The sequence below is a fragment of the [Clostridium] aerotolerans DSM 5434 genome, from assembly GCF_000687555.1.
In the GTDB taxonomy this organism is placed as follows: domain Bacteria; phylum Bacillota; class Clostridia; order Lachnospirales; family Lachnospiraceae; genus Lacrimispora; species Lacrimispora aerotolerans.
Genome location: NZ_JHWJ01000019.1, coordinates 1 through 57,671, shown reverse-complemented (window position 1 = coordinate 57,671; position 57,671 = coordinate 1). Strand labels below are relative to the sequence as shown.

Here is a 57,671-nt window from a genome sequence, read left to right as displayed (position 1 = left end):
CTTACCTCCGGTGATGTTTCGTCAAATAATTATTCCATAATTTTATATAACTCATCCTTTGTGGGACGGTCCAGATATCCGACACCATCTCCATGATCCAGGATTCTTCCGATCCCTTCTGTTACCTTACCGATGACAGCTCCCTCTATGCCATGTTCTTTCAGGGCCTCCAAAAGATCTGCCCCGTTATCTGCTGTCATAAGAAAACATCCGGCTGAGTATAGGCGGTATGGGTTTAAATCGTACCGCTCACATAACTCAATGGTTTCCTGCTTTACGGGTATCCGTCGAAGAGAAAAGCGGATTCCTGTCATATAGGCGCCGGATAAATCCCAAAGGGTCTTTAAGATGCCGCCTTCTCCGGAAGGCTCCCATTCCGTGGCGCCCCATTTTTTAAAATCAGCAAAGTCAAAGACTGGTTCTTTTCCTTCCTGACTTAAAATCCGGTCCACGTAATCTTTGGAAAACCACTGAGAAAGCTCTTCTTTTTTATGTCCGGCAATCTTTATGGTGCCGGAAAGCCCGGCGTATCCTGCAACCACCAGATCCTGACCGGGCTTTATTTGTCCTGTATTGTCTCGTTCAATGCGTCTCATCATTCCTATTGCCTACATTCCCGGTCCCTGAGGAACCACATCATCTCCAGGAAATACCTCTGGCTGAGCAGCAGCCGGAGTCTCTGCCGGCTGGGTTGCTGGCTGAGTCGCTGGTTCCACTACCGGAGGATTTTCCTGTGGCTGAGGTTGTACCGGAGTTACCGATGCCGGAGCTGCCGGCCCTACCTTTATAATTGCCTTGGAAGGATTATAAGTGTCGGTATGGAGAATCTCACGGCTCTGTTCCACGCCATCTACATAGACAACCTTCCACAGTCTTGATTTAATTCCTGTATGAGCAGACTGTACCTGCTTTCTGCTTCCGGGAGGCATGGCCGGATCCACCACTTCTTTTGGAGCACCTGGATCTGTTACGCTCAGCGTCTCGGATACGAAATCAAAGGTACGGTTCGCCGGTCTTGTCTCTTTGCCATAAACGGTAAAGGTAATAGTCTTTCCAGAGGTATATCCCTCTATATAAATAGGAGTGCTGTAATTGTTTGTGAACTTTAAATCTTTATAAGTTCCTGCAATGGCAGCATCCTGGGAAGGCTTTACATAGGCGACAACCATGGAATGGTTCTGTCTCTGGGCGACTTGAAGCTCTGCCCTTAATACAGCATTATAAAGAGTTGTGGAAATCTGGCAGACACCGCCACCTACACTATCCACCACCTGGCCGTTTTCATAAGCGGCTGCTGTGGCATAACCATTGGATACGGTAAATGGGTGCATGCATTCATATCCGGATAAGGTCTCTCCCGGCATAAGGACGCGTCCGTTTATTTTGGAAGATCCCACCTGAAGATTTTTTGATCTTGAGGCACCACTGGATGAAAAGCTGGTGGAAAAGGTTCCAAGCGTATCATTAATGGTGGATAAATCCTCTGTGGTAATGGCAGGCTTGACTTCTGCAACCACTGCAGTCGCTGAAACCGGTTTAGAAAGTCCATTTGCCAATGCAGCATTTAAGGCTTCCTTGGTTGCCTGAATGTCAACATTCTTACCAGTTACCGATGGAGTGACTGTAAACGCGCCGTTCGCGCGGGTAATGGAAGCGTTCTGTGGTGCCACGATAGCAGCCGCACACTTTTCATTGATGAAGGCTTCCAGTCTTCCATCGTCAAGAGCTGTTTCCAACGGAATGATTACATGATTTTTCTCAATATCTTTTTTGTTCAGATAACGTTTGATTAAATTACCGCCCTGCCAGGCAGATGCTGCCTGATTCACTGCTTCTGGGTTGCTCCAGTGAAATCCCAGCTCTTTTGCTGTTGTTTCCATGGGCTGCCCGTCTACGGTCAGGGTAATCTTCTGGTTTTCCATCTCACCTACCAGATCTTGTATCTTTTTGTTGGCCTCTTCTTCCGTCATACCTCCTAAGTTATACTCTCCGACATAAATTCCGTCCGGAAGTGTGTCAGCCATAACATATACCGGAGAGAGAAATCCAATTCCTGCAGCCAGCAGGACTGCTGCCAGGCTAATGGATAAAGTCTTCTTTTTCATATTCATTCCTCATGCTCTACTGTGTCTGTATGATGTGGCGATGCCCCCAATGCCTAGAATCTAAGCATAATAGGAAGTATCATGGAAACGATTAATAATACTACAACTCCAATTAAAACGACTGACATAAACTTTCTGTTGTTTTTATTGTTAAAATTTATCATATTGCTATCACCTCTCTTATATTCTTCCATACTGTGCTATGATTTTATCCGTGATTCTTGATATTTCATTTCTGGATAAATGATCCGTTTGCACAGATAAAACTATTTTATGATATTTTAATAAATCCTGCAAGTGTTCTTTTTGCCTTTTTGAGGCAGGCTGTTCCCTTTTTACCTTGTAAATCAAAGCCTGTGGTTCAAATGCTTCCGGCTCCTGACTTCCATATTGCTTTTTTATTTCCTGATATAAGTCATGAGCAGCCATGCTGTCTGATAAGGCACGATGACTTTTTTCCTGTTTGATACCAAAATATACACAGGCATCCTTTAAATTCTTTTTTTCATCTGGGGGCATAAATCGTCTTGCCAGCTTCAAAGTATCGATCCCCTGACGTTCAAATTCTTTTCCTTCATTGACTGCCGCCCGTTTTAAAAAACTAAAATCAAAAATAACGTGATGCCCTAAAATGGGAAGATGGTCTGCAAACTCTAAAAATTCTCCGATAACGGTTTGAATTCCCGGTGCTGATTCGATCTCTCCATCCGTAATTCCAGTCAGGGCTATGACCCGTTCTTCCAGCTTTCTGTAGGGATTTACAAAGGTTTCATAGCGGGCTGCTACCTTGCCGTCAATCACTCGCACCGCACCGATTTCAATGATCTTATCCGCCTTGGGATCAAGACCTGTTGTTTCTAAATCTACCGCAATATAAGATGAAACCATGTGTTCCTTCCCCTCTCCTAGGATGGCTGAATCTGGGCACTTGGGCATAATTCCCTTAAAAAGCATTCCACGCATTTGGGACTTCTGGCTACGCAGATGGACCTGCCCAGTGTTATAATCTGTATGTTCCAGAGTATCCAGTGTTCCTTTGGAAGCACCTTCATCAGTTCATACTCTATTTTTTCCGGATCTTCTGATTTTGCAAATCCCAGTTTTTTAGAAATTCGTTTTACATGAGTATCCACAACAATACTTGGCTGGTCGTAGATATTTCCAAGAATTACATTGGCTGTTTTTCTTCCTACTCCTGCAAGGGACAGAAGCTCCTCCATGGTATCAGGAACATTTCCTCCAAACCGGCTCATTAAGTCCTGACAGCAGGAAATGATATTCTTGGCCTTCATGTGGTAAAAGCCAAGGGAGTGGATATCCTTTTCAAGCTCCCTTAAATCTGCCTCAGCAAAATCCTTGGGTGATTTGTATTTCTGAAACAGATCCACTGTAACCATATTTACTCTGGCATCCGTACATTGAGCACTTAAAATAACGGCTATCAACAGCTGCCAGGGTGTCTCATGATTCAAATAACAGATATATTCTGTTCCATATTCCTGGTCAAGGGCATTAAGAACCTTTTCTACCCGTTCTTTCAGCTCTGCTTTTGTTTCTCGTTTTGCCATTCCTTCCTCCAAATGTCAACTTCATATACCGCTGCGTTATGGGTTAAGGGATCTCTTTTCTTATAATCAAAAAGAACCGCCCGTTTTCCTCCAAACACTTCTACATGGGCCATTTTAATTAACTGTCTGGCCTCATAGCCTTCATATCCTTCATTTAAATACTGAAACGTTTTTGCTTCCTCTGCGAAAAAGGCTTTCACCTTATCTTTATACGGCTCCTGATTAGGGGCAAAGGAAGGCCGGCTTTTTAAATTTTCTCTCAGATATAAGTCATACACCAAAAGGTCCTGATAAAGGGGCAATCGCTTTGGTGCCAGCCCTTCAATAAACTGCGACAAGATCTCATAGCGTGCCATACGGCTGTGACTGATTCCTGTCAGCTCCTGTTTATCATAGTATTCAGCAAGAGCCTCAAACATATCAAATGGAGAAGGAAACTCCGTTAAAAGTTCATGAATGGTGGTATTGAACTGTCCGCTGTTTCCGTACACCTCAAGCATCTCTTCCAAGTTCTTAAGCTTCAGCACCTCACCATAATCCAGCCATCTGGTGGAAAGCACCTCATAGGGAGCCTGCTCCTTATACTTTACCTCATACTCTTTTGCTTTCTGAGACATGTAAGAGCCTTTTAACACCTTTAAAAATCCAAGCTGAAGCTGTTCCGGCTTCATCTCATAGACCTGGTTAAAGGACCGTCGAAAACTCTCATAATTTTCATAAGGAAGTCCCGCAATCAAATCCAGATGCTGATGGATATTTCCAAAGCTGTTGATCTTTTCAACGGTCTCCTTTAAGCTTACCAGATCCATGGTCCGCTTAATTTCCTTTATGGTATCCTGGTTAGTACTTTGTACGCCGATTTCCAGCTGAATCAGTCCCGGCCTCATGCGGGAGATTAAGTCAAGCTCCTCCTCAGTCAAAAGGTCTGCGGAGATTTCAAAATGAAAATTGGTCACCCCATTGTCATGCTCCAGCAGATGCTTCCATATCCCCATGGTATGGGCATGGTTGCAGTTAAAGGTCCTGTCTACAAACTTTACCTGCGGAACCTTTCTCTCAAGGAAAAAATCAAGCTCCTTCTTTACCAGCTCCGTATCCCGAAACCGGACGGATTTATCAATAGAGGAAAGACAGTAGCTGCAGGAAAATGGACATCCCCTGCTGCTTTCGTAATAAATAATCCTGTTTTCAAAGCCGGATATATCCTTATAAAGGAAGGGAATTTTACTTAGATCCACGGCTCTTTTTAAGGGCCGTTCCACTGGAGTTCCGTTTTTATCCCTCACGGCAGCACCGTCTATGGCTGTAAAATCACCATTTTCCTTATCCAGATAACATTCCACTACCTTAGAAAAGGTTTCTTCTCCCTCGCCCATCATGATACCAAATACCCCAGGTTCTTTTAAAAGAATCTGGGCAGCATCGTAAGACACTTCAGGACCTCCCAGCCAGATCTCCACTTGAGGGAGAACCTTCGGAAGGTCCCGGACAAGTTCCAAAACGTAAGACATGTTCCAGATGTAGCAGGAAAACCCTACTGCATCCGGCTTTTTTAGATATATGTCTTTTAAAATATCATCAAGCTGGCTGTTGATGGTATATTCTCCAATCTCAATCTGGAAGCTTCCGTCTTTTAGCTCAGGTCGGTTTACAAACTTTTCTGCATACGCCTTTAAGCTGTAGATTCCGGGATTGGAATGGATGTATTTGGCATTCATTGCCGCCAGTAAAAATTTCATGTTAAACCTCTATCTCTATTTTTCTTCCGGTAGGCTGATACTGGTAATACCGGACTCCTGCTGCATTTAGCATACGCTTGGAGGCATTGACCTCAGGAGTATCTGCATACTTATCTGATCCATAGACAATGGTCTTAATGCCTGACTGAATGATGGCTTTTGCGCATTCATTGCAGGGGAATAAGGTTACATAGAGTTTGGAGCCTTCCAGACTTCCCCCTCTGTAGTTAAGGATAGCATTTAATTCACTATGGGTGGAGTAGTAATATTTGGCATTGTAGGGATCGTTGTCCTCACTCTCTCTGTTCCATGGAAATTCATCGTCAGAGCAGCCCATGGGAAATCCGTTATAGCCCATGGATAAAATCTTGTTGTCCTCACTTACGATACAGGCTCCCACCTGTGTGCTTGGGTCCTTAGAGCGCTTCCCTGAAAGGAGGGCAACTCCCATAAAATATTCGTCCCAGGTAATATAATCTTCACGCTTTCCGGTCATAATGTCTCCTCCTTTTGTATCTTTACAATGTGATAGCCTGCTGCTTTTGTCAGCCGGTTCATAATGGCCTGTCCCAGATGGTCCTTGGAAAAGCTTTCGGAATAGATAAAATCTGCCTCCAGATCATCAAATTCTCTCAGCACTCCATAAAGGTTATGTGCAATGGTTTCTTCCCTTGCACGGACTCCCATGCTTTTTACGATTCCGTTCCTGTAGCTTTCCCTGCTTTCTTCCGTACAGATAATTCCCACTTGAAAGCCCTCTTTCAGCTTTTCTTCTGCCAGCTGGTTAATGGTCACAATGACCTCCTTTGGATCACCCTCTACCAGGGTAAGGGATGCTTTTGGGGCGTAATGTCTGTATTTCATTCCAGGTGCCTTTGGCTTTACATTCTCGTTTAAGGGACCGGATACAATGGCCGGATCAAGGCAGACCTCTTGTCCCAGTACCTTAGATGCCATCTCCTGAGTAATAGCTCCCGGCCTTAAGATCATGGGCTCCTCACCGGACACATCTATAATGGTGGATTCCACGCCGATTCCAACGGCGCCTCCATCTACGATCATTTCTATTTTTCCGTTCATGTCCTGCCATACATGATCTGCGGTGGTAGGGCTTGGACGACCAGAGGTGTTGGCACTGGGTGCTGCGATGGGGACTCCAGAAAGACGAATCAGGGCGCTGGCTATGGGGTCATTTGGCATTCTGACTGCTACGGTATCAAGACCTCCCGTAGTCCCGTATGGAACCAGGTCACTCTTTGGAAATATGAGAGTAAGGGGTCCCGGCCAGAAGGCCTCCATAAGCTTTACGCCTGCTTCCGGTATCTGTTTGACCAATGGCTTTAAATCCTCTTTATCCGCAATGTGGGCAATCAGCGGATTATCCGATGGTCTTCCTTTTGCTTCATAAATTTTCTTTGCTGCCTCTTCCTCTAAGGCATTGGCTCCCAGACCGTAAACCGTCTCTGTAGGAAATGCAACCAGACCTCCATCCTTTAAAATCTGGGCGGCACGCTTTAATTCCGCTTCTTCCGGGTGCTCTTTATCTTCTATATAAATTCGTTCTGTTTCCATATCGTATTGCTCCTTTTCACTTCCATTTATCATATCACAGGCCATGTAACCGTGCAACTTCTTTGCTGATATACAAAGGCTCCAAGGAGCATGGATGCAAAAAACAATAGTTGCAGGTTCCCTGTAAAAATGATACCATGAAAAAAACATTGAATTGGGAGGAAGAAATTTGAAACTCATCATACCAGAACATTATGACCCAAAGCTTTCTGTCCGCGAAACACAGGAAGCAATCAAATACATAAGAGATACCTTTCAAAAGGAGCTTGGAAAGGAAATGAACCTGGAACGTATCTCTGCTCCTCTGTTCGTAGACAAGGACAGCGGACTGAATGACAACTTAAACGGTGTGGAACGCCCCGTTCAGTTCGACCTTCTTGGAATTCCAGGACAGACCATGGAAGTGGTTCACTCTCTTGCCAAGTGGAAGCGTATGGCCCTTCACGAATACGGCTTTCAGCCAGGTGAAGGTCTCTATACCAACATGAACGCCATTCGAAGAGATGAAGAATTTGACAATCTCCACTCCTGCTATGTGGACCAGTGGGACTGGGAAAAGGTGATTACCAGAGAAGAGCGTACCCTGGACACCTTAAAGGATACCGTTCGAAATATTTTTAAGATCATTAAGCATATGGAGCATGAGGTATGGTACAAATACCCTCAGGCAGTAAAAAAGCTTCCAGATGATATTACCTTTATTACCTCTCAGGAGCTGGAGGATAAGTATCCTGACAAGACACCAAAGGAACGGGAAAATCTCATTACAAAGGAGCTCGGCTGTGTCTTCCTTATGAAAATCGGAGACAAGTTAAAAGGGGGAGAACCTCATGACGGAAGAGCTCCTGACTATGATGACTGGCAGTTAAACGGCGATATCTTATTCTGGTTCGACCACTTAAACTGTGCCCTTGAGATATCCAGCATGGGAATCCGAGTGGATGAGACCTCTTTGGCAGAGCAGTTAAAGAAGGCAGGCTGTGAGGACAGAAAAGAGCTTCTTTACCACAAAATGCTGTTAAACAGTGAACTTCCCTGCACCATCGGAGGTGGAATCGGACAGTCACGCCTTTGCATGCTCCTTTTAGACCGGGCTCATATCGGTGAAGTACAGGCGAGCATCTGGCCGGAAGATATGCGGGATACCTGCAGAGAGCATAAAATATTTCTTCTGTAAGATAAAATAGGAAAAAATGCCATGAATCTATTCCTTTGCGATGATCAAACCGAATTTACGAATAAATTTTCCAAACAGCTGGAAGGGTACTTTTTACTTAAAAAAGTGCCCTTCCAGTTAACTGTGTTCTCAAGCGGAGAAGACTTATTAAATACTGACATTACTCCGGATATTATTTTTCTGGATATTAAGATGGGTGGACTTTCCGGCATAGAGACAGCCAGAGTTTTAAGAAAAAATCTTATTCGCTCCAAAATAATATTTCTGACAGCCTATAAGGAATATGTATTTGAAGCCTTTGATGTGGACGCGTCTCATTACCTGATAAAGCCTGTGAATACAGATAAACTGGAGGCAGTTCTCGATCATGTAATCGGGCAGCTTCGCGCTTCAAATGAGGAGTATCTCACGATTCAATCAGGTTCCTCCATTCAACGTTTTTCTCATTCTGAAATTCTTTATATGGAAGTGAGGAACCGAAAGGTGACAATCCATACAGGGAATACAAACCTTGAATTTTACGAGCAGCTGGATACTCTGGAAAAAACTCTCCCAACTCAATTTTTCAGGTGCCACCGCAGCTTTATCGTAAACATGGACTCTGTCATGCGCCTTAGCAAAACAGACCTTTTTCTGACAAACGGGGAATGCATTCCTATCAGCAAGCGGAAATACTATGACTTCTCCATGGCATTTATGAAGCAGATGCAAAAGGAGGGGTTGACATAATTTATACATTATTTTCTGTACTCATTGAGTATCATTTTTTAAACAGGATTTTAAAAGCAAGATTCAGTCATGCTCTCACCCTTCTTGGAATCGCACTCACTCAGGGACTGGTAAGCTTTATCAACATAAACTTAGGATTATATAAGGTTTTTCCACAGGAGGTATTCTTTCTTCTCACGACCACCGCTATGATACTGGTTCTGTTTGAGAATCAAACTGGTAAGAAGATCATGATCGCCATCTTTATGGACGGGCTTGGATACACCTCCAACTTTATTTTTCTTCCGCTGATTCAATATACAGCAAAACGAGTGGCCGGTCATCTGTTATGGTATGACCTCCTCTATGGTCTCTGCGATGCTTTGACCATTCTATTCTACGCTTTGGTCCTGGAATGGGTGGCAAGAAAATATAGGAATTTGAAAGGAGAAATCTCCTTGGAAGGAAATATTTATCTCCTTTTACTGTCCTGCTTTATCAAATACTCTGTGATTTATTACGGAACCACCGGTATGGCCTCTGATAACAGTCTTCGGACAAACATTCTCATTACACTTGCCGCCATAGCCGGAGTAATTCTCCTACTGTTCTCTCTCTATTACGTAGACCGCAGACTGGTTTTGGCTCTGGAAAAACAGCAAAACCTCTTTCTTGAACGGCAGATGACGGCCTGGAAGGAAGAAGAAAAGCAGTTGTCCTCATTTCGTCATGATTTTAAGAACCATATGCTTTGTATTAAAAATCTCATAAGCGACGGAAAAGAGACAGAAGCACTGGAGTATCTTAATTCCATGACTCACACAGTCAATTCCTTATCTCCTCATATTTCCACCGGAAATGTTTACGCAGATGCCATATTAAGAGAAAAGCTGGTCCTGGCACAGGCGGAGGGAATTCAACTGGAAACCGATCTGATCTTCCCACCCACTGAGATGATGTCTCCCATGGACTTATGCATCATCTTAAGCAATGCTCTGGACAATGCCCTGGAAGCCTGCTCAAAGCTGTCAGAAGGGGAAACAAAAGCTATACAAGCAGTCTCCTACGTCCGTCATTCCTGCCTGATGATTGAAATTAAAAACCCTCTCCCCTCCCCAAAATCGGATAGAGCCGATATTTTTGTATCCACTAAGGAAGATTCCAGACTTCACGGCATTGGTCTCACAAATATCCATCAGGCCGTAGAACGCTGCCACGGAACGCTGTCATTATCTGCCCAGGATAATATCTTTCATTTTTCCCTCATGATCCCTTTAACTCTTTAAAACCGGGGAATTATGACCCGTTTACTTCTGTAAATGTACCGTTTACAACATGCCTCTTATATTGATGGACCTATATCCGACAAATTACATAGAAAATAAAGTCAGGAGGGCATGTTATGAATATCAGTACGCTCAGTTCGAACGCTGGTGGACTTAATATCCAGTCCATAAACCGTTCGGCTGCAACGAAGAACGAGACCTTAAATGGGATTAAAGCAGAAAAGACAGGAACCGATGTGGCCACAATTTCTCCCGCCGGGAAAAAGCAAAGCATGATCGAACAGTTGATGAAACAAAAGGAATATTTGCAGGAACGAAAACAGTCCATAATTGATTCTGCTGCAGAAAATGGATCAACCGACCTGGAACAGCAGCTGAAAGAATACGAACAGCAGATAAAGGACATTGATGAACAGATTACAAAGCTTCAAACAGAGGACAAGGAAAAGAAAGAATCTGATGACACTACTGGCATGATTTATGATAAACCAAAAACAAAAGAAGAAGTCCAGACAGATCAGCTAAATGGCTTAACCGCATTATCCAATGGAACAGACCAGACTGAGGTACTCTCTTCCGTAAAAGGCAAGTTGGATGGACAGATAACGGTAATGAATGCTGAAGTCCACTCCATGAACGGTAGCACGGAATCTAAAATAGAAAAAATCAGTGAGCTAAAGAGCCGTTCCCAAAAAATATCTTCAGATATCGCAGAAAAACTAGGAGATTCCTTAGACTCTATATCCAGCAGAAATGAAGAAATCGCGAAACCGGAAGTCGAAGTTCGTACAGAAGAGAAGGATTCATTATTAACTGCTGATACCCAGGAACAGCTGGAATCGAATGATTCCCAAGCTTAATAAAATATCCTGATGGTCAGACACAGATTTTTTCTGCGAATGACCATCAGGGTATTGTTTATCTTGCATTTAAATATTCCATGATTCCCATATGTATCGTCCAGGCCAGACGGTCCTGGTATTCGTCTGAATTTAACAGACCGGCTTCCTTCCAGTTGGTCAAAAATCCGCATTCCACAATAACAATGGGAGTTTTTACATGAAGCAGTAGATAGTAGTTATCATTGGGTTTGGCAAGTCTGGTATTTTTATCTCCCAGAACGTAATCAAACCGTTCCTGCAAGATCTCGGCCAGCCGTTTTCCCTTATCTGACCGCTTATAATAAAACACCTGGCCTCCGGAAATCTCTTCCTGGTGATAACTGTTTTGATGAATGCTGACGGTAAGGTCCGGACTCGTATCATTAATAATGTCACATCGCTTGGTCATATCCGCCATCTTCTTTTTGCTGTCCCGTTCCGTATATAGACCATTGTCATTCTTTCTGGTTAGAACCACATCAACGTCCGAGGCTTCCAGATATTTTTTCAGACGATATGCGATCTGAAGATTGATATCCTTTTCCAGAGTCCCATCAACTCCGATTTTACCCGGATCGTTTCCTCCGTGTCCGGCATCGATGACAACCACTGGCTTTTCCTTTCCAGCCTTCACACTGACTCCTGCCGTCATTTTTCCGGCCTGACTTGATATGACATATACTAATACAAGCAAAATCACCGCCATAAACGGTTCCCATTTTTTTAATTTCACATTTTCTACCTGATACACATTCTTAATGAATTATATCTTCCTGTGAAATAAAAAAGAACCAGTTAAGACGACTTTCCGTCATTCTTTGTCCAGCAGATTATAGTCCTTTGTCCCATCAGAGGTAATCCATTGCACATACTCTGATAGAATGCTCTGATAGCCCTCTTCCTGCCACATTTGATAGCCTGCCTTTTTCATCACCTTATCCCGTATGGAATAGACCTTTCCCGACGTACATGCCACATTAAGCTCTGCATAAACCTTCGCCATCTGATCTCTTTGGTACTTGGTAAGATTCTTTAAAGCATCCCGGCGGTCAAATTCATCCTGGGCCTGATTATAGAATACCTTACTTAAAAACTGCTTTCCATATGTATCGAAATTTAAAAGATTTTTGTCTCCGTTCCCTGTTTTCTCCGCCCATGCTTTCATATCCAGGGCTTTTGTATGGTAACGGAAGCCCCCATCTTCTTTATACTCCAGCACTCCATACTGACAGGGTGGGGTGGCGAGGGAGCTGGTGACGATTTCATCGATCCCGGAATCTTTGGCTGACTTCATATAATGCTGGACATGAAGGTGACCACTTAAATAAAGAGGGACCTCCCAGCTTTCCAGCTGATCAATCAGCTGCTCGCTGTGTTCAATGGTACAATCCTGTAAATATACCTCACTTTCATCAAGAAGATTGTGGTGGCTTACAGGAAGCACCTGCATCCCAAGCTCATGGGCCTCCTCCATCTGCTCTTCGATCCAGTCATAGGTATCGTCCTTTATCATGCCTCCAACCAGGTTTTTGGGCTCATACTGGCAGCTGTCAAGCATGAATGCCCTGGTGGTATCGTTGATCTGATAAACATAGCTAAGAGAAGCGGTATCCCGGCTGACTGCCTCATTGTAGCCAAAATCCTCATAAATCTCTTCAAATTCCTGAGAAGTAATGGATTCTGTTTTCTCTACGGTATCTTCGGAAAATCTGGCCGCTAAAGGATTATTGATATCGTGATTTCCAGGAATGACGATGACAGGAATGCCTGCTTCCTCTATCTCATACAGCTTAGATGCAAATTCCTCATGACTTTCTTTTTCTCCGTTATAGGTTAAGTCACCGCTTAAAATGACCAGATCCGGCCTTTCTTCCTTTACTTCCTCAATAAAGGCATCCGTGATTTCCCATACATACTGCATCACCTTTCCGTCTCCGTGATCTACGGTATACTGAAAGCTTTTTTGAAAATCCGTCAAATCTCTAGCAAGATAATGCATATCGGTAGCAATCACAATTTTCACACCTGGTTTCTCTTCTGCTTCCGGTGATTCGGCTTCTGTGGTCTGCTGGGTGTCCTTTGTTGTGGGGATTTCTGTGGTGGGAGCTTCTGTTCCCCTCGTACTCTCCTCACTCTCTTTCGTGTTTTCCGGCACCTGCTCCTTAAGGGAACATCCCGCTGTCACACATACAGCCGCTATGACTGCTGCCAATATGAACCTCTTTTTCATGACATGACCTTCCTGTCTCTAACTCTCATTCGTTTATTTTTTATCCAGCTTTATAACATCCCATAAATCAGCCGGCTCAAATCCAAGCTTCCAGCAGGCAACTCCTGCAAGATCATACTGTTTGATTACATTCATCTTTAGTTCTATGGAACGCTCTTCTTCCAGCCAAAGCTTTTTCATGCCATCCGCGGACTTAAGCTCTCCGTAATATTGGCCTGATTCCTCCAGCCAGCTAAGCTCTACTTTATTTTCAGTCACCCAATCCTTTGCCTTCGCAATTCCAATGGAGGATGAAGTGGTTTTTCCACTCTCGTCTTCTGTCCAGATTCTGGTGTATAATGGAATGGCAAGGACAACCTTTTCCTTTGGAACCTCTAGCAGAGTGTCCTTGACTCCATTTTCTACATATCCAATAGAGGCAACGGAACCGGCATCTCCTCCGGCATAATGTTCGTCATATCCCATGATAATGACGTAATCTGCTACAATGCCCTGCTCCTTCCGGTTATAGAACTTATTCCCCGCCATTGGCACATAGTTGTCCACAGATAATACAAGTCCGTCTTTCCGGCAGAATATGGACAGCTCCCGGATAAATTGTATGTAGTGAACTCCGGCTTCTTCCTTAATCCCTTCAAAATCCAGATTAATCCCATCATAACCATACTTTTTGGCCTCCGCCATCAGGGATTCAATGAGCTTCCGCCTTGTGGAGGTTTTGGATAACAGTATCTCCGTATTAACATCCTTACTAAAATTATTAATAAGAGCCCAAACCTTTAATCCCTTATCATGGGCTTTCTTTACATATCCCGCGTCTGCCAGGGACTTAAAATTTCCTTCGTTATCAGTAAGCTCATACCAGGTAGGGGATATGACATTGACTCCTTTTGTATTGGCAATCAGGCTGTCAAAGGAAGCATTTCCATCGAGACTGGTCAGCTGATGCCAGGCCAGATTCACTGGCTCATCCATGGTTATGTTTTTATAGACCGGCGCTTCAAAGGTGCTTTTTAAAGCTTCACTTGTTCTTTCGCCAAGACGTCTGTGCTCCACATACCCAACAAATCCATCTTCCGTCCTTACCTTGTCCCACCGCTTCATGGATTCAAGGACTGTGACATGGCTCCCTTTGGCAGTCCAGGTCACAATGGGGCTTTTAACCCCTCCCTTTACACGGATATTGCTGTCACTCTTTACGACTGCTTTATTTAAGGCATCCCATGTGTTATTGATAAAAACCCGTTTATTCTGTGCGCTGTCATAGGCAGCTACCCGGATGTCCGTATAGTTGGCCACCAGACCGGCAGAAAGATATACTGCATCTTTATCCACCCAGATCAGGGGTTTACCAGTACTTCCCACGGTAGAATGATCCGCATAGACAATGGAGTCCGGCAGAGCATATACGAGAAGCTTTTCATTGGTATCCCAGTAAAAACGCTCATTTAACGTGCGGTTGACCCAATCAATGGGGAGATACGTCTGGCCTTCAACAAATATCCCCTTCTCTTCCTGCAATTCTTCATTGAGATACAGGGCTACTTCGTCATCTTTTACTCCCAGCAGTTCTATCATATCTGCTTTTTGATTGGTGGGGATATACCGCTCTATAATCCGGGTTCCAAAGAAACCGGCAATTATGATTAAAATCAATCCCAGCGCCACGAGAACCGGGACGGCTTTCCTATTCATCTGCTTTCCTCCTGCTATTGGATCGTGTTGTCTGTACTTAGTTCTACATTTTTCTTTACGATTATATCATATTTCCTGATTTTTGGAATTTACATTTTCATTACGTTAATCTTCCCCTATCCCACCCTGATGCACACGCTAAGCCAACTTTAGGCTGAAGATGGCATCCCAATGCGCACCCCTTATGCTGACGGAAAACTACCGGTTATAAATTTTATCAAATCTTATTTCCTTAAGTTTTCCGGTTGTTTCATTCGGAACATAGTCCGCCATGTAAAAGCAATCCTCCTCCTTTACCTCAAATATCTTGTTCCAGTCTTCTTCATGAGATTCTTTTCCATCTATAATAATGGGAATCCCCTGATCCCGGTATTTCTTAAGCCCCTCCAGATACTGGGATTCTTTGGTATCTTCCACCCGTTTTCTGGCTTTTCTTTTTTTCATATGCATCTCCCCTGTAACTTCATTTGTAAAGAACCGCATGTGAGAGGACCACAAGGACAATTTCGTGACACAATCCTCTCTGCGGTCTTAAAATATCTGTTGGTAAAATTTAATCATTTCTCCAGTGACAGCAAATGCGTCTACTGAAACTGGAATTCTTCGTACCGGGCGCTTCAGCCTCTTTTCCATGTTTTTTCTGGCTTCTTCACTGCCAAATGTCAGGAAGGTCTCCCAGCTTCTCTCCGCCTTGTTCCCTTTACTTTCAAACTCCAGAAACGCCTTCATCTGCCACTCGCTGAGGCTTCCCAGGAGAAACTGTCTGTCACATCTTAAAAATTCCTTAAAACCGTCTTCCCCCACCGTGCCGTAATCCACAATTACGGTCTGGAATCCTGACTTTTTGCACACCAAAAGTGTATTGATCCCCGCATTCTCATAGTACTGGGTCTCCAGAAGCTTAAAGCTTCCTTTCTGAAACGGTTCTTTTGCGCACACCTCTCTCATCCTGGCAAAATCACCATGGCTATTCCATTCTAAAACTGCACATCTGCGCCTTAAAATACCGCTTAAAAACCCTGCTGTCATGACTGCAAAATGAGTCACGCCTACGCTATTTCCTGTACCAATGATGCCGATGATCTCCTGTCCCGTCTCTTTCTTTCCATTTCTAAAAAATCGCCGGAACAACCTTTTCTTTCCTTTTATAATTACCATTCCTTTCAGATGCTCTTTCCTTTTCCTGAAACGATTGGATTAAGAAGCCCTGTAACCCAGGACACCAGCCTGCCTCTAATTCCAGCTAACCATCTTTGTTTCATATTCTTATCTTTTAGCAGCCTGGAAAGAAGTGCCTTATAAAACTGTAATTCTCCCTTTTCAATAGAAAAAGGGTCAGGAAAATAAGGCGCACGAAAACACCGGGCGGCTTCGCCACCTTCCGGCAGCCGGATTCTGGCCCCTGGAACCGTATGATTATATATAATTCCATAGGGCAATCCTTTTTTCACTGCCCTGCTTGCCGCCTGCCACGACGTTTCACTGCTCCACTGGCTTCCATCACAAACCATGAGGATGGCGTCAATTTCTCCGGAAAAAACGGCTTCTTCACCAGCACCGTAATCCAGAATCTTCACGTGAATGGGAGGTTCCTTAAGCTTTACTCCAGGACCGTAGTAGGGCTTCCAGACAAATCCGTGATGACGCAAAAGGCCATATTGGTCCCGTTCTCCTCCGGCATAGGCGCACAGACCAGCTCCCATACCGGAATCTGTTTTTTCTTCTAATAAATTGGGGTAACCTAGATTTCTAAGATAGACTGACAGGCCGATTCCGATGTGAGTAGCTCCGGCCCCTGGTTTGCTCCCGAACAGAGCAATCGTAAGAGATGATGATTGTAGACGGTCTTTTGCAGCCGTTCCCATGTTTTTAAGCTGTATTAGCCTTTCGCCAAGCGCTTGTGCCGTTGAAAAGCGGTCTTCTTTTTCTTCCTTGAGGCAACCGGATATAATGGCTGACAGAGCAGAATCCACAGTCCGGCCCGGCGTGTACGGCAGCTCCGGAAATGTTCCTGTGTATAAATAATGGAGGATGGTACCAATGGCATAGATATCTGTTCTCTCATCCAGGATTCCGTCTTTTTTATATTGCTCCGGTGCCGCACATCCTACGGTTCCGTACCGCTCGCCTGGCTCATTGGCAACATCCATGGATGCAGCAAGTCCAAAGTCTATCAGCTTCACAGTATCATGGCACAACAAAAGGTTCTTCGGCTGTAAATCTAAATGTAAAATGGGGTTTGGTCCTGCGGAATGCAGGTAATGAATGATGTTGGTCAACTGGATCCCATAAAATATGGCCAGTTCCCTAGACAGATGGCCCTGCTTTTTTACAAGGTCATATAAAGATTCTCCTTCCAGATACTCTTCGATTAAATAACTATAAAATTCGTCTTCTTCTACGTCATAAACAATGGGGACTCCGGGATGGCGAAGCTCCTTTAGAACAAGTGCTTCTCGTCTGAAACGATCGTAATTGAGAATGCTTTTGGGTACCCGCTTGATCGCACGGTATTCCTCAAGCCCAAGATGAACCGCCAGAAATACTGTTCCTGCCCGACCGGTTCCCAAGATACCACGTAGCTGATATTTGCCAAACAGAACGGCGCTTATTGCAGCCACCTCCTTAATTACCTGTCCAATATCATCTCTTGGCATCCATTTTATTCCATTTTTTGATTTTTAGCAATTAATTTTTTGTTAATTTTTTTGGTGGTCTGAAGAATATCTTTATTATCATTTTGGGTTGTAAGATTATCTATGTTTTCATTAATAAAAAAACAAGCACGTATTACCGTTTGCTTGGAAAATATTATATATATCATTAATTGTGCTTTTAACAAGTTGACATGATGATATATAGATGATATATTAGAAATATAAAAGAGTAACCGCCACACAAGGTGGAAGCTCCCAGTGAATGCAAATGTCCTAACGGACACCGCCTATCCTGTTTGCGTCAGGGTAGGCTATTTTTTTAACTTATCTATGTAAGTCAGCAATGCCAAGATAAATGTTGCAAATAATAGCACATCTGCAAATGAAAACATATCCAGCACCACCTCCCCTCTTACTATGACATAAAGGCATAAAAGCCGGGAGGTTCCACCCTGTATTCGATTACTCCTGATACAATACTACCATATATTACCATTAACTACAATATTTGTTATCCTTAATTCACATGAAAAATAAGCGTGTCTTAATGCTTTTATTTTTCATATAATACATTAAAATAATTCATAATAATGCATCTATAAAATACATATGTGACCATTTATAACCAGACTCTAATCTATCTATAAAAGGTAAACTACAGGATATGAAATCCAAAAAAATCACATCAAAAACAAAACCGATAAATCCCAGTAATTAAATAGGATACCCGGTTTTTTGCATATAAACCTTAAATTTATATAAATTTTTTCACATAGTAATTGCCTTTTTGCTATATTATATAGTATAGTTATGTTGAGGAAGTATGTAAATATTCATATACCATTTTTAAATAGAACAGGAAGTGATCCTATGAAGATAGAACGTATCAATGAAAATCAGATCCGTTGTACGCTTACCAGCTTTGATTTAAGTGTCCGAAACCTAAATTTAGGCGAGCTTGCTTACGGCAGTGAAAAAGCCCGCAACCTGTTCCGCGAGATGATTCAGAAAGCCTCTAACGAAGTGGGATTCGAAGCAGAAGACATTCCTCTCATGGTAGAAGCGATCCCGTTATCCAACGAAAGCGTAATGTTAGTTATTACAAAGATTGAAGATCCGGAAGAATTAGATACAAGATTTGCAAAATTTTCACCATCTACTGACGAAGACTTGGATTCCATGCCAGGAGATCTGGCCAGCGAACTATTAGAAGGTGCTGACGGCTTGTTAAATCTGCTGGGAATCGATAAGAAGAACGAACCGGAAGCCGAAAAGCCAAAAGAATCTACTGGTGCTTCCTCCATACGAATCTATAGTTTTCAAAGTTTGGATCAGATTTCCGACGCCGCGAGGGCAATCGGACAGGTTTATGACGGAGAGAATACATTATATAAAAAGCCATCTACCAGACAGTATTTCCTGGTACTGCGCAATTCTCCTGACAAGACAACAGAGTTTAACCGTATCTGCAACCTGCTTGCAGAATATGGCTCCAAGATTCGTCAGGATTACGCTTCCGAGGCGTACTACAAGGAACATTACGAGGTCCTGATTGAAGGCCACGCCCTTCAGTCATTAGCCAGACTTTAATCCGTTCCTTTGTTCATAGTACTTCATCACAAATCAGAGAAAGGTGTCATAAAGCAGCTTCATCGTTGCTTCATGACACCTTTCTTTTTTTATACAGATTTTCGCTTTATCAGAGTTGTGCCTGCCAGTATTTTCACGGGGTCTTTACTTTTATCCCCAATTAACTCCACCAGCCTTTTGGCCGCCAGTATCCCAATGCTTTGCTTTGGTACGTGTATGGTAGTGAGCGGCGGCTCGATCATCGTACTGATTGGTAAATTATCAAAACCAGCAATGGCTACATCCTGGGGAATCCGGTAGCCAAAATCACGAAAGGCCTTCATGGCTCCCGCGGCAATGAAATCATTGTCCGCAAAATAACATCTGGCTGGGACTTCCCCCTGGGTTAGAAGCGCAGTCATATCAGCATAGGCTCCTTCCATGGAAGGAGTCAGCCGGTGCACCTGAGTTTTTGAGGCAGACATTCCATTTTGCCGCACGGCTTTGTAAAAACCATCGGACCGCTCCAAAAAATTGGTTATGGGATAGGATGAGTGTAAGTATCCTGGCTGGACCTTTAATTTTTTGATCAGATAATGAGTTGCAAAATAAGCCCCTTGTACATTGTCGATGAGGACGTAGTTTCCACTGATATTTTCAAAACTGGTATCCAGGACCACAAGGGGTATGGGAAGCTTTAAAAATGGCTTGAAATCATGCTCCTGCATTTCCGTTCCCAGCAAAAGAATACCTTTGCTTCCGGAGCGAACCACATCAGAAAGCTGTTCTTCCACCCGGTCATTGCCATAAAGGTAAGTCACATTCAGATGATAGGGCGATTCCTTTAGACCCAGACCTACCCCCTCCGAAAGCTGGGAGAAAAAAGGAGTATCCCCTACCACTGCCCCGCTTCTTTTATAAATAATAAAATGTACGGTGCCCTGATACCCTGTCCGAAAGGTTGGTTCCCCAATTCTGGAAAAATCATATCCGTGGGTTTTCGCCGCCTCAAGCACTTTTTTCCGTGTTCCGGTACTGACTCCTGGCTTATTATGAAGGGCCATGGAAATGGCGGCCTCGGAAAGATTAAGTAGTTTAGCAAGCTCTTTTGCCGTTATGGACATCCCAAATACTCCTTTCAGCTTATCATTTGAAAACACTGTATCAGATTAAGTAAATTAAGTCAATTAATTACTGAATTTCACTTAATTATTGATTGATATTAAGTAGATATAAGCAAATAATAGGGGTATCAAATGAGTGGCAGGAGGTCATGCAATGGCAAATGTAGTATTGGGGGTCGCCCCTACCAGAAGGAGTATATTTTCTGCTCCAGATGCAGTAAAATATGCGGATTTAACAAGAGCACGGTTGGAAGAGCTGGGAATATCCTTTGTGGATATCAAGGATATTTCAGAGGATGGACTGCTCCACCGGGAAGAAGACCGGATCAGAATTGAAGAGAAATTTAAAGAACATGGGGTGGATGGCTTATTTGTACCCCATGGTAATTTCGGCACGGAATATGAAGTGGCCAGACTGGCAAAAGGACTTAATGTACCGGTACTTCTCTGGGGACCAAGGGATGAACGTCCTGATGAAAATGGGATCCGTCTTCGGGACAGTCAGTGCGGTCTGTTTGCCACTGGTAAGGTACTTAGAAGATTTCGGATTCCATTTACCTATTTATGCAATTGCCGTCTGGAGGATGAAGAATTTGAGCGGGGAATCCGTAACTTTCTTGCTGTCTGTAACGTGGTGAAAACATTTCGGAAAACAAGAATTTTGCAAATCGGACCAAGGCCCTTTGATTTCTGGTCCACCATGTGTAATGAAGGTGAACTTTTAGAACGATTTCAGATACAGCTGGCCCCGATTCCCATGCCGGAACTGACAGCAGAGATAAAGAAGGTACGGGGGGATAAGGAAACGATTCAAGAAATCATGACATACTGCAGGGAAAATTTCAATGTGGCTATTAAGGAAGAGGAACTTCAGATGGTGGCAGCTTTAAAAGCAGCCATGAAATCTCTGGCTAAACGCTATGGCTGTAATGCAGTGGCGATTCAGTGCTGGAATGCCCTTCAGTCAGAAATCGGAATCATGCCCTGTGCCGCCAACAGCCTGTTAAACGAAGAAGGGCTTCCCGTTGTATGTGAAACCGATATTCACGGAGCCATTACCGCTATTATGTGTGAAGCGGCAGGTATGGATGAGGCCAGAACCTTTTTTGCGGATTGGACCGTGCGACACCCGGACAATGAAAATGGAGAGCTTCTCCAGCACTGCGGCCCCTGGCCCTTATCCTGCGCAGCCTGTAAGCCAACCATAGGATACCCTCTGGCATTTTCCCACCCTGGCGCTGTGGAAGCACAGGCGAAGCTTGGAGACATGACTCTGTGCCGGTTTGACGGAGACAATGGAGAGTACTCTCTGCTCCTTGGAAACGCCAAAGGGATTGAAGGCCCATACACCAAGGGCACCTATGTGTGGGTGGAGGTACAGAATTTAAAACGTCTGGAAGCTAAGATTGTGGAAGGCCCTTATATTCATCACTGTGTGGGCATCCATAAGGATGTAGTCCCGGTTCTTTATGAAGCCTGCAAATATCTTGGCATTACCCCGGACTTATATGACAACAACGAGGAAGAAATAAAGGCATATATCCGCGGAGAATAAACTGGATTGGAGAAAATTATGGAACGATTGAAAAAAAAGGCCTATGAACTGCGCCGGGATATTATTGAGGAAATATACAATTCCAAAGCAGGCCATGTAGGCGGAGATTTAAGCGTTGTGGATATTTTGACCGTACTTTATTATGAGGTCATGAATATAAGTCCAAAGAACATGAAGGATGAGAACAGAGACCGGTTCCTTCTAAGCAAGGGACATTGTGTGGATGCCCTTTACATGGTTCTTGGCGACCTGGGATTTTTTGATAAGGAAGAGGCCATTCACTCTTTTTGCGCCTTTAATTCCCCTTACATCGGTCATCCAAATACCAGTGTACCAGGAATCGAGATTAACTCAGGGTCTTTGGGGCACGGACTTTCCTTAGGTGTGGGAATGGCTCTTGCCTCAAAAATGGATGAAAAGACCTACCGCACCTATGTGGTTCTTGGAGACGGTGAAATGGCAGAAGGCTCCAACTATGAGGCCATGATGTCCGCCGCCCACTATAAGCTTGATAATCTATGTGCCACGGTGGACTTAAATGGACTTCAGATCAGTGGAACTACCAATGAAGTCATGTGCACCAGTGACCTTGGAGAAAAGTTCCGGGCCTTTGGCTGGAATGTCATCGATGTGAAAGAAGGCAACGACTGTGGCAGTCTTCTCTCCGCCTACCAACAAGCGGCTTTGTGTAAGGGGCGGCCCACGGCTGTAATCGCCCACACGGTAAAAGGAAAAGGAGTTTCCTTTATGGAGAATCAAAAGGGCTGGCATCACGGAGTGATGAACGAAGAACAGTATCAGACGGCTGTCAGAGAATTAGAGGAGGTGCTTTCATGAACCACATAACAAACCGCCAGGCAATTTGTGAAACCCTTATGGAAGCTGCGGAAAATGACCGAACTATTGTTGTGGCATGCTCGGACTCCAGAGGCTCTGCCTCTCTTGCCCCATTTGCCCAGGCATTTCCAGGGCAGTTTATTGAGCTTGGTATTGCAGAGCAGAATCTTGTTTCCGTATCCGCTGGTCTGGCTTCCTGCGGAAAAAAAGTCTTTGCGGCCTCTCCTGCCAGCTTTCTTTCCACCAGAAGCTATGAACAGGTAAAAGTGGACGTTGCCTATTCCGGTACCAATGTGACTCTGATTGGCATCAGCGGCGGCGTCAGTTACGGGGCTCTTGGAATGACACACCACTCCCTTCAGGATATTGGGGCCATGGCCTGTCTTCCTGATATGAGGGTCTATGTTCCAAGCGACCGGTTTCAGACAGCCTGTTTAATCAGGGAACTGTTAAAGGATGAAAAACCTGCATACGTAAGAGTCAGCCGCTCTGCTACCGAAGACATCTACGGGGAGGAAATGGATTTTACATTAAACCACGCCCATGTTCTGGCAGAAGGAAAAGATGCCGTTATCATTACCTGCGGCGAGCTGGTTCCTTATGGTGTAAAGGCACAGAAAGAACTGGAAAAACAGGGATATCATGTAGGGCTCATAGATATGTACTGCTTAAAACCCATAGACGAAGAAGCCGTGAGAAGGGCGGCCAGTCAGGCAGATGTCATTATCACCGCAGAGGAGCACTCACCATTTGGGGGACTGGGAAGTATGGTAGCTCAAATCATTTCTAGGGAAACAAAAAAAATGGTGGTGAACTTAGCTCTTCCAGACGGTCATCTGATTTCCGGTTCCAATCATGAGATATTCCATTATTACGGCCTGGATGACCTAGGTATGGTAGCTGCTGTGAAAAAGGCAAGAAGCGAGGGATAGCAATGAAATATATAATTGCAATTGACCAGAGTACCCAGGCAACAAAGGCTGTCCTGTTTGATGAAAAGGGACGTTTTGTGGGCAGAGCCGATCGCAGGCATAAGCAGATCATAACGGAACGTGGCTGGGTATCCCACGACCTGACTGAAATCTATGAAAACACTCTCCAATCCGTCCGGGAAGTAGTAGATAAAACAGGAATTGATGCTGCAAGCATTGCGGCTGTTGGTATCAGTAATCAGAGAGAAACCACTGCTTTATGGGATAAATCGGGCAATCCTCTGGCACATGCTGTGGTGTGGCAGTGCGCCAGGGCAAAAGAAATCACAGAACGCTTTCAGGAAGAAAAGGAGATGGTCCGGGAAAAGACCGGGCTTTCCCTATCCCCTTATTATCCGGCTTCAAAAATGGCCTGGCTCCTTACTCACATCCAGCCTAAGGAGCCCTTTTGCCTTGGAACCATGGATAGCTGGCTCATCTATAAGCTGACAGATGGAATGAGTTTTTATACCGATTACTCCAACGCTTCCCGCACTCAGCTCTTTAACCTCCATTCACTTTGCTGGGACCAGGAGCTGTGCCATCTTTTTGGCATTCCGATGACATCTCTGCCTGAGGTGATGGACAGCAACGCCTGCTTTGGTTATACGGATTTTAGGGGATTCTTGAATAAAAAAATACCCATTCATGGAGTCATGGGCGATTCCCATAGTGCACTCTACGGCCAGAGATGCCATTGTAAGGGCATGGCAAAGGCCACATATGGAACTGGCTCTTCCATTATGATGAACATAGGAAGTACCTTTGCCGCCAGCCATGCAGGACTTGCCACTTCTCTTGCCTGGAAAATTGACGGAAAGGTAGCGTATGTATTAGAGGGAAATATCCATTATGCCGGGGCAGTCATATCCTGGCTTCAAAATGACTTAAAGCTGATTTCCTCCGCCAAAGAGGCGGAGGAGCTGGCCGCCATTTCTAATCCTGAGGATGGCACCGTTCTTGTTCCAGCCTTTACCGGTCTTTCCGCGCCTTACTGGAAGGAGGATGCGAAGGCAGTTCTATGGGGAATGAGCCGTACCACGGGAAGAGCGGAAATTGCGAAAGCCGCCTTAGACAGCATCGCCTTTCAGGTCATGGATGTTCTAAATGCCATGGAACGGGATAGTGCCTGCAGCTTAAAAGAATTGTGCGTAGACGGAGGACCTGCAAAAAACAGCCGATTGATGCAGTTTCAAAGTGATATTGCAAAACAAACACTTCGGGCCTCCAAACAGGAGGAGCTTTCTGCCATTGGTGTTGCCTATCTGACAGGCATGGCAGCCGGAATTTCAAAAGAAGAAGAAATATTTGGGCAAATAGAGTATGATATCTATACCCCAACGATGGATTCCCAGACAAGAATCAGACGTGTGAACCAATGGAATGAGGCTCTTTCTGCAATTTTATAAATTTCTAAAGAATATCTGGTAAATAATAAAGTGAGGTGATAAACATCATGAGAATCAAATCCAAGGATATTGCGTCAGCACTTAAGCTGTCGCCTGCAACCGTATCCCTAGTTTTAAATCATAAGCCTGGAGTTAATGAAGAGACCAGAAAACGGGTTTTTAATTATATAGAAGAAATGGAACGGGCAGAGCAAAGAAAAAACAGGCTTATGGAAGCCGATAACAAGGGGACCATATTGTTTTTAACTTACATTAAGCACGGACTCATACTGAAACAAATTGCAAACCAGCCCGTTTCCCGCTTGTTTGAAGACATGGAATCTCTCTGCGCACTTAGCGGATACCGTTTTTCATACGAAGTATTTTATGAAAAAACCGGCAAGCTGGAAGAACTGTTAACGAAAATCAGAGAAAAGAACATCAAAGGAATCTATTTCATGGCTGCGGAAATGACGGGGAGTGATGTTTATCCCTTTTTAAGATTAAACATCCCCATTGTAATCGGAGACAATCTGTTCTATGAGTTGGAGGCTGACAGCTACCTGGTGGATAACAGAGAAGGCATCCGGCGGGGAGTGGATTATCTGGTGGACAAAGGGCACAGCCACATTGTTTACCTGGCACAGTCCATTGATATATTTAATTTTTCAGAGCGAAGAAAGGCTTTTATAGAAGAAATGGAAGTACGCCAGTGCGGGGATGGCACCAACCGGATTCTCCGCCTGGGAGATACAGTTGATGACGTTTATGATGCCATGAATCAGTACCTTGACCGGGGGATTTTAAAAACGACTGCCTTTGTACTGGAAAGCTCTGTCATTACCCTGGGTGCCACAAAGGCTCTCCTGGAGCGGAATATGAAAATACCCAGAGAAATCTCTCTGATTGGTTTTGACGCTCTTCCCATACAGAGCATTCCCGGCCTTAATCTGACTCTTATCAAAGGAACCCATACAAACAGGCACCTGGCCGGCATGAAGCATCTGATCCGCCGCCTGACAGATAAGGAAGATGAAATCGTCAGGGTCTATTACAGAACCCGGCTGATAGAAGGAGACAGTGTATTTGATAAAAAGAAATATATTTACCATTAGCCATCACCCATGGATTTAAAGAAAATTTAAATCCATGGGTGATGTGCACAAAAAAATCAATTTTAATGTTATTTTCATGTGATATTTTAACACAGATAGAGAAAAATCCGGTGGGGATTGAACCTCCATTTTGGTGATGCTAGTATAAAATTACAACAAGTCATACAAGGTACCATATGGGGTGTCCATATTACAGGAGGGAAAATTTATGGCCAATAAAAATTATGACGAACTGGCAAAACAAATCGTAGCCAATGTAGGCGGTGCAGAAAATGTCAGCTCACTGGTCCATTGTGCCACCCGTCTCCGTTTCCGGGTGGTCGACAGTTCTAAGGTGAATAAGGAAAAACTGAAACAGACCGAACATGTCATTACCGTGGTAGAAGCCGGAGGACAGATTCAGGTGGTAATCGGCAATGCAGTGGCTGATGTTTACAATACCATAATCCGCGTCACCGATGTAAAATCAGACGATGGAGGGGCTGGAAATGAGTCAGCTGACAAAGATAAAAACCTGATAAATCTGTTTATGAGCACAGTTTCCGGAATCTTCGCCCCCACCCTTGGAGCCATGGCAGGAGCCGGTTTATTAAAAGGTATCCTTATTCTATGCACGACCATGGGATGGCTTACGAGTGATATGGGAACATACCGGATATTATTTGCAGCCGCGGACGGAGTCTTTACATTCCTGCCGCTGTTCTTAGCCTATACTTCAGCCAAAAAATTTGGCGCTGATTTATTTGTTTCTGTGGGAGTTGCGGCAGCTTTGGTCTACCCGGATCTAACGGCAGCTTTTAAAGCGAAAGAGGCACTGTCCTTTATTGGAATTCCAGTGGTTTTAGTAAGCTATACCTCTTCCGTCATTCCCATTATACTTGCCGTTTATGCTCTCTCTAAGCTGGAAAAGGGATTAAAAAAGATACTTCCAGGCGTAATTAAAAATGTTTTCACCCCTCTTATTTCTCTGGCTGTTATGGTGCCAGCGACCTATCTTGTGATCGGACCCATTGCTGATTATGCAGGAAAGCTTTTGGCAGGCGGATATATGACCATTGTGGGTGTAAATCCCATCATTGCAGGCTTTATTCTGGGTCTCATCTGGCCGGCAGCTGTTATGTTCGGTCTCCATTGGGGATTTGTACCGATTGTTATCAATAACATTACTCAATACGGAAGAGATACCCTGTTTACCATTACAGGCCCAAATAACTTTGCACAGGCAGGCGCCACTCTTGGGGTATTTTTAAAGACAAAGGACAAAAAAGTAAAAGACATTGCCGGACCGGCCGCTATCTCCGCTGTTCTTGCAGGTATTACAGAACCAGCCATTTATGGTGTAACGCTAAAATATAAAAAACCATTTTTCATCGCAGCATTTTTCTCCGGTATTGCAGGAGCTATCACAGCAGCCGTTGGAGCTGGCGCACCTGCTTTACTTGGAACCAGCCTTCTTACCCTGACCGGTTATATAGGGGTTGGATTTACCGGTTTTTGCATTGCCTGTGCCATCGCATACTTTGGCTCCGCGATCTGTACCTATTTATTTGGATTTGATGACAGCATGCTGATAGACAATGAAAAGAGACCAGAGTCTCCGGTTGTACCGGAAGTGAAGGACGAGATGATTAAGGCTCCCGTAAACGGCGCACTTATTCCATTATCAGAAGTTCCAGATGAAGTATTTTCCTCCGGGACCTTAGGCCAGGGGATTGCCATAGTTCCCGAATCAAATGGAATGAAAGCTCCCTGCTCCGGCACGGTCATAACAGCTTATCCTCACGCAGTGGGAATCAGAACCGCTCTTGGTGCAGAAATCTTTGTTCACGTAGGACTTGATACCGTAAAGTTGGGTGGAAAGTATTTTGAGCTCCTGGTCAAAGACGGGGATGAGGTAAAAGAGGGAGACTCACTCATAAACGTGGATATTGAGGCATTAAAAGCAGAGGGCTATAATGTAACTACCATGATCCTCGTTACCAATTCCAGAGATTATGAAGAAGTATTGCCGTCTTCCGAAAATAAGGCAGCAGCAGGGGATACCATATTAAGCTGTATCAGCAGAAAATAAAGAAATGGAGGCGCCAATGAGCAGGCTAAAGATAAATGAGAATGGCAGGACTTTTTCACTGGACGGGCAAAGATTCTTTTATCTTGCAGACACCGTTTGGAGTGCCTTTACTTCTGCCACAATGGATGAGTGGGAGTTTTATTTGGAGAAACGCTGGGCACAGGGCTTTACCGTACTGCAGATCAATGTTCTGCCACAATGGGACCGCTGCATGTCCGATGTAGGCGTGTACCCATTTGAAACTCCAGACGGTATTATATTTGATTATACCAAATGGAATGACGCCTATTTTGAACGAGCAAGGACCATGTGTAAAATGGCAAGGGAAAAAGGCTTTCAGCTGGCCCTTGTGGTCCTATGGCTGAATTTTGTTCCCGGCACCTGGGGAAGCAGGATGAAGAGCGATTACATCATGCCAAGAGAGCTTGTAGAGCCTTATACCAGAAACGTCGTGGAAGCATTTGAGGAATTTGAACCAATCTACATGGTAAGCGGTGACACCGATTTTGATACCCCGGAGTCTGTGGACTATTACGAAGCAGCCCTTTCTGTAGTTTGCCAGATGTCACCGGATTCCTTAAAAGCAATGCATATCAAACGTGGATATGATTATATACCGGAATCCTTTTTAGATCGGATCAGCTTTTATATGTACCAGTCCGGACACAATGCAGACGGACAGCAGATGGCATATATTCTGGCAGAAAAGTTCTACCGGGATTATCCGAAAAAACCTATCATCAATGCAGAGCCCTGTTACGAGCAGATGGGCTACAGCCGAAATATGTACGGCAGATTCCAGCCCTTTGATATCCGAAGGGCAGCCTTTAGCAGCCTTTTATCCGGAGCCTGTGCCGGAATCACCTACGGAGCCCATGGGGTGTGGAACTGGAAAAAGAGTGGCAAACAGCCCAATCCTGTTATGGGAGAAGGCTTTGACAAATCCTTTTCCATGCAGGAAGCCTTACTCTTTCCAGGTGCCTGGGATTATGGATATCTGGCTGATTTTATGGAGAGAACCATTGTTGATGAGCTGATTCCGGCGTCAGACCTTCTGGAGGAGAAATCCTCTGATATCCGCATGGCCATGACAGCCCAGGGGCAATATCTGATCTATATGCCATATCCTACGGAGCTTCTAATTAAGAAAGGACTTCATGGATACCAGGCGAAAGCCATTAACTTATCCGATCGGCGCATTGCCAGGGTTGGGATTGAGGAAAAAGAAAGCAGCACAAAAGTCTCCATGCACAGTTTTCAGGATGATGTTCTTATCTTGTTGACACCACAAAAATAAAAGTCTGGCTTGCCAGAGTCTGGCGCTAAGGCGTCGTTATAATAATGACAAAAACACCCCCTTGTGGCACAGGTTCCAGCCTGTCCCACAAGGGGGTGTTTCATGATTTAAAACGTATCTTCCCTTTTTATTCCCATTCCTCATCCTTTAAAAAAGAACAAATCAGTTTAAACGTCCGGTCTGTCTCCTTACTGGGGACTTTAATCCAGTCGTGGAACATGCCTGCCCCTTTTTTATAGATGATTTCTGTTCCTTCTAATTTGCCGGCCTTTTCTGCCAAAAGCTCACAATCCGGTGTCAATATCTCCTCTGTTCCTGAGAATATCAGGATAGGACCCAGACCATTCCAGTCTCCGTATAAGGGAGAAACCATAGGATGGTCTTTTTCCAGCGGCCCGCAGTATTTCCTGCCGACCTCTCTTAACGCTTCTAAAGGCAAGATATCATCTGTTTTCTGAAATAGCTTAATCTTTGGGTTTTCCAGCGCGATATCAAGCCACGGAGATACCACTGCCGTCTTGACCGGCATAGGAAGCTCTCCCTTATCTCTTAACTCCTGCAAAAAGGATAAGGCAAGTCCACCTCCGGAAAAATCTCCAAAAAGGAAAAAATCGTCCTCTGGATATTCCTTTCTTAAGCTGGAATACGCTTCCATCAGACACTCATGAGCGTTCAGTGCCGTATATTCCGGGGAAAGGGGATACTGGAAAATGGATACCTTAAAGCCTTCATTTACGGCAAGGTATTCCCCGATTTCCCTGGTTCGTTCTGTGGGTTCTAAGGTATAAGCTCCTCCCGGAAGCATGAGAATATGGGCATTCTTAGGGTAGCTTCCATTGATGGTGACTCCATAAAAGCCGTTGACATCAAAGGTCTTGACCCGAACCCTTTTTGTGAACTTTAAAGGGTCCAGTTCAAAGCTTCCACGAGTTGGATGCTCTAACTCAAGTGCCATTTTCCGATTTGCTTTTCCCCATTTTGCAAAAAGCTTTACTTTCTCTGCTTTTAAACTCATGATTAATCTCCCCTTTCCCTGCTGGCAGAATTAAGCCTCCTTGCAGACTTTGTCCAGCTTCTTCATCTCCCGAATGACAAACTGGCTGACAATGACCGCAGATAAAATATCTGCCAATGGACCCGCATACAAAATTCCGTCAAGCCCAAAATGCAGCGGCAGAATGAGCACCAGAGGAATCAGGAGCAAAAGCTGACGAAGCATGGACAATATGGAAGCCTTTAGGGGCTGTCCGGTAGACTGGAAGTAGCTGGTCACTACCACCTGGAATCCGGCAGTAAAAATTCCTAACATAAATACCTTTAAGCATCGGATTGCAAAATAAGAAAACTCCGCATCCTGTGTGCCAAAGATACTCAAAATGGGACCTGGGAATATCTGACAGGAAAGCCAGCCCACAAAGGATATTGAGGTTGAAGCCGCTGCTGCTAAGAGGAACGTTCTCTTTACTCTCTTTGGCTGCCCGGCTCCCTTATTAAATCCTAAAATCGGCTGAGAACCAATACCAATTCCAATACAGATGGAAACCAGGGTCATACTGATCTTGCTTACAATACCCATAGCACTTAAGGCTACATCTCCTCCAACCTCGGAATGATTTCCGTAAAAGACCAGAGAATTATTTAAAACGATCTGTAAAATCGTAGAAGCAATCTGTGTGATACCGCTTGACATTCCAAGAGATAAGGCTGATCGAAAAATCTGAGGATCAATCTTCATATAGCATTTGCGGAATCTCATATGTTTACCTCTTGTTACAAAGTAAGAGGTTAAGAATACCGCTGAAATAAACTGAGAGGTAATGGTAGCAAAGGCGGAGCCGCTTACACCCCAGTGAAAGACAAAGATATAGATTGGATTCAGGATTGTATTAATAACCGCACCCACTAAAATGGCGTACATGGACAGAGTAGGACTTCCATCGGTTCTTGCCATGTTGCTCAGCACCACACCGATCATATTAAAGGGAGTACCGATTAACATAACAGCCGTATACTGTCTTGCATATACCATAGTGTTATCCGTTGCTCCAAAGAGCCTTAACATGGGATCTAAAAACAGAAAACATGCAATCATTAAAACAATGCTTGAAAGAATCGTTAAAACGGTCACGGTTCCCAGAGTTTTTTCTGCTTCTTCCTCTTTTTTCTCCCCCAGCTTAATGGCTGCATAAGCACTTCCTCCTGCACCAAGAAGGGTGGACATGGCCAGTACAATGGTCACAACTGGAAATGCAATGGTTGTTGCGGCATTTCCCAGATATCCGATTCCTTGTCCAATAAATATCTGGTCAACGATGTTATAGATTGAGTTTACCAGCATGGAGATAATCGCCGGCATGGCAAACTGGGCGAGTAGCTTTCCAACCGGCTGGTAGCCAAGGGGATTGGCTTCGTGTGTCATTACTTTTTGTTCCATATAATGTGTGATTCCTTTCCTTTGCGCTCTGCGACAAAGAACCTTAGTTCTTTCTGATTCATGTCATAAATCATAAAATTCTGCAATAAAAAAAACTGTTTCCACAGCTTGTTTAATCAAGAATTATTTCTTTTTTGTGGTCCATGAATCCTTTCTCAGGGATTTATTAGTAGATAAAAAAAGCATATCATAAGTTATTTCCATGTGCAACTGCATTTTAAAAATTAGTTTTTTTTAAGTCTTAAGTAATTATTTTAAACGCATTACGAGAAAGCAGCCTAGCCATTACGCTATGTGCTTTCTCATAATAAATTAGCCATTTTCAAAATATTTGACTTTATTCTTCATGCATTAAGATGGAAATATTACCCAGCTGTTCGCCTTTCTCCATTCGTTCATATGCCGAAGCAGTATCTTTTAGGAAATAGGTGGAATCTACCATGGGGTGAATGGAGTGCTTTTCCATGAAATCCACCATATCTTTATATTCCTGACCGCTTGCCATGGAAGCTCCGGTAATTGTAATTTGAGGAAAAAATATGGCTCTTGTGGGGATTTTAATATCATCTCCTGAGCTGCTTCCAAACATTACGATTCTTCCATTGGGTTTTATTACATCAAAATATTTTTGGAAGGTCGCTGGTCCGATGCTGTCTAATATAAGGTCTACAGAACCACTCCCCATATTTTCTTTCCAGTCACTATTGCTGTCAAAGGCCAGATTTATGGGCATTTTCCTGGCCATTTTCAATTTTTCTTCGCTCCTTGAAGTCACACTCACCTTTGCACCAATTGCAGCTGCCATCAGTGCAGCATAAGTTGCAACACCTCCACCAATCCCGGGAATAAGAACATGCTCACCTGGCTGTAGATTCCCTTTTGTAAATAGAGCGCGATAGGCGGTCATCGCGGATAAAGATAAAACACCCGCTTCTTCCCAGGATAAATAAGATGGCTTTTCAACCACATTTTCCTGAGGAATGATTACGGATTCAGCTAATGTACCATCTGTTGGCCCTCCTAAAATTTCAGGGACGATCGGGACCTGATTCACATTCTCCCAGCCCAAACAGGGATTAATTATAACCTCTGCCCCTATCCTGACACTCGTAACTCCTTCTCCAACAGCTTCAACGATGCCTGCCCCATCAGATCCAGGAATAAAGGAAGCCTCTAAATCCACTGGTGAATTCATAAGAAACAAATCCCGGTGATTCAATCCTGCTGTCTTTAACCTTACCTTAACCTCGCCCTTTCCGGGATATCTGTTTGCTTGCTGTGTATATTGTAATCCATGTATTCCCCTCGCTCCTGCATGTATGATCGCTCTCATGATAAACCTCCTGCCTTTCATTTAATCCATTCCATATGAAAATATCAAGATAACCTGCCATTTGATTTTTATCCGTTTGACAAAGTCACTTAAAGTTTATATGATAGTGTTACAAGTTACAAGTATGAACATTTATGTTATATACTAAACTATTTGTAAGTATAGGAGTATGAGCATGGATTTTAATCTTAAATTTGGTAATTGTCCTATCTATTATACGATCTCTAAAATAGAAGGTAAATGGAAGTGGGTCATCTTATACAAACTCTATAAATGTAAAGTAATCCGATATAATCGATTATGGGACGAACTGCAGCCAATTGCCCATAGGACCTTAAGCAAGCAGCTAAAAGAGTTGGAGGCAGATGGATTAGTTCATAGAGAACAATACAACGAAGTTCCCCCGAAAGTAGAATACTCTCTCACCGAAGACGGAGAAACTCTCACACCAATTCTTGAATTGATGTCCGAATGGGGAGAAAGACACATAAATCCCAAATAAAAGGTATCAGACCATCAAAATTACTAGGAGCATGCCGTCACAAATACGGCATGCTCCTAGTAAAATTCCCTATCTTTCTGTTTTTTCAATCATGATCATAAGAGATGCAAAGTCTCCCGTCTCCTTTGAGAACCGGACTCTGTCAATAGGAATCCCTGCATACATCAGCTGGCTTCCATAGAAAACTTCTTCCTGATCCCATAGAGTGACTTTATATGCTGTCTCCTCGGAAAGTCCATTAAGCTTTAATCTGAGCCAGCCTGCATTGGCGGGATTTAATACCTGATAATAGGAAACAATGGCACGTTCCTTATCTTCCGAAACCACCATCCAGGCAGTATCATTTCCTTCAAAGGGGCTTTTCAGCCGATAGAAGGTTCCCTGATGGAGAAGCTTTCTGTTTTGCTTGTAGAATGCAATCTGCTCCTTAACCGTCTCAATTTCATCTGGAGTCAGGCTGTTTAAGTCTAGCTCATATCCAAAAGCTCCAAAAAGGGCTGCATGGCCTCTCGTCTTTAAATCCGTGATACGGTGAATCTGATGGTTCGGTACCGCGGAAATATGGGCCCCAATGCTTGAAATGGGATAAACAAACGTGGTTCCGTACTGAATCTTTAAGCGGTCTATGGCATCCGTATTGTCACTGCACCATGCCTGTGGCGCAAAATAAAGCATTCCTGGATCAAATCTGGCACCACCGCTTGCACAGGACTCAAAGAGAATTTCAGGGAAGTCCTTAATAAGCCTTGAGTATAATTCATATACACCAAGAATGTATTTATGCATGACCATTCCCTGGCTCTTATGGTCAGCGCCTCTGGAAAAGCACTCGGTCAGATATCGGTTCATATCCCATTTGATATAGGAAATCTTTGCATTGCCTATGACATCCTTTAACATGGTATAGACTGCATCAATGACTTCTTGCCTTGAAAAGTCAAGAACGTGCTGACGTCTGCTTGGAGTCTCATACCGTCCCGGCGTGGATATGATCCAATCGGGATGGGCTTCATAAAAACGACTGTTTTTATTGACCATCTCCGGCTCGATCCAAAGGCCAAAGCGTAATCCCAGCTCTTCAATCTTTTCGGACAGACCCTTGATTCCGCCTGGAAGCTTATCCTTGTTGACGAACCAGTCCCCCAGGCTTCTGTCATCGTCATTGCGCTCTCCAAACCAGCCATCATCAAGGACAAACAGCTCTACCCCGGTTTCCTTTGCCTTCTTTGCAATGGATAAAATCTTCTCTTCATTAAAATCCATGTAGGTAGCTTCCCAGTTGTTTAATAAAACAGGACGCTCCCGGTCTCTCCAGTAGCCTCTTGCCAGACGTGTCCGGTAAAGCTTATGGTAGACCTGGCTCATATGGGAAAGCCCCTCCGTAGAATACACCATAACAAGCTCCGGTGTCTGGAATGATTCTCCTGTCTTTAAGGGCCATTCAAGGGTATCTGGATGAATTCCCATGAGCACTCTTGTGGTTTCATGAGAACAGACCTCTGCCTTTGCCAGGAAGCTGCCGCTGTATACCAGGCTGAAGCCGTATACTTCCCCGCTCCACTCTGTGGTTTCTTTTCTGGCAAGGGCAAGGAACGGATTGTGCTCGGCACTGCTAATTCCTCTCATACTGTACACAGCCTGAATTCCCTGCTCCAGGGGACGCCTTCTCACATACCGCTCCCTGGACCACGCACCGGATAACTGAATCATCTCGTAATTACTGTCAGGTAAATCAACGGCACCGCTCATGGCAGTGGTAAGGGCGATTTCCTCCTGCCCGTGATGCTCAAATCTGGCGCTTCTTGTAAGGACCGGAAGTTCCTTATAAATGGTATAGGTCAGGATAAGATCCGTATCCATGACCTCATCATGAAGCCTGATAATTAAGGTCTCTGCTTCCTCCTCATCCTCCACATAAGTAGAGGGAAGGGGTAATATGGAAGGCTTTCCTTTCTCGATGGAGTGAGACTGATAGGTAAATCCAATGGTCCTGCTACCATTTTCCTGCTTTATGACACACGCGCCGTACCGGTAATCTCCCGTTCCATAGGCCGGATATTCCTGCTTTGTATACTCAAGGCATAAATCCACCGGATCGGAACAGCTGATGGCTGCATGGGGACGCTCCCCGGTTTCAAAGAGATAGGAAAATGATTCCCTGTCTGCAATGCGTTTTCCGTAGTATAAGTTTCCCAGCTGGCCATTTCCCATAACCTGCATGATATAGCTGAAAGATCCGTTGCAAAGGTGAAACTCTCTGGCTTCTTCGTGGTAAATGATTGACATAGTATATACTCCTTTTACAATTTTCCTCCGGATGTTGCAATTCCATCAATGAACTGCTTCTGAAATATGAGGTAGATTACAATCATGGGAATACAGGCTAATAACGACGCTGCCATCAATTCCGGATAGTTTGTTACAAACTGGCCCTGGAGCTTTGCCAGTGCCGCAGATAAAGGCATGGTATTCTGCTCCGTATTGACCACCAGGGGCCACATCAGATCTTTAAATGCAAACAAGGCAGTAAAGATACCGAGAGCCACCATGGAGGACTTGGTCAGGGGCGCCATCACATGAAGGAAGGTCTGACCGATGTTGCAGCCGTCTAATCTGGCAGCTTCCTCTAAGGATGCCGGAAGCCCCATATAGGCCTGACGGAGAAGGAAGGTGCCAAAGGCAGTGACAAGTCCTGGAAAGAGAAGTCCAAACCAGGTATTAAGGGCGCCAATACGGCTTACCATAAGATACTGAGGAATGATAAAAATCTGAGTCGGCACCATCATCTGAAAGAGAACCAGAGAAAATGCCAGGTTCTTTCCCTTAAAATGAAGGCGTCCAAAGGCATATCCAGCCATGGTAGCCGTCAGCACCGCACATACGACTCTGCCTACTATGAGAACAAGGGTATTCCAGTAGAGACGTAAAAAATTCATCTTGCTCATGACCGCCAAAAAGGCATCCTTTCTCCAGGTACTGGGAAAGATGATGAACGGATTCATCTGAGTTGCCTCAGATGCCGATTTAAAGGCGGTTAATATCATCCATATAAAGGGTACCAGCATAACCACAGACCCAATAAAGAGGATCACGTAAATAAGGCCTTCCCTTACTTTTCTGCTCTTATCCATGTTTTTCCCTCCTCCTACGAGCTGTAATTGACCCACTTCTTCTGGCAGAACATCTGAATGACCGTAATCAATAAGATGACCACTAAAAGAAGCATGACAATGGAAGAACCATATCCCTTATTTCCCTCAATGAAGGAATATTTATAGAAGAGATACACCAGGGACTGGGTTTTTACTAGAGCAGGATTGCTTTTTTCCATCATCATATAGATACTGTCAAACACCTGCATGGCACCGATGATTCTTGTCACCGCTACAAAGAACATGGTCGGTGATATGAGAGGAAGGGTAACGTAGAAAAACTGTTTTACGCCTCCTGCACCGTCAATCTGGGCTGCCTCATAATAATCCCTTGGAATTTCTTTTAAACCAGCAATAAAGAGTACCATATTGTAGCCGAGAATGGACCAGATGCCGACCACAGCCACTGAGATGTAGGCAGTGCTTGGATTTGAGATCCAGTTGACAGAGGATAAGCCCATGCTGTTTAACAAATGATTAAAGAGACCGAATTCTGAATTATAAAGCCATCTCCACACCATGGCAACCGCTGCCGGAGCTGCTACCATTGGTAGAAAGTAAATGGTTCTCCATGCAGACTTTCCCCGGATCTTTCCATCCATTAAGACGGCCAGTAAGAGGGCAATTGCAATGGAAAAAGGCACTTCCACCAAAGCATATTTACAAGTATTGATCAGAGCCTGCCATACCATTTGATCGCCGAACAGCTTTTCATAATTTTGAAAGCCTACAAAAATATTGCCCTTTCCAAAAGCCCCTGTCTTAAAAAAGCTTTGATAAATGGTTTGGAAAATCGGGATGATGTTTAGAATCATCAGACCCGCCATGGTAGGCAGAAGAAACATCCACCCCCATAGAAACTCACTTCTCTCCCGTCTGGATCCTTTTCTTTTTGTGTTCATGTAGCCCCTCCCATCTCTGATTAAAAGGGGGAGGCAATCCTTATCGCCTCCCCTGCCTTACTTATTCGTTTGCCAGCATGGAATTCATTTCCTTTTCAATATCCTTACATACTTCCTCTGTGCTCTTGTTTCCGTTCCAGGCATCAATCAGCTTTTCATGGATCATGTTGGTCCATGCCATGGTTGATTTGGAATATGGACGGATTACAAGGTCATCCATCATGTCAAGATAAGCCTTTAAGTTAAAGGAAGGATAGGATTTCACCCAGTTGTCTGTGGTTCCTGCATAAGCAGACATAACGATTCCAAGGTCAGACTGCTTCTGCTGTGCGTCTTTGGAGCCCATGTATTCAATCAGCTTCCATGCTTCTTCCGGCATGGAGGTATTGCCTGATGCTGCCCAGCCAAGACCATTATAGATCGTTGCTCTTCTTCCGGATGTGGCATCCTTTGGAAGAACTGCAATGTCACAGTTTGATTTTACATAATCATTGTTGCAAAGCTCTGGAAGCATCCAGGAGCCCTGTGTGATCATAGCCACTTTACCAGCTTCAAACAACGCTTCTTCTTTATTCTCAGCAATTACTTCATATGGCGGTGCGTATCCTGCCTTCATTAAATCGGTAAGGAAGGTAAGTCCTTTAATGGTTCCTTCCTGGCCAAAGCCGGAGGACTTCTTATCGTCACTGATGACGTAACCGCCCATATCATAAACAATATTACACCAGCCTGCCTGATCATTGGTTGGGTTAATGGCAAAGCCGTACTGGCTTCCATCTGACTTTGTCAGCTTTTTCGCTGCATCTGCAAAAGTATCCCAGGTCCAGCTGGCGTCTGGATAGGAAAGTCCAGCCTCATCAAACATGGTCTTGTTATACCAAAGTGCGATGGTATCAATGTCCTTAGGAACTGCAAACTGCTTTTTCCCTTCCCAATTATAAATATCTACGATTTCTTTTGGGAATTTATCCATCTCAAGGGTCTTGCTGTCCTTGATCCGGTCTGTCAAGTCAAGAAGCATGTCATACTGAGCATACTTGGCAATCTCATTGGAATGCATCCAGAATACATCAGGAAGAGAACCACCGGTAGCCCCTGCCTCCAACATGGTCCAGTACTGCTCCCATGGGGTAACCTGTATCTGGGTCTTAATTCCTGTTGCCTGGGTAAAGTCCTTCATGATCTCTGTTAACCCCGGCTCCTGGTTCTTATCCCAGATAGCAACCGTCAGTGTCTTGCCTCCACCAGTATTCTCTGCTGCCTTGGTGGTTTCCGCCGCCTGCTTTGTCTCCTCTTTGCCGGCTGACGTAGCTTCTTTTCCTGTCTGCTGGCTCGCACATCCCACAAGTGCTGCTGCAGCAATTGCTGCAAATGCCGCTGTAAATCCCCATTTACGTCTCATTACGCTACCTCCCTGTTTGACTATTTTACATGTTTTCTTTAAATAATGCCAATACTTTTTGTGCACTTTTCTTTTGTATGCAATCATTATAATATATAGTTTGCATAAATAACATGGATTTTTGTGATTGAATTATGGTATTTTGTTATATCCCAGGCTGCCAGACCGAATTCCTTTCCGATATTGAAGGGGGGACTGCCCCTCTGCCTGTTGAAAGCATCTGCAGAATACAGAAGCATCATGAAAGCCGCAGGATAATCCGGTTTCTGTCATGGATAGCTCCGTATCCTCCAGCAGTCTTTTTGCCTCCATAATTCGATAAGCCGTTAAATACTGCTTGGGAGAAATCTTTTTATGCTTCATGAAAAGCTTATATAGGTAGGTTCTGTCGATGCCCACATGTCGGGCCACATCCTCGATCCGTATGGAATAGCTGAAATTATGATGGATGTAGGACTCTGCACTTAATAAGTAGCTGGCTTCAAACTCGCCCTCCTCCTTTCTTTTTGGAAGCATGGAAAACAGGAGATAAAAATACCCTGTCATGGCATCCTGTCTATCCCCTCCTTCCAAAAATAACTCTACCAGCTTAGACATGCAGCGTTTCCACTCATTTCCTTCCTCAAACCCATAAATATATCCGGTTTCTTCCTGTTTATGCTCCCTTAAAAGGCGCTCCCCATCCCCACCAGCAAAAGATACCCAGGCATATTCCCAGGGTTCCAGCGGATCTGCTTCATAATAAGTCACCTCCTGAGGCTTAATTAAAAATCCCTCTCCTTCCTTTAAAGAATACTCTTTACTTCCTGTCCGGTAAATTCCCTTCCCCTTAAGAATCACATGCAGCAGATAATGGGTCCGTATGGCAGGACCGAAAAAATGCCCTGGTGCACAGGATTCATGGCCGCAGAAATAGATGGTAATTCCTCTGGCTGTCTGGTTCATTAAGCATACCTCCATGCAACAAAATAACAATTATAGGAAACAATCTTCCTATCTTTTTATCTATGGCAATTATACAATAGCATCATCAGGGCTGCAATGAAAAATAAGGAGGAATTCATATGGTAAAAATAACGTTTATGGGGGCTGGAAGCACCATTTTTGCAAGAAATGTCCTGGGTGACTGCATGTGCACTCCTGTGCTTTGGGATGCACAAATTGCCCTCTATGACATCGATTCGGAGCGTCTTTCTGATTCCGAACTGATTCTTAATGCAATCAACAAAAACATAAACCAGGGCCGTGCTAAAATCAAAGGATATCTTGGAGTGGAAAACAGAAAAGAAGCGCTTCGTGATGCCACCTTTGTAGTAAATGCCATCCAGGTGGGCGGGTACGATCCCTGTACCATCATTGACTTTGATATTCCTAAGAAGTACGGCTTAAAGCAGACCATAGCCGATACCCTGGGAATCGGGGGAATTATGAGAGGACTTAGAACCATACCGGTTCTTGAAGAGTTTGCAAAGGATATGGAAGAGGTATGTCCCAATGCCTATTTCTTAAACTACACCAATCCAATGGCCATTCTCACTGGCTATATGCAGAAGTATACTTCCATCAAGACCATCGGACTCTGCCACAGCGTTCAGGTATGCTCAGAGACCTTATTAAAGGAGCTTGATATGGAGGATAAGCTTGAGGGCCGTACCGAGCTGATTGCCGGAATCAATCACATGGCCTGGCTGTTGAAGTTAAATGATAGAGACGGCAACGATCTTTATCCGGTCATTCGTGAAAAAGCACTTTATAAGAATCAGACAGAGAAGCATAAAGATATGGTTCGTTTTGAATACATACAACATCTTGGATATTACTGCACCGAATCCAGCGAGCACAACGCGGAATATAACCCATTATTTATTAAATCAAAGTATCCGGAGATGATTGAAGATTTCCAGATTCCTCTTGATGAATACCCCCGCCGCTGCATCAAACAGATCAAAGGCTGGGAAGAGGAAAAAGCTTCTATATTAAATAACGGAGAAATCACTCACACCCGGTCCCTGGAATACGCTTCTTATATTATGGAAGCAATTGTAACCAATCAGCCTTATAAGATCGGCGCAAGTGTATTAAATCACGGCCTCATTGAGAATCTTCCCTCCGATGCCTGTGTGGAAGTTCCATGTCTGGTAGACGGAAGCGGAATCACTCCATGCCGGGTTGGCCGCCTTCCTACCCAGCTGGCTGCCATGAATATGACAAATATAAATCCTCAGCTTCTTACCATAGAGGCCGCTCATAACAGAGATGTCTCCATGATCTATCAGGCAGCCATGCTGGATCCTCATACCAGTGCCGAGCTTAACATAAGGGACATACGGGCAATGGTAGATGAGCTGATCGAAGCTCATGGAGAATACATGAAAATGTACCGTTAAGGGTCATTTGCGTTAAATAATATTTGCATGTCATATTGGCTTCCTGTATAATAGACCCATCAGATATCAGTTTTAAAGCTGCTGTCTGGACGGGTCTTTTTCTATATGGAGGTGGATTTCATTGATGGAAAAACAAACCACATACAATAACGTAGCCGGTTTTCGCTGTTTAAGAAATATCAAGCGGCAGACCAATGACTTATACCTGGTCCACTGCGGAATCCAGAAGTGTCCCCCAGGCTATACCTACGATCATAAGATTCCTAATGAGTATCATCTTCATTTTGTGCTGGAAGGCACAGGTGCTCTTATTATTGGGGAAAAGCAGTATGATTTAAAGACCGACGATATTTTCTTAATTCCCAAGGGAATCCCCATCCGTTATCACGCGAACTATGAAAATCCCTGGGAATATATGTGGATCACCTTTGACGGAGAGATGGCAGAGGCTTACTTAAGCTATGCCGGACTATCTGCTGATTCACCAGCCATTCACTCCCAAATTCCAAGCCAGGTCTATCTTCCCATGATTCAGAAGATTCTGGATTTAAACCAGCTTACTTTTTATAATGAAATCCGGCGAGTGGGATATTTATATGAGATACTTTCTTCTCTGATCGAGATGCAGAGTTCTTTAAAGACAAGCCGCAAAAAGCAGTACGATTATTCCATCGACACCTATGTGGATTATGCACTTCAATATATAAAGCTTCATTACGAACATATTACCGTACAGGACATTGCAGATTATATTGGAATCAACCGTTCCTATCTGACATCTATATTTAAAAAACAGCTTCACGTTTCACCGAAAGAATATCTGATGAGGTTTAAGCTTAATATCGCCGCAAAGCAGCTTACTGACACTTCTATGTCCATTCAGGAGATCGCCACCGGCATCGGATATGACAATCCCCTTACCTTTTCAAAAATTTTCAAACAGGAATACGGAATCAGCCCCAGACATTACCGGGAAGAAAAAAAGATATCAATATAAAACAAAAAAATAAGGAGACAGATCAAAACGACCTGCCTCCTTATATATATTTATCTGTCTGCCAGAACTTCATTAATCTGGGAAACTAAAACGTCACAGTCTAATCCATGAACCATGCAAGCTTCCTCTAATGACTCTCCCTGAGAGGATGGGCATCCAAGGCAATGCATGCCTGCACGCATTAAAATTGGTGCTATGCATTCATCAATCTGAAGCAAATTGCCGATTACCATATCTTTATCGATCTGCATCTCGTATACCTCCTTTTAAAAATGTACATATTGTCATTATAATATAATACTTTTTCCTATAATAAGCAAGATAAAAATCACTTTTATCAATTTATAAAAATTTTTATCAATAATGAGGATATGCTTGACATTGTATACAGTATTCATATATAATATATTCATACAAAGATTGTATGAAATATTATCTTTGATTGCACTTAACTATTGACATTACTTATAAAGAATTTTGGAGGTACAACACTATGAGACCAGAATGGAGAGCCTTTAAAGGCGGCGCTTGGGAACGTGAAGTTAACGTCCGGGACTTTATCCAGAAGAACTATACCCCTTACGACGGCGACGACTCTTTCCTTGTTGGAGCGACTGCCGCTACCAAAGAGCTTTGGGAGCAGGTTCTTGAATTATCTAAAAAAGAAAGAGAAGCCGGCGGCGTTCTTGATATGGACACAAAGGTTATTTCTTCCCTTACTTCCCATGGACCAGGATATTTAAACAAAGACAAAGAGAAAATCGTTGGATTCCAGACAGATAAGCCATTTAAGCGTTCCTTACAGCCTTACGGCGGTATTCGTATGGCAGAGAAGGCTTGTGCAGACAATGGTTATACCCTTGACCCAGAAGTTAAGGAATTCTTCTCCACACATAGAAAAACACACAACGCAGGTGTTTTCGATGCTTACACACAGGAAATGCGTGACTGCCGTTCCAGCCATATCATCACTGGACTTCCAGATGCTTACGGCCGTGGACGTATCATCGGTGACTACCGTCGTGTGGCTCTTTACGGAATCGATTTCCTGATTCAGGATAAAGAAGATCAGAAAGATACCACCAGCTCTGTTATGTACGCTGATGTTATCCGCGACCGCGAGGAATTATCCGAGCAGATCCGCGCTCTGAAAGATTTAAAGAAACTTGGTCAGATCTACGGTATTGACCTTTCAAGACCAGCTGAGAACGTACAGGAAGCAATCCAGTGGACCTACATGGCATATCTGGCTGCTGTTAAAGATCAGAACGGTGCTGCTATGTCCCTTGGACGTACCTCCACATTCATCGATGTATACGCTCAGAGAGACTTAGAGGAAGGTACCTTCACTGAGGAGCAGATTCAGGAATTCGTAGACCACTTCGTTATGAAGCTTCGTCTTGTAAAATTTGCTCGTACACCAGAATACAACGAGTTATTCTCAGGAGATCCTACCTGGGTAACTGAGTCTATCGGTGGTGTAGGTATTGACGGTCGTCACCTTGTTACAAAGATGTCCTTCCGTTATCTGCACACATTAAATACATTAGGAACCGCTCCAGAGCCAAACTTAACCGTTCTCTGGTCTACAAGACTTCCAGAAGGCTTCAAACGCTTCTGTGCTAAGTCTTCCATCGAGTCCTCTTCTATCCAGTATGAGAACGACGACTTAATGAGAGTTACTCACGGTGATGACTATGCCATCGCTTGCTGCGTATCTTCCATGAGAGTTGGTAAAGAGATGCAGTTCTTCGGCGCTCGTGCCAACCTTGCAAAATGTCTCTTATACGCAATCAACGGCGGTGTAGATGAGATCTCCAAAAAGCAGATAGGACCAAAATACCGTCCGATTACCTCTGAATATTTAGAGTACGACGAAGTATTAGAATCCTACAAGCAGATGATGAAGTGGCTGGCTTCTGTTTATGTAAATACACTTAACATCATTCACTTCATGCATGACAAATACAGCTATGAGCGCATTCAGATGGCTCTTCATGATAGAGAAGTAACCCGTTGGTTCGCAACCGGTATCGCTGGACTTTCCGTAGTGGCTGATTCCCTTTCTGCTATTAAGTATGCAAAGGTTAAAACAATCCGCGACGAGAACGGTGTTGTTACTGATTATGAAATTGAAGGTGACTTCCCGAAATACGGCAACAACGATGACCGCGTTGACTTAATCGCTCATGATCTGGTTCACACATTTATGTCCTATATTAAGGAAAACCACACTTACAGAAATGGTATTCCTACAACCTCTATCTTGACAATTACCTCTAACGTAGTTTATGGTAAGAACACAGGAGCAACTCCTGATGGACGTAAGAAAGGTGACGCATTCGCACCAGGTGCTAACCCAATGCACCACAGAGATACTCACGGTGCTGTCGCTTCCCTTGCATCTGTAGCAAAGCTTCCATTTAAAGATGCTCAGGATGGTATCTCCAATACCTTCTCCATCATTCCAGGTGCTCTTGGTAAGGAAGATCAGATCTTCCACGGCGATTTAGAGTTGGATCTTGAACTGGAACTTAGCGAAAACCAGAAATAAGGAGTGACTGCTATGGCAGATCCGAAAAGCAAACAAATCGACGATATCGTCTCCATGCTTGATGAATTCATGACAGGTAATGGCGGACACATGAACATCCGTGTCGACAAAGACGGTACCGTAAATGCCGATAAGACTATGGCAAAAACAATTACTACAACAAGTTCCTCAGACTGTGCAGAAGGCGATCAGGCATGTAAAGTGCCAACTCTCTTCTTCGGTCTGGACCAGGAAGACTAATCAAACACATTTGTACAAACACATAAGGAGGATAACACTATGGCAAATATCAGCACATCCCAGATCGACAATCTTGTGAATTTATTAGATGGCTACGTAGAAGAAGGCGGTCATCACTTAAATGTTAACGTTTTTACCCGTGAAACTCTTTTAGATGCTCAGCAGCATCCAGAGAATTATCCACAGCTTACTGTTCGTGTTTCCGGTTACGCAGTAAACTTTATCAAACTGACAAAAGAGCAGCAGGATGAAGTTATCTCCCGTACATTCCACGACAATATCTAATTAAAGTAAAGAAGGCGAATCAATCATGACAGGTCATATTCATTCCATTGAAAGCTTCGGTACCGTTGACGGGCCAGGCGTACGCTTAGTAGTCTTTTTACAGGGCTGTCCTATGCGTTGTCAGTACTGCCACAATCCGGATACCTGGAAGATGGCTGGTGGTACTGAGATGACAGTAGACGAAATTTTAAGGCAGTATGAGTCGTCCCGGAACTTTTACCGGGGCGGCGGCATCACTGCCACCGGTGGCGAGCCGATGATGCAGCTTGAGTTCGTAACAGAGCTGTTTGAAGCTGCCAGAAAGAAAGACATTCATACCTGTCTGGATACCTCAGGGGTAACCTTCAGGCGGGATGACAAAGAGCTTCTTTCTAAAATCGAACGGCTCTTAAAATCCACCAGTCTTGTCATGCTTGACATCAAACACATCGATAACGAAAAGCATAAGCCATTAACCGGACATTCTAACAACAATATTTTGGATTTTGCCCGGTACTTAGATGAGTTAGAGGTTCCCGTTTGGGTCCGGCACGTAGTCGTGCCGGGTCTGACGGACCAAGAAGAGGATTTATACCGTCTGGGCCGTTTTATCGGAGAACTGACTAATGTCAAAGCTCTTGATGTTCTTCCTTATCACGACATGGGTAAGGTGAAGTATGAAAGCCTTGGAATGGAGTATCCGTTAAAGGATGTTCCCCCTATGTCTAAGGAGAATGCCGTTGCAGCGAAGAAGATTATTCTCAGCGGTATTAAAGCAGCAAGATTAGACAAAACTAACTGACTTTGCTCCTAAAATTATACATGAAATGCATAGTTTACTACTTGATTAATTTTTATTAATAGTATAAAATATAGAAAAATGTATAGAATATAAGGAGGTAATTTATAATGGCACGTGTTATTAGTGATGCTTGTGTTAGTTGCGGAACCTGTGAAGGCGAGTGCCCAGTAAGCGCTATCAGCCAGGGCGATTCTATGTTCGTTATTGATGCTGATTCCTGTATCGATTGCGGCGCTTGTGAAGGTGTATGCCCAACTGGAGCTATTTCCGAAGCTTAATTTATGAATACATAAATGCCTCTTCCGTAAGGAAGGGGCATTTTGTTATTTCTTTTTATCTCCTTCTATGATGAGAGAAAGGATGTTTCTATATGAGAAAACCTCTGATTGGTCTCACGCCTTATCACGATACGGATAATCACGATATTAAGATGCGTCCCACCTATTTAAGGGCCTTAAAGGCCGCAGGAGCCATTCCTGTTGTCATGCCCTTAGAAGCTTCCGAAGATGATCTAAAGCAGCTTACCGATGAACTAGACGGCTTCCTGTTTGCAGGAGGACCTGATGTCCATCCTTTTTTATTTGGAGAAGAAACAAGAGAAGGCTGTGGTAATGTTTCTAAGGAACGGGATCAGATGGAGCTGACTCTCCTTCCCCTGATTTTAGCCCTTGGAAAACCGGTGCTTGGCATCTGCCGGGGAATCCAGATTTTAAACATCGGGCTTGGCGGTGATATCTGGCAGGATATCCCTTCTCAGGTGAAACGTGACTTCCCCATCGCCCATTCCCAGCCATTTTATTACAACATGCCAAGCCATACGGTCACGTTATCAGATGACAGCCTTCTTTCTTCCATTGCAGGGAAATCAGAATTAAAGGTGAACAGCATGCACCATCAGGCAGTCAGAGAGGTGGCACCTGGTCTTGTTGCAACGGCATGGTCCCCGGATCAGCTGGTGGAGGCCATAGAAATGCCTGGTTACCCCTTCTTTTTAGGTGTTCAGTGGCATCCGGAATATTTATGGGAAAAAGATGATGTGGCGTTACGAATGTTTCAGACGTTTGTTGATGCATGTAGAAAAGAATAAGTTTATAGAAAAATCCGCAGTCTCACTTTCAGTGGCAACTGCGGATTTTTGCCTGAACAGGTTCCCCTGTTGTTTTATCTGAAAGTAGTGTGGTGTTACAGTTTTTTCCCGTTTCTCCCGAACTTTTTTTTGCGGTTGAAAAAGGGAATCTTGGAAGCGGCTGCTTCGGCACGGCCTTTGTTGTCTTTTTGATACGTTCTTAAAAGCTCGTCCAATTGCTTGTAACGCTCTTCTTCTTTTTCTTCTTTTAAACTCATTAAATACTGCATTTCCTTAATGACCTTGTCATTGACCAGACAGCTTACATCTTGGCTCAGCTGCTCATTATTGACTTCTAAGGCTCGTCCAATAATGTGGTTCATGATCTCCTGGAACTGCTCCATTTTCTCTGAGGCAATGGAAACCGGCGCTGTATTATGTATGTCCAGGACTGTCCCGCCCTCTTGACCAGATAAGCTTCCCTCTTTTAATTCCTGAGTGATCTGGCCCTCCAATAAATCATCGGGGATGATGGGATCTTCGCTTCCCTCAATGACCTTATCAAGCGCTGTTTTGATGGCTTTTAACTGGTATCCCTTTTCTTTCAAGTCTTTGATCTGCCTGAATAAACGGATGTGGGTCTCGGTGTAATACCGGTGCCCCATCTCATTTCTGGGAATGTCTAATTGAAGCTCGTCCTCCCAGTATCGAAGGACATGGGATTCCACATCGACTTTCCGCGATGCATCCGATATTAAGTAATGTATCTCAGCCATAGCTATATCCTCTCCTTTGGTTCACTAAGTTTTCATAACCTTACTATTTATATCATATGCTGGTTTCATACGGATTATGAATATAGAATGAAATTTTTTTAGGATATTGGGAGATATTTTAATGAAAAACCATTGAAATTGCTTATGACGTTCATTCTTTCCCTCATATTGACACTATGATACTTCTCTCTTTGATACTTACTTCTATGGGCTACATAATACCAGTGTAAAGAGGACATATTATTTTATACGAATTGAAATATGTGATAAAATAGCTTTAACCTTAGATAGACAGGAGAAATGACCATGGCAAAGACATTAGAAACGAAAGATAGTATGGAAAATAGGCCCGGTAAGTTGATGCGCCTGTTATTAAGAATAATCGCAGGAATCGTAATCGTTCTCATACTGTTTCTGGCTATCACTTATGTGGTGAATGCAATCTGCAACCGCATGGAAAAGAAAAAAATCGAACCTTATGGTCAGTCTGTAGAGGTTGATGGAAAAAAGATGAATGTTTTCATACAGGGAAATGGAGATCAGACCATCGTCCTTCTCCCCGGACAAGGCACTCCATCTCCTGTTTTGGACTTTAAACCACTCATTGACGAATTGTCGACGGATTACAGGGTAGTAGCCATAGAACCCTTTGGTTATGGACTCAGCGACAGAACCGACAAAGAAAGAACAACAGAGAATATCGTTAGCGAGATTCATCAGGCCGTACAGCAGCTAAAGCTGGATCATTACATCTTAATGGGCCATTCCATCACAGGTCTCTATGGCGCCACCTATGTAAACAACTACCGGGATGAAGTCCAGGCTTTTATAGGAATTGACAGCAGTGTTCCCAATCAGCCAGGAATGGACGCTAAGCTGCCTTTAAAGACCTTTGATTTTCTGAAGCGTTCCGGTCTGATGCGATTGGTCAAAAAGCTGGAGGCCAATCGTTATGAATCCTTTCCGCCGGATGAGCACTCCCGGGAGCAGATGAATCTGATATCCAATCAGGTAAGCACCAATCCTACGATGATCAACGAATTAAAACACCTTGGTTCCAATTTTAAAAACGGAGAAAACCTTACCTATCCTCACGATCTACCAATGCTCCTTTTTGTACTGTCCAATAACGAGAATAATTCCTGGTGGCTCCCCCTCCATGAGGAACAGGCAAAGCAATCTAAATATGGTAAGGTGATTCCCATGGAGGGCACTCATTATCTTCACCATACAAAATACAAGGAAATAGCCCAGGAATTTAAAGCTTACATGAAGGAAGTATCACAGGAAGGTGCCCTTCCCTCAGAATAGAAGCCAAAAGAGCCATGAGTCTCAGCTTCAAGACTCAAAAAGGAGTGGAGGAAAATCACTGAAACCTGGTGATTTTCCTCCACTCCTTTTTTCTATTCCTCTTATTGTCTTGCCATATTTGCAAACTTTGTATACTCTGGTCTCCAGACCAGATTTACCGTTCCTATAGGACCGTTTCTCTGTTTTGCAATGATGACTTCTGCAATATTAGGCATATCCGTATCCTTATTATAATAATCATCTCGATATAAGAACATAACAACGTCGGCATCCTGCTCGATGGCTCCTGACTCTCGAAGGTCAGAAAGCATGGGCCTGTGATCCTGTCTGGTCTCACAGGCACGGCTGAGCTGGGATAATGCGATAACCGGCGCGTTCATCTCTCTTGCCAGGGCCTTTAAGGATCTGGAAATCTCTGAAATCTCCTGCTGTCTGTTATCTCCGCCTTTTCCGCTTCCGCTCATAAGCTGTAGGTAGTCGATGATGACTACGCTAAGACCGTATTCCAGCTTCATCTTCCTACACTTGGAACGAAGCTCCATAATGGAGATTCCAGGGGTATCGTCGATGATCAGCTTGGAATTACCAATGACTCCGATTCCCTCTACTACAGCGTCCCAGTCCGTATCGGATAGGGTTCCAGTTCTAAGCTTCTGGGAGTCTACGTTGGATTCCATGGCGAGCATACGGTTTACCAGCTGCTCCTTTGACATCTCCAGACTGAATACCATGGCTGGAAGGCCTTTCTTAACCGCTACATGGTCTACCAGGTTCAAAACGAAGGCAGTCTTACCCATGGAGGGACGGGCCGCAATTAAGATGAAATCAGAGGGCTGCAGGCCAGAGGTCTTATAATCTAAATCAATGAATCCAGTAGGAATACCTGTAACGGTCCCCTGGTTTTTCGAAGCTTCCTCGATCTTTTCCAGTACATTCATGGCAACCTGCCGGATTGGAACAAACTCCCCGGAATTACGGTTCTGTAACAGATTGAAAATGGTCTTTTCCGTATAAGCCATTATAGTTTCCAGTGGCTCTTTTCCTACGTAACATGTATTGGCAATCTCTTCATTGACCTTAATGAGACGCCTTAATACCGCCTTATCCCTTACAATATTGGCATAGGACTTTACATTGGCGGAGGTAGGCACTGTGGTAATGATCTCCCGGACGAACTCCAGGCTGGATACCTCAGGTGGTACATCCTTTTCCTTTAACCGGTTCTGAAGGGTTACTAAATCCACGGGCAGGTTCTCATTAAAAAGCTCCAGCATGGCCTCAAACATGATGCCATACTGGTGCTGATAAAAGTCTCCTGCGGTTACGATCTCGGAAGCTGAAATAATGGCATCCCGGTCCATTAACATGGAACCAATGACAGACTGTTCTGCCTCTATGCTGTGGGGGAGCACCCGCTTGATCAGGGCGTCATCCATGGTTTTGCCTCCTAGCTTTCTACTACCTTAACAATCAGTTTTGCAGTTACTTCTTTATGAAGCTTAATGGGTACTTCGTGAGAGCCAAAGGTCTTAAGAGGCTCAGGAAGGACCAGCTTCTTCTTATCAATATCCAGACCCAGCTGAGTTTGAATGGCCTGGGAAATCTCCTTGCCTGATACGGAACCAAACGCTCTTCCGCCCTCTCCTGCCCGGATAGACAGTGTGATGGAAAGCTCTCCTAATTTAGCTGCAAGTTCTTTCGCTGCCTCTAACTGCTCTGCTTGAATTTTAGCTTCGTTTGCCTTCTGAAGCTTTAAGTCATTTAAGTTCTTTGAAGTTGCTTCCATTCCAAGTTTTTTGGGGAGAATGAAATTTCTTGCATATCCATCGTTCACCTTAACGATTTGTCCCTTTTTTCCTAATGCCTTTACGTCTTCTAATAATACAATATCCATTATGATATGTCTCCCTTCTCTAACATCTCTTTGATAACCGCTTTTAAGCGGGTTTTTGCTTCTTCAATGGTCACATCTGCAAGCTGTGCGCCTGCTATGGTACGGTGGCCTCCGCCTCCCAGTTTTTCCATCATGACCTGGACATTAACCTCGTCAATAGAACGAGCGCTCATGAACACCGTATTGTTATAATGTGACATTACGACGGATGCCTTAATGCCTGCTATATCAAGTAGCTCATTGGCTGCCTGAGCCCCAATGACCGTAGGGCTTCCGATTCCTTCCGATGGGCAGACACTGATTGCAAAATATTTTTCAAAAATCTCTGCCTCACGGACTGCTTCTGCTTTTGCCTTGTAATCATCAAGGTCATCCCGAAACAGCTTTCTCACACGGACCACATCAGCTCCGTTCCGCTTAAGAAATGCCGCTGCTTCAAAGGTCCTGACCCCAGTCTGATTGGTGAAATTATGAGTATCAATGACGATTCCCGCATACAGGGCGTCTGCCTCTGCAGACTTAATCTTAATTCCGTCCGCAATATACTGAAGCACCTCCGCAACCATCTCACAGGCTGAGGAAGCGTATGGCTCCACATAGGATAATACCGCATTCTCGATGATCTCACTGCTTTGTCTGTGATGATCTAGAACCACAATGGTCTTTACCATACGCAAAAGCTCAGGTGCATCGGTAATACTTGGACGGTTTACATCCACAACCACCAAAATGGTGTTGGCGTCCACAAGCTCTGCTGCCTTTGCTCCTGTAAGGAACAAATCATCGGGATAATCGGGATTTCCAATAAACCGGTCCTGCAAGGGACGAACAGAAGTGGTCACTTCATTAATTATAATGTGGGCCTTTTTATTTAAGGCAGTTGCAATACGGTAGATACCAACTGCGGCTCCAAAGGAATCTACGTCTGTGAGCCGGTGTCCCATGATTAGGAGCCGGTCTTTGGTTTCCATAAGCTCTCTTAAGGCATGAGCCTTGACACGGGCTTTGACACGGGTGGTCTTTTCTACCTGAGGTGCTTTGCCTCCAAAGAACTGGATCCGTTCCCCATCCTTTACTACAGCCTGATCACCGCCGCGGCCAAGAGCCATATCTATGGCGATTCTGGCAAAATCATAGTTGCGGTAATACGTATCCCCGTTCATACCAAGGCCAATGCTTAAGGTCACTGCCATCTCGTTGCCGATATTCACGCCTTTTACTTCTTCTAAAATGGAAAAGCGGCCTTCTTTCAGCTCCGGAATATAGGACTGCTTTATTGCGATAAAATACTTATCCTTTTCCAGCTTCTTCACAATTCCATTCATGTTGGTAATGTACTTTGTAATCTTACGGTCAATGAGCGCCGTAAGAAGGGAGCGGCGGACCTCTTCCACACTCTCTAAGGCTTCATCATAATTATCCAGATAAATAAGGCCTGCGACCATCTTCTGGTCGTCAACCATCTGCTTATAAGTAAGAATCTCAGTCTCATCAAAAAGATAGACCGCTACAAGGGTCTCTCCGGCGGCATCCATATCTACTGCTTGACCAATGCCCTGGGACGAGCCTTCCATGGTCACTGTCTTTAAATGAATCTTATATTTGCGGTCATTTAAGGTAGCATGAAGTTCCGCTGTCCCGTTACTCAGCTTAAGAGCTTCTTTTGTTATTTCTGGAAAAATGGTTGTTATGTTCTTTCTTGTTATCTTAAGAGGCTTTTCCTCTCCCAGGACTTCTGAAAGCGCCGCGTTCCCCCATAAGACACGTCCACTCTCATCTGCGATCCCATAGGGAAGCTCCAGATCGGTAAGAAAATTCTTCTGCATCCAGGAATATTCTGCTGAAAATTCCACAAGGCCTCCAAGCAGACGCTGCCTTCTGTATGCGTAAAGCCAGACTGCAAGCCCGGTATACAAAAGTGTAAACAAGGCCATGATGATTCCTGCCTTTGCGCTGACCGCACCTATGATCATATTTGCCACGATCCAAAGCGCACTCAGATAAAGCGGCCACTGCACATAAACTCTCAGCTGCCCCTTTATTTTAAACTTCTCTTTCATATCTTTCTCCTTATGGAAAAAAGGGTCTTTTTTCACTATTTCCTTATTATAACATAGGAAAATGGGTTCGTCCATAAAAGAAAAACACGCCTATTTTCTTTGCTGTCAGAAAGAACTGCATGATTCTCTTACTCCATATTCCAGAATATACTGATCTACGATTTCTTTGATTTGGTTCTTTTTATATGGTTTAATGATAAATCCGTAAGCTCTGATTTTCCATGCCTCCAGTGAAAATCCTGGAATACCGGAAAGAAGAACTACTTCCGGCGGGTTTGGCAGCTCATAAAGCTTAGCTGCAAGGGTGATACCGCTGATTTCTGGCATGACCACATCGGAAAATACCAGATCCACATGATTTTCTTTTATATATTGCATGGCTTCCACTGCATTGTTAAAGCTGCCCAATAGCTCAATCTCCTTCATATCCTTTAAAATACGGGTTATTTTATCCAACAATTCCTCGGAATTATCTACCACTACCGTCTTGATGCCCATAATGCCTCCCAGGTTCCTTTGAAAGTTTTCTATTTGTAATTAGGAATAATATATATTATACATATTTTTGCCCATTGTATCAATTATGATATCAGTCTTTGAAATTTATCCTATGATTGCTCTACAAACTGTTGCTTTATTGATAAAAACAATCACTGATTTCACACACATTGAGAAACACAATTGGAGGATATGTAACAGGTATGATACTATTAATTTATAAAATTTTACAAAGGGGTGTTTTATAATGGAAATGAAAAAAGAAGTCAGTGCACAGAAAGTGAAAAAGGACGCAGAGGAGCTATTTCGGGGTGGATTTTTTTGTTCGGAAGCCGTTATATCTTCCATCCGGGACAACTTTGAACTTGATGTTCCAGATATGGTGGTTTCTATGGCCTCTGGATTTCCAGTTGGAATCGGACGTTCCAAGTGCGTATGCGGCGCAGTATCCGGAGGTGTTATGACTCTTGGACTTTTCTTTGGACGCACCAGGCAGGGGGACCCAAAAGTAGAAAAAAACCTTACGTTAGCCAATGAGCTTCATGACTATTTTAAATCAGCCAATGGAAAGAACTCTCTGTGCTGCCGTGTTCTCACAAAGGAATTCGATATGGCGAGCGGCGCTCACAAGGAACAATGCATTGCATTTACCGGACTGGTTGCCGAAAAGGTGGCCCAGATTGTCATTCGGGAATTCAATCTTGTGAATACGGATGAGCTTGCGGCAGTGAGGTGATCCTATGACTTCTTTCATAAAGCGTGTACCAGTGCCTATGTCTGGTGTTATGCTGGGTTGTGCCGCCCTGGGAAATTTGCTTCAGAGTTATTCTGAGGGCATACGCTATGTGTTTGGCGCCATTTCCCTCCTATTGTTTATTCTCCTTGTGCTGAAAGCAGCAATGTATCCGACTGTTGTTCATGAGGATTTTAAAAATCCAATCATGATGAGTGTGTCGGCTACATTTCCTATGGGTGCTATGTTGTTATCTGTTTACATAAAACCAATTTGGAGTACATTGGCAGTTTTCATTTGGTTTTTGGCGGTTGCGCTTCATCTTCTTCTCATTCTTATCTTTACTTATCGATTCATGAGAAAGGTGAATATTAAAAATGTATTCGCCAGTTATTTCATTGTGTATGTGGGGATAGCTGCTGCCGGAATCACAGCTCCGGCTTACCATATGAATTTAATCGGCACAATTGCCTTCTGGTTTGGACTCATCAGTTTTATTGCTTTGCTGGGGCTGGTTGGGTATCGCCATATTAAATATTCTGAGATACCGGAACCAGCACAGGCACTATTTTGCATTTTTACAGCGCCTGGAAGCCTGTGTCTGGCAGCTTATCTGCAATCGGTAGAAGAAAAAAATCTGGTTATGGTGATAGGACTTGCTTTCCTATCACTTGTAATCTATGCAATTGTACTAGTTAAGTTAATTCCACTTTTACAACTTCCATTTTACCCAAGTTACTCTGCCTTTACGTTTCCATTTGTCATCAGCGCGATTGCATCAAAGCAGACTGCAGGCTATCTGATCAAAAATGGGATTGAAGCTGCTTTCCTGCAGCCAGTAATATTGATTCAGACAATAATTGCTGTGTTACTCGTCTGCTACACTCTTTTGCGATACTGCATGTTCTTATTGCAGATTAAGGTTTCTTCTGCAAAAGCGCAGGCTGCTAATTAATATGAAATGTGAGCCAGCCTCATATAAAAGCAAGGAGAATCCTTGAGCAGAAGATATTATCATTTGCTGATTCATTTAAATACAGGCCGTTCAGCCAGTTCTTAAAATCTGGCTGAGCGCCTGTATATCTAGATTTCTATTTCTCCAAGATGTTTTTATAGTTTTGCTATAACTTTTCTATATTCTTTTATCTTATATTCTCATCTAACTATCCTTCTCTGTATTTACGCGACTTTCAATATTTCTTGATTTTGTCTCTGTAATATAAGAATTGCAAGTTTCCTCTTTTACTATTTAGTCTGTCTTTAATAAACAAACTTCAGAAGACTATTTTGCCAACTATTGATCCTGTTACCTTATTTTTATTAAGGCATAAGTTAATAGTAAGAATCATATTATTGATTTATTTCATATAACTAAAGGGGTAAAAAATGAGTAATATTGCACTACAAGTTGATTTAAATACAATTGAGATGATTGAAAGCCAACAAACAGTTCTATTTGATACCGTATCTTATCTATCTGGAAACATCTCATATAATCCCAATACTGGAGATATTACGATCTCTGAACCTGGTCGTTATGCAGTGAATTGGTGGTTAACCACTCAATCCACCAGCTCAAACGGAGGGGTCTCTTTTGCACTGAATTCTTCCCAAGGGGATTTTATCATTGGGGCATCTCCAATTAGTACTGGAGAGGTTTATGGAATTGGCATTATTGATGTACTAACCCACCCTGTTACCATTTCACTGATTAACAATGGACCTTCCAGAGTTTACCTGTCTTTAATGGTTCCCTTAAAGGGCAGCTTGGTCATAGTCGAATCTTCTTCTAATGATTTAGGACCCACGGGGGATACTGGGCCTACCGGGGATACTGGACCTGCTGGAGACGCCGGACTAGCTGGAGATACAGGACCTACCGGCTATACTGGGCCTACCGGCGACACTGGACCTACCGGCGACACTGGGCCTACCGGCGACACTGGGCCTACCGGCGACACCGGACCTACTGGAGACATTGGACCTACCGGCGACACGGGACCTACCGGCGATACCGGGCCTACTGGCATCACTGGACCTACTGGGGACACGGGAGACACTGGGCCTACCGGAGACACTGGACCTACTGGCAATATTGGGCCTACCGGCTATACTGGACCTACCGGCGATACCGGATCTACCGGAGACACGGGACCTATGGGTGATACCGGACCTACTGGTGACGCTGGGACTACTGGCGACACTGGGCCTACCGGAGACACTGGACCTACCGGCGATACTGGACCTACCGGAAACACGGGACCTATCGGCGATATTGGACCTACCGGCGACACCGGATCTATTGGGGGCACTGGACCTACCGGTGATACTGGGCCTACGGGGGATTCGGGACCTACTGGCAACACGGGGCCTACTGGCAATACCGGAGACACGGGACCTACGGGGGACACTGGACCTATAGGCGACACTGGACCTACCGGGGACACGGGACCTACCGGCGACATTGGACCTACCGGGGATACTGGACCTATCGGCGACACCGGACCTACCGGCGACATTGGACCTACTGGGTACACGGGAGACACTGGGCCTACCGGCAACACCGGCCCTACCGGAGACATCGGGGATACTGGCGACACCGGGCCTACCGGGGACACGGGACCTACTGGGGACACAGGAGACATTGGGCCTACCGGCGACACCGGCCCTACCGGCGATTCAGGACCTACTGGGGACACGGGACCTACTGGGGATTCGGGACCTACTGGGGACACGGGACCTACTGGGGACACGGGGCCTACTGGCAATTCGGGACCTACCGGGGACACCGGACCTACTGGCGGCACTGGACCTACTGG

At 44.1% G+C, this 57,671-nt stretch carries 53 protein-coding genes and 1 pseudogene; 26 read left to right on the top strand and 28 right to left on the bottom strand.

The genetic code is table 11. The annotated features are described in order from the left end of the window. Nucleotides 1-29 precede the first annotated feature (29 nt). The 7 genes from T546_RS0120325 to T546_RS0120295 all read right to left on the bottom strand — a co-directional run bounded on the left by T546_RS0120325 (nucleotide 30) and on the right by T546_RS0120295 (nucleotide 6,984). Nucleotides 30-599, bottom strand: a complete 570-nt coding sequence (locus T546_RS0120325; protein ID WP_242842269.1) for an AIR synthase-related protein — start codon at nucleotides 597-599, stop codon at nucleotides 30-32. A gap of 9 nt (nucleotides 600-608) precedes the next feature. After that, on the bottom strand, nucleotides 609-2,105 hold the full coding sequence (locus T546_RS24110; RefSeq protein ID WP_051630001.1) for a VanW family protein: 1,497 nt from the start codon (nucleotides 2,103-2,105) through the stop codon (nucleotides 609-611). A 180-nt stretch (nucleotides 2,106-2,285) separates the two neighbouring features. Then, nucleotides 2,286-2,993, bottom strand: coding sequence for a 3'-5' exonuclease (locus tag T546_RS0120315; protein WP_026893205.1), 708 nt, complete (start codon nucleotides 2,991-2,993; stop codon nucleotides 2,286-2,288). Nucleotides 2,994-3,010: 17 nt separating this feature from the next. Next, the gene (gene nth / locus T546_RS0120310; RefSeq protein WP_034600104.1) at nucleotides 3,011-3,673 is read right to left on the bottom strand and encodes an endonuclease III; all 663 of its coding nucleotides are present in this window, start codon (nucleotides 3,671-3,673) and stop codon (nucleotides 3,011-3,013) included. Then, complete coding sequence (locus T546_RS24105) at nucleotides 3,643-5,412, bottom strand: B12-binding domain-containing radical SAM protein (protein ID WP_034600096.1); 1,770 nt, start codon at nucleotides 5,410-5,412, stop codon at nucleotides 3,643-3,645. The genes nth and T546_RS24105 overlap by 31 nt, the downstream gene beginning before the upstream one ends. A gap of 1 nt (nucleotide 5,413) precedes the next feature. Next, nucleotides 5,414-5,908: a deoxycytidylate deaminase gene (locus T546_RS0120300; RefSeq protein ID WP_026893203.1), complete on the bottom strand. Its 495-nt coding sequence runs from the start codon at nucleotides 5,906-5,908 to the stop codon at nucleotides 5,414-5,416. Then, nucleotides 5,905-6,984 (bottom strand): L-threonylcarbamoyladenylate synthase, encoded by a 1,080-nt coding sequence (locus tag T546_RS0120295; protein WP_026893202.1) that lies wholly within the window; start codon nucleotides 6,982-6,984, stop codon nucleotides 5,905-5,907. Before T546_RS0120295 ends, T546_RS0120300 begins: the two co-directional genes overlap by 4 nt. 169 nt (nucleotides 6,985-7,153) lie before the next feature. Here T546_RS0120295 and asnA point away from each other — a divergent pair, with 169 nt between their 5' ends. The 4 genes from asnA to T546_RS0120275 all read left to right on the top strand — a co-directional run bounded on the left by asnA (nucleotide 7,154) and on the right by T546_RS0120275 (nucleotide 11,015). Next, nucleotides 7,154-8,161 (top strand): aspartate--ammonia ligase, encoded by a 1,008-nt coding sequence (gene asnA, locus T546_RS0120290; protein ID WP_026893201.1) that lies wholly within the window; start codon nucleotides 7,154-7,156, stop codon nucleotides 8,159-8,161. A 21-nt stretch (nucleotides 8,162-8,182) separates the two neighbouring features. Next, complete coding sequence (locus T546_RS24100) at nucleotides 8,183-8,890, top strand: LytR/AlgR family response regulator transcription factor (RefSeq protein ID WP_051630000.1); 708 nt, start codon at nucleotides 8,183-8,185, stop codon at nucleotides 8,888-8,890. 188 nt (nucleotides 8,891-9,078) lie between these two features. Further along, nucleotides 9,079-10,155: a sensor histidine kinase gene (locus T546_RS0120280; RefSeq protein ID WP_026893200.1), complete on the top strand. Its 1,077-nt coding sequence runs from the start codon at nucleotides 9,079-9,081 to the stop codon at nucleotides 10,153-10,155. 116 nt (nucleotides 10,156-10,271) lie between these two features. Then, complete coding sequence (locus T546_RS0120275) at nucleotides 10,272-11,015, top strand: hypothetical protein (RefSeq protein WP_026893199.1); 744 nt, start codon at nucleotides 10,272-10,274, stop codon at nucleotides 11,013-11,015. Between the two features lie 58 nt (nucleotides 11,016-11,073). Here the strand turns inward: T546_RS0120275 and T546_RS0120270 are convergent, their stop codons facing one another. The 6 genes from T546_RS0120270 to T546_RS24095 form a co-directional block, all read right to left on the bottom strand. Then, nucleotides 11,074-11,742 (bottom strand): N-acetylmuramoyl-L-alanine amidase, encoded by a 669-nt coding sequence (locus T546_RS0120270; RefSeq protein ID WP_408643069.1) that lies wholly within the window; start codon nucleotides 11,740-11,742, stop codon nucleotides 11,074-11,076. A 105-nt stretch (nucleotides 11,743-11,847) separates the two neighbouring features. Further along, the gene (locus T546_RS0120265; RefSeq protein ID WP_026893197.1) at nucleotides 11,848-13,266 is read right to left on the bottom strand and encodes a metallophosphoesterase; all 1,419 of its coding nucleotides are present in this window, start codon (nucleotides 13,264-13,266) and stop codon (nucleotides 11,848-11,850) included. A 33-nt stretch (nucleotides 13,267-13,299) separates the two neighbouring features. Beyond that, entirely contained in the window at nucleotides 13,300-14,961 is a 1,662-nt protein-coding gene (locus T546_RS0120260) for a glycosyl hydrolase family 18 protein (protein ID WP_026893196.1), read from the bottom strand. 198 nt (nucleotides 14,962-15,159) lie between these two features. Then, the gene (locus T546_RS0120255) at nucleotides 15,160-15,405 is read right to left on the bottom strand and encodes a hypothetical protein (protein WP_026893195.1); all 246 of its coding nucleotides are present in this window, start codon (nucleotides 15,403-15,405) and stop codon (nucleotides 15,160-15,162) included. An 87-nt stretch (nucleotides 15,406-15,492) separates the two neighbouring features. Continuing rightward, on the bottom strand, nucleotides 15,493-16,119 hold the full coding sequence (locus T546_RS0120250; RefSeq protein WP_051629998.1) for a hypothetical protein: 627 nt from the start codon (nucleotides 16,117-16,119) through the stop codon (nucleotides 15,493-15,495). A 5-nt stretch (nucleotides 16,120-16,124) separates the two neighbouring features. Beyond that, nucleotides 16,125-17,618 (bottom strand): serine/threonine protein kinase, encoded by a 1,494-nt coding sequence (locus T546_RS24095; protein WP_051629996.1) that lies wholly within the window; start codon nucleotides 17,616-17,618, stop codon nucleotides 16,125-16,127. A gap of 870 nt (nucleotides 17,619-18,488) precedes the next feature. On the opposite strand from T546_RS24095, the gene T546_RS0120230 reads away from it, so the two are divergent. After that, nucleotides 18,489-19,208 carry an adaptor protein MecA gene (locus tag T546_RS0120230; protein ID WP_024838181.1) on the top strand — a complete coding sequence of 240 codons (720 nt, stop codon included), beginning with the start codon at nucleotides 18,489-18,491 and terminating at the stop codon, nucleotides 19,206-19,208. A gap of 89 nt (nucleotides 19,209-19,297) precedes the next feature. Here the strand turns inward: T546_RS0120230 and T546_RS0120225 are convergent, their stop codons facing one another. Further along, nucleotides 19,298-20,311: a LacI family DNA-binding transcriptional regulator gene (locus tag T546_RS0120225; RefSeq protein ID WP_026893192.1), complete on the bottom strand. Its 1,014-nt coding sequence runs from the start codon at nucleotides 20,309-20,311 to the stop codon at nucleotides 19,298-19,300. A gap of 154 nt (nucleotides 20,312-20,465) precedes the next feature. On the opposite strand from T546_RS0120225, the gene T546_RS0120220 reads away from it, so the two are divergent. The 7 genes from T546_RS0120220 (at nucleotide 20,466) to T546_RS0120190 (ending at nucleotide 29,545) form a co-directional block, all read left to right on the top strand. Beyond that, nucleotides 20,466-21,866, top strand: a complete 1,401-nt coding sequence (locus tag T546_RS0120220) for an L-fucose/L-arabinose isomerase family protein (RefSeq protein ID WP_026893191.1) — start codon at nucleotides 20,466-20,468, stop codon at nucleotides 21,864-21,866. A gap of 18 nt (nucleotides 21,867-21,884) precedes the next feature. Further along, nucleotides 21,885-22,703: a transketolase gene (locus T546_RS0120215; protein ID WP_026893190.1), complete on the top strand. Its 819-nt coding sequence runs from the start codon at nucleotides 21,885-21,887 to the stop codon at nucleotides 22,701-22,703. Beyond that, on the top strand, nucleotides 22,700-23,635 hold the full coding sequence (locus T546_RS0120210) for a transketolase family protein (protein ID WP_026893189.1): 936 nt from the start codon (nucleotides 22,700-22,702) through the stop codon (nucleotides 23,633-23,635). The genes T546_RS0120215 and T546_RS0120210 overlap by 4 nt, the downstream gene beginning before the upstream one ends. Beyond that, nucleotides 23,632-25,083 (top strand): FGGY-family carbohydrate kinase, encoded by a 1,452-nt coding sequence (locus T546_RS0120205; RefSeq protein ID WP_156951380.1) that lies wholly within the window; start codon nucleotides 23,632-23,634, stop codon nucleotides 25,081-25,083. Before T546_RS0120210 ends, T546_RS0120205 begins: the two co-directional genes overlap by 4 nt. Nucleotides 25,084-25,130: 47 nt before the next feature. Next, nucleotides 25,131-26,177 (top strand): LacI family DNA-binding transcriptional regulator, encoded by a 1,047-nt coding sequence (locus tag T546_RS0120200; RefSeq protein ID WP_026893187.1) that lies wholly within the window; start codon nucleotides 25,131-25,133, stop codon nucleotides 26,175-26,177. A gap of 208 nt (nucleotides 26,178-26,385) precedes the next feature. Next, complete coding sequence (locus T546_RS0120195) at nucleotides 26,386-28,248, top strand: beta-glucoside-specific PTS transporter subunit IIABC (protein WP_026893186.1); 1,863 nt, start codon at nucleotides 26,386-26,388, stop codon at nucleotides 28,246-28,248. Nucleotides 28,249-28,264: 16 nt separating this feature from the next. Beyond that, nucleotides 28,265-29,545 (top strand): apiosidase-like domain-containing protein, encoded by a 1,281-nt coding sequence (locus T546_RS0120190; RefSeq protein WP_026893185.1) that lies wholly within the window; start codon nucleotides 28,265-28,267, stop codon nucleotides 29,543-29,545. Nucleotides 29,546-29,672: 127 nt separating this feature from the next. On the opposite strand, the gene T546_RS0120185 is transcribed toward T546_RS0120190, so the two are convergent. The 3 genes from T546_RS0120185 to T546_RS0120175 all read right to left on the bottom strand — a co-directional run bounded on the left by T546_RS0120185 (nucleotide 29,673) and on the right by T546_RS0120175 (nucleotide 33,312). Beyond that, the gene (locus tag T546_RS0120185) at nucleotides 29,673-30,560 is read right to left on the bottom strand and encodes an alpha/beta hydrolase fold domain-containing protein (protein ID WP_026893184.1); all 888 of its coding nucleotides are present in this window, start codon (nucleotides 30,558-30,560) and stop codon (nucleotides 29,673-29,675) included. Between the two features lie 30 nt (nucleotides 30,561-30,590). Then, complete coding sequence (locus T546_RS0120180; protein WP_026893183.1) at nucleotides 30,591-31,979, bottom strand: MATE family efflux transporter; 1,389 nt, start codon at nucleotides 31,977-31,979, stop codon at nucleotides 30,591-30,593. A gap of 337 nt (nucleotides 31,980-32,316) precedes the next feature. After that, on the bottom strand, nucleotides 32,317-33,312 hold the full coding sequence (locus tag T546_RS0120175; RefSeq protein ID WP_026893182.1) for a zinc-binding dehydrogenase: 996 nt from the start codon (nucleotides 33,310-33,312) through the stop codon (nucleotides 32,317-32,319). Between the two features lie 175 nt (nucleotides 33,313-33,487). On the opposite strand from T546_RS0120175, the gene T546_RS0120170 reads away from it, so the two are divergent. Further along, a complete protein-coding gene (locus T546_RS0120170; protein ID WP_026893181.1) occupies nucleotides 33,488-33,814 on the top strand; it encodes a winged helix-turn-helix transcriptional regulator in 327 nt (108 codons plus the stop codon). A 69-nt stretch (nucleotides 33,815-33,883) separates the two neighbouring features. On the opposite strand, the gene T546_RS0120165 is transcribed toward T546_RS0120170, so the two are convergent. From T546_RS0120165 to T546_RS24090, 5 genes are all read right to left on the bottom strand, one after another. Then, nucleotides 33,884-36,100: an alpha-galactosidase gene (locus tag T546_RS0120165; RefSeq protein WP_026893180.1), complete on the bottom strand. Its 2,217-nt coding sequence runs from the start codon at nucleotides 36,098-36,100 to the stop codon at nucleotides 33,884-33,886. Nucleotides 36,101-36,114: 14 nt separating this feature from the next. Further along, nucleotides 36,115-36,945, bottom strand: a complete 831-nt coding sequence (locus T546_RS0120160) for a carbohydrate ABC transporter permease (RefSeq protein ID WP_026893179.1) — start codon at nucleotides 36,943-36,945, stop codon at nucleotides 36,115-36,117. A 14-nt stretch (nucleotides 36,946-36,959) separates the two neighbouring features. Then, entirely contained in the window at nucleotides 36,960-37,868 is a 909-nt protein-coding gene (locus T546_RS0120155) for a carbohydrate ABC transporter permease (RefSeq protein WP_026893178.1), read from the bottom strand. A gap of 61 nt (nucleotides 37,869-37,929) precedes the next feature. Beyond that, on the bottom strand, nucleotides 37,930-39,270 hold the full coding sequence (locus tag T546_RS0120150) for an ABC transporter substrate-binding protein (protein ID WP_026893177.1): 1,341 nt from the start codon (nucleotides 39,268-39,270) through the stop codon (nucleotides 37,930-37,932). A gap of 132 nt (nucleotides 39,271-39,402) precedes the next feature. Continuing rightward, nucleotides 39,403-40,215, bottom strand: coding sequence for an AraC family transcriptional regulator (locus T546_RS24090; RefSeq protein ID WP_034600092.1), 813 nt, complete (start codon nucleotides 40,213-40,215; stop codon nucleotides 39,403-39,405). A gap of 119 nt (nucleotides 40,216-40,334) precedes the next feature. Here T546_RS24090 and melA point away from each other — a divergent pair, with 119 nt between their 5' ends. After that, complete coding sequence (gene melA / locus T546_RS0120140; protein ID WP_026893176.1) at nucleotides 40,335-41,657, top strand: alpha-glucosidase/alpha-galactosidase; 1,323 nt, start codon at nucleotides 40,335-40,337, stop codon at nucleotides 41,655-41,657. Nucleotides 41,658-41,781: 124 nt separating this feature from the next. After that, nucleotides 41,782-42,654 carry an AraC family transcriptional regulator gene (locus T546_RS0120135; RefSeq protein ID WP_024838162.1) on the top strand — a complete coding sequence of 291 codons (873 nt, stop codon included), beginning with the start codon at nucleotides 41,782-41,784 and terminating at the stop codon, nucleotides 42,652-42,654. 50 nt (nucleotides 42,655-42,704) lie between these two features. Here the strand turns inward: T546_RS0120135 and T546_RS0120130 are convergent, their stop codons facing one another. Further along, nucleotides 42,705-42,905 carry a DUF1858 domain-containing protein gene (locus T546_RS0120130; RefSeq protein WP_026893175.1) on the bottom strand — a complete coding sequence of 67 codons (201 nt, stop codon included), beginning with the start codon at nucleotides 42,903-42,905 and terminating at the stop codon, nucleotides 42,705-42,707. Between the two features lie 242 nt (nucleotides 42,906-43,147). Between T546_RS0120130 and pflB the strand changes: the two genes are divergently transcribed. From pflB to T546_RS0120100, 6 genes are all read left to right on the top strand, one after another. Beyond that, nucleotides 43,148-45,208 (top strand): formate C-acetyltransferase, encoded by a 2,061-nt coding sequence (gene pflB, locus T546_RS0120125; protein ID WP_026893174.1) that lies wholly within the window; start codon nucleotides 43,148-43,150, stop codon nucleotides 45,206-45,208. 12 nt (nucleotides 45,209-45,220) lie between these two features. After that, nucleotides 45,221-45,448 carry a hypothetical protein gene (locus T546_RS0120120; RefSeq protein WP_026893173.1) on the top strand — a complete coding sequence of 76 codons (228 nt, stop codon included), beginning with the start codon at nucleotides 45,221-45,223 and terminating at the stop codon, nucleotides 45,446-45,448. 39 nt (nucleotides 45,449-45,487) lie between these two features. After that, nucleotides 45,488-45,733: an autonomous glycyl radical cofactor GrcA3 gene (gene grcA3 / locus T546_RS0120115; RefSeq protein WP_024838158.1), complete on the top strand. Its 246-nt coding sequence runs from the start codon at nucleotides 45,488-45,490 to the stop codon at nucleotides 45,731-45,733. Between the two features lie 25 nt (nucleotides 45,734-45,758). Then, nucleotides 45,759-46,514, top strand: a complete 756-nt coding sequence (gene pflA, locus T546_RS0120110) for a pyruvate formate-lyase-activating protein (RefSeq protein WP_026893172.1) — start codon at nucleotides 45,759-45,761, stop codon at nucleotides 46,512-46,514. Between the two features lie 107 nt (nucleotides 46,515-46,621). Continuing rightward, complete coding sequence (locus T546_RS0120105; protein ID WP_024838156.1) at nucleotides 46,622-46,792, top strand: DUF362 domain-containing protein; 171 nt, start codon at nucleotides 46,622-46,624, stop codon at nucleotides 46,790-46,792. A gap of 92 nt (nucleotides 46,793-46,884) precedes the next feature. Continuing rightward, entirely contained in the window at nucleotides 46,885-47,601 is a 717-nt protein-coding gene (locus T546_RS0120100; RefSeq protein ID WP_026893171.1) for a gamma-glutamyl-gamma-aminobutyrate hydrolase family protein, read from the top strand. A gap of 95 nt (nucleotides 47,602-47,696) precedes the next feature. On the opposite strand, the gene T546_RS0120095 is transcribed toward T546_RS0120100, so the two are convergent. Further along, nucleotides 47,697-48,356: a helix-turn-helix domain-containing protein gene (locus T546_RS0120095; protein WP_024838154.1), complete on the bottom strand. Its 660-nt coding sequence runs from the start codon at nucleotides 48,354-48,356 to the stop codon at nucleotides 47,697-47,699. 306 nt (nucleotides 48,357-48,662) lie between these two features. Between T546_RS0120095 and T546_RS0120090 the strand changes: the two genes are divergently transcribed. Further along, nucleotides 48,663-49,667 (top strand): alpha/beta hydrolase, encoded by a 1,005-nt coding sequence (locus T546_RS0120090; protein ID WP_026893170.1) that lies wholly within the window; start codon nucleotides 48,663-48,665, stop codon nucleotides 49,665-49,667. Nucleotides 49,668-49,768: 101 nt separating this feature from the next. Here the strand turns inward: T546_RS0120090 and dnaB are convergent, their stop codons facing one another. From dnaB to T546_RS0120070, 4 genes are all read right to left on the bottom strand, one after another. Next, the gene (gene dnaB / locus T546_RS0120085; protein ID WP_024838152.1) at nucleotides 49,769-51,103 is read right to left on the bottom strand and encodes a replicative DNA helicase; all 1,335 of its coding nucleotides are present in this window, start codon (nucleotides 51,101-51,103) and stop codon (nucleotides 49,769-49,771) included. Between the two features lie 11 nt (nucleotides 51,104-51,114). Then, complete coding sequence (gene rplI, locus T546_RS0120080) at nucleotides 51,115-51,561, bottom strand: 50S ribosomal protein L9 (protein ID WP_026893169.1); 447 nt, start codon at nucleotides 51,559-51,561, stop codon at nucleotides 51,115-51,117. After that, the gene (locus tag T546_RS0120075; protein WP_026893168.1) at nucleotides 51,561-53,621 is read right to left on the bottom strand and encodes a DHH family phosphoesterase; all 2,061 of its coding nucleotides are present in this window, start codon (nucleotides 53,619-53,621) and stop codon (nucleotides 51,561-51,563) included. Before T546_RS0120075 ends, rplI begins: the two co-directional genes overlap by 1 nt. 105 nt (nucleotides 53,622-53,726) lie before the next feature. Then, nucleotides 53,727-54,119 carry a LytR/AlgR family response regulator transcription factor gene (locus T546_RS0120070; protein WP_026893167.1) on the bottom strand — a complete coding sequence of 131 codons (393 nt, stop codon included), beginning with the start codon at nucleotides 54,117-54,119 and terminating at the stop codon, nucleotides 53,727-53,729. A gap of 247 nt (nucleotides 54,120-54,366) precedes the next feature. Between T546_RS0120070 and T546_RS0120065 the strand changes: the two genes are divergently transcribed. The 4 genes and pseudogenes from T546_RS0120065 to T546_RS26190 form a co-directional block, all read left to right on the top strand. Further along, nucleotides 54,367-54,855 (top strand): C-GCAxxG-C-C family protein, encoded by a 489-nt coding sequence (locus T546_RS0120065; protein ID WP_026893166.1) that lies wholly within the window; start codon nucleotides 54,367-54,369, stop codon nucleotides 54,853-54,855. Between the two features lie 4 nt (nucleotides 54,856-54,859). After that, a complete protein-coding gene (locus tag T546_RS0120060) occupies nucleotides 54,860-55,807 on the top strand; it encodes a TDT family transporter (RefSeq protein ID WP_026893165.1) in 948 nt (315 codons plus the stop codon). Nucleotides 55,808-56,830: 1,023 nt separating this feature from the next. Continuing rightward, nucleotides 56,831-57,274, top strand: coding sequence for a hypothetical protein (locus T546_RS26195; RefSeq protein WP_278246331.1), 444 nt, complete (start codon nucleotides 56,831-56,833; stop codon nucleotides 57,272-57,274). A 42-nt stretch (nucleotides 57,275-57,316) separates the two neighbouring features. After that, nucleotides 57,317-57,671: pseudogene (locus tag T546_RS26190) on the top strand (hypothetical protein); the annotation flags it as partial.

What these genes read in the sequence shown, in the direction of transcription:
- T546_RS0120325 (WP_242842269.1), bottom strand. Translation starts at nt 599, where the DNA reads ATGATGAGACGCATTGAACGAGACAATACAGGACAAATAAAGCCCGGT.
- T546_RS24110 (WP_051630001.1), bottom strand. Translation starts at nt 2,105, where the DNA reads ATGAAAAAGAAGACTTTATCCATTAGCCTGGCAGCAGTCCTGCTGGCT.
- T546_RS0120315 (WP_026893205.1), bottom strand. Translation starts at nt 2,993, where the DNA reads ATGGTTTCATCTTATATTGCGGTAGATTTAGAAACAACAGGTCTTGAT.
- nth (WP_034600104.1), bottom strand. Translation starts at nt 3,673, where the DNA reads ATGGCAAAACGAGAAACAAAAGCAGAGCTGAAAGAACGGGTAGAAAAG.
- T546_RS24105 (WP_034600096.1), bottom strand. Translation starts at nt 5,412, where the DNA reads ATGAAATTTTTACTGGCGGCAATGAATGCCAAATACATCCATTCCAAT.
- T546_RS0120300 (WP_026893203.1), bottom strand. Translation starts at nt 5,908, where the DNA reads ATGACCGGAAAGCGTGAAGATTATATTACCTGGGACGAATATTTTATG.
- T546_RS0120295 (WP_026893202.1), bottom strand. Translation starts at nt 6,984, where the DNA reads ATGGAAACAGAACGAATTTATATAGAAGATAAAGAGCACCCGGAAGAA.
- T546_RS24100 (WP_051630000.1), top strand. Translation starts at nt 8,183, where the DNA reads ATGAATCTATTCCTTTGCGATGATCAAACCGAATTTACGAATAAATTT.
- T546_RS0120280 (WP_026893200.1), top strand. Translation starts at nt 9,079, where the DNA reads ATGATACTGGTTCTGTTTGAGAATCAAACTGGTAAGAAGATCATGATC.
- T546_RS0120275 (WP_026893199.1), top strand. Translation starts at nt 10,272, where the DNA reads ATGAATATCAGTACGCTCAGTTCGAACGCTGGTGGACTTAATATCCAG.
- T546_RS0120270 (WP_408643069.1), bottom strand. Translation starts at nt 11,742, where the DNA reads ATGGCGGTGATTTTGCTTGTATTAGTATATGTCATATCAAGTCAGGCC.
- T546_RS0120265 (WP_026893197.1), bottom strand. Translation starts at nt 13,266, where the DNA reads ATGAAAAAGAGGTTCATATTGGCAGCAGTCATAGCGGCTGTATGTGTG.
- T546_RS0120260 (WP_026893196.1), bottom strand. Translation starts at nt 14,961, where the DNA reads ATGAATAGGAAAGCCGTCCCGGTTCTCGTGGCGCTGGGATTGATTTTA.
- T546_RS0120255 (WP_026893195.1), bottom strand. Translation starts at nt 15,405, where the DNA reads ATGAAAAAAAGAAAAGCCAGAAAACGGGTGGAAGATACCAAAGAATCC.
- T546_RS0120250 (WP_051629998.1), bottom strand. Translation starts at nt 16,119, where the DNA reads ATGGTAATTATAAAAGGAAAGAAAAGGTTGTTCCGGCGATTTTTTAGA.
- T546_RS24095 (WP_051629996.1), bottom strand. Translation starts at nt 17,618, where the DNA reads ATGCCAAGAGATGATATTGGACAGGTAATTAAGGAGGTGGCTGCAATA.
- T546_RS0120230 (WP_024838181.1), top strand. Translation starts at nt 18,489, where the DNA reads ATGAAGATAGAACGTATCAATGAAAATCAGATCCGTTGTACGCTTACC.
- T546_RS0120225 (WP_026893192.1), bottom strand. Translation starts at nt 20,311, where the DNA reads ATGTCCATAACGGCAAAAGAGCTTGCTAAACTACTTAATCTTTCCGAG.
- T546_RS0120220 (WP_026893191.1), top strand. Translation starts at nt 20,466, where the DNA reads ATGGCAAATGTAGTATTGGGGGTCGCCCCTACCAGAAGGAGTATATTT.
- T546_RS0120215 (WP_026893190.1), top strand. Translation starts at nt 21,885, where the DNA reads ATGGAACGATTGAAAAAAAAGGCCTATGAACTGCGCCGGGATATTATT.
- T546_RS0120210 (WP_026893189.1), top strand. Translation starts at nt 22,700, where the DNA reads ATGAACCACATAACAAACCGCCAGGCAATTTGTGAAACCCTTATGGAA.
- T546_RS0120200 (WP_026893187.1), top strand. Translation starts at nt 25,131, where the DNA reads ATGAGAATCAAATCCAAGGATATTGCGTCAGCACTTAAGCTGTCGCCT.
- T546_RS0120195 (WP_026893186.1), top strand. Translation starts at nt 26,386, where the DNA reads ATGGCCAATAAAAATTATGACGAACTGGCAAAACAAATCGTAGCCAAT.
- T546_RS0120190 (WP_026893185.1), top strand. Translation starts at nt 28,265, where the DNA reads ATGAGCAGGCTAAAGATAAATGAGAATGGCAGGACTTTTTCACTGGAC.
- T546_RS0120185 (WP_026893184.1), bottom strand. Translation starts at nt 30,560, where the DNA reads ATGAGTTTAAAAGCAGAGAAAGTAAAGCTTTTTGCAAAATGGGGAAAA.
- T546_RS0120180 (WP_026893183.1), bottom strand. Translation starts at nt 31,979, where the DNA reads ATGGAACAAAAAGTAATGACACACGAAGCCAATCCCCTTGGCTACCAG.
- T546_RS0120175 (WP_026893182.1), bottom strand. Translation starts at nt 33,312, where the DNA reads ATGAGAGCGATCATACATGCAGGAGCGAGGGGAATACATGGATTACAA.
- T546_RS0120170 (WP_026893181.1), top strand. Translation starts at nt 33,488, where the DNA reads ATGGATTTTAATCTTAAATTTGGTAATTGTCCTATCTATTATACGATC.
- T546_RS0120165 (WP_026893180.1), bottom strand. Translation starts at nt 36,100, where the DNA reads ATGTCAATCATTTACCACGAAGAAGCCAGAGAGTTTCACCTTTGCAAC.
- T546_RS0120160 (WP_026893179.1), bottom strand. Translation starts at nt 36,945, where the DNA reads ATGGATAAGAGCAGAAAAGTAAGGGAAGGCCTTATTTACGTGATCCTC.
- T546_RS0120155 (WP_026893178.1), bottom strand. Translation starts at nt 37,868, where the DNA reads ATGAACACAAAAAGAAAAGGATCCAGACGGGAGAGAAGTGAGTTTCTA.
- T546_RS0120150 (WP_026893177.1), bottom strand. Translation starts at nt 39,270, where the DNA reads ATGAGACGTAAATGGGGATTTACAGCGGCATTTGCAGCAATTGCTGCA.
- T546_RS24090 (WP_034600092.1), bottom strand. Translation starts at nt 40,215, where the DNA reads ATGAACCAGACAGCCAGAGGAATTACCATCTATTTCTGCGGCCATGAA.
- melA (WP_026893176.1), top strand. Translation starts at nt 40,335, where the DNA reads ATGGTAAAAATAACGTTTATGGGGGCTGGAAGCACCATTTTTGCAAGA.
- T546_RS0120135 (WP_024838162.1), top strand. Translation starts at nt 41,782, where the DNA reads ATGGAAAAACAAACCACATACAATAACGTAGCCGGTTTTCGCTGTTTA.
- T546_RS0120130 (WP_026893175.1), bottom strand. Translation starts at nt 42,905, where the DNA reads ATGCAGATCGATAAAGATATGGTAATCGGCAATTTGCTTCAGATTGAT.
- pflB (WP_026893174.1), top strand. Translation starts at nt 43,148, where the DNA reads ATGAGACCAGAATGGAGAGCCTTTAAAGGCGGCGCTTGGGAACGTGAA.
- T546_RS0120120 (WP_026893173.1), top strand. Translation starts at nt 45,221, where the DNA reads ATGGCAGATCCGAAAAGCAAACAAATCGACGATATCGTCTCCATGCTT.
- grcA3 (WP_024838158.1), top strand. Translation starts at nt 45,488, where the DNA reads ATGGCAAATATCAGCACATCCCAGATCGACAATCTTGTGAATTTATTA.
- pflA (WP_026893172.1), top strand. Translation starts at nt 45,759, where the DNA reads ATGACAGGTCATATTCATTCCATTGAAAGCTTCGGTACCGTTGACGGG.
- T546_RS0120105 (WP_024838156.1), top strand. Translation starts at nt 46,622, where the DNA reads ATGGCACGTGTTATTAGTGATGCTTGTGTTAGTTGCGGAACCTGTGAA.
- T546_RS0120100 (WP_026893171.1), top strand. Translation starts at nt 46,885, where the DNA reads ATGAGAAAACCTCTGATTGGTCTCACGCCTTATCACGATACGGATAAT.
- T546_RS0120095 (WP_024838154.1), bottom strand. Translation starts at nt 48,356, where the DNA reads ATGGCTGAGATACATTACTTAATATCGGATGCATCGCGGAAAGTCGAT.
- T546_RS0120090 (WP_026893170.1), top strand. Translation starts at nt 48,663, where the DNA reads ATGGCAAAGACATTAGAAACGAAAGATAGTATGGAAAATAGGCCCGGT.
- dnaB (WP_024838152.1), bottom strand. Translation starts at nt 51,103, where the DNA reads ATGGATGACGCCCTGATCAAGCGGGTGCTCCCCCACAGCATAGAGGCA.
- rplI (WP_026893169.1), bottom strand. Translation starts at nt 51,561, where the DNA reads ATGGATATTGTATTATTAGAAGACGTAAAGGCATTAGGAAAAAAGGGA.
- T546_RS0120075 (WP_026893168.1), bottom strand. Translation starts at nt 53,621, where the DNA reads ATGAAAGAGAAGTTTAAAATAAAGGGGCAGCTGAGAGTTTATGTGCAG.
- T546_RS0120070 (WP_026893167.1), bottom strand. Translation starts at nt 54,119, where the DNA reads ATGGGCATCAAGACGGTAGTGGTAGATAATTCCGAGGAATTGTTGGAT.
- T546_RS0120065 (WP_026893166.1), top strand. Translation starts at nt 54,367, where the DNA reads ATGGAAATGAAAAAAGAAGTCAGTGCACAGAAAGTGAAAAAGGACGCA.
- T546_RS0120060 (WP_026893165.1), top strand. Translation starts at nt 54,860, where the DNA reads ATGACTTCTTTCATAAAGCGTGTACCAGTGCCTATGTCTGGTGTTATG.